Annotated in this window: 51 protein-coding genes, 1 pseudogene and 1 riboswitch (1 of these 53 running past the window's edge); of the genes and pseudogenes, 4 read left to right on the forward strand and 48 right to left on the reverse strand. The window is 63.7% G+C overall.

The genetic code is table 11. The features are described 5' to 3' along the window. Window positions 1–135: 135 nt before the first annotated feature. From ACVOL0_RS03345 to ACVOL0_RS03375, 7 genes are all read right to left on the reverse strand, one after another. A complete protein-coding gene (locus ACVOL0_RS03345; RefSeq protein ID WP_057627433.1) occupies window positions 136–498 on the reverse strand; it encodes a roadblock/LC7 domain-containing protein in 363 nt (120 codons plus the stop codon). A 163-nt stretch (window positions 499–661) separates the two neighbouring features. Then, window positions 662–1,060 carry a roadblock/LC7 domain-containing protein gene (locus ACVOL0_RS03350; protein WP_282266335.1) on the reverse strand — a complete coding sequence of 133 codons (399 nt, stop codon included), beginning with the start codon at window positions 1,058–1,060 and terminating at the stop codon, window positions 662–664. A gap of 182 nt (window positions 1,061–1,242) precedes the next feature. Next, window positions 1,243–2,235 carry a thiamine-phosphate kinase gene (gene thiL, locus ACVOL0_RS03355; RefSeq protein WP_481547903.1) on the reverse strand — a complete coding sequence of 331 codons (993 nt, stop codon included), beginning with the start codon at window positions 2,233–2,235 and terminating at the stop codon, window positions 1,243–1,245. Between the two features lie 93 nt (window positions 2,236–2,328). Next, entirely contained in the window at window positions 2,329–2,808 is a 480-nt protein-coding gene (nusB, locus tag ACVOL0_RS03360) for a transcription antitermination factor NusB (RefSeq protein ID WP_282266329.1), read from the reverse strand. Beyond that, on the reverse strand, window positions 2,805–3,272 hold the full coding sequence (gene ribH, locus ACVOL0_RS03365) for a 6,7-dimethyl-8-ribityllumazine synthase (RefSeq protein ID WP_282266327.1): 468 nt from the start codon (window positions 3,270–3,272) through the stop codon (window positions 2,805–2,807). Before ribH ends, nusB begins: the two co-directional genes overlap by 4 nt. A 112-nt stretch (window positions 3,273–3,384) precedes the next feature. Continuing rightward, window positions 3,385–4,485: a 3,4-dihydroxy-2-butanone-4-phosphate synthase gene (gene ribB / locus ACVOL0_RS03370; protein WP_481507933.1), complete on the reverse strand. Its 1,101-nt coding sequence runs from the start codon at window positions 4,483–4,485 to the stop codon at window positions 3,385–3,387. Further along, complete coding sequence (locus ACVOL0_RS03375; RefSeq protein ID WP_481547904.1) at window positions 4,482–5,084, reverse strand: riboflavin synthase; 603 nt, start codon at window positions 5,082–5,084, stop codon at window positions 4,482–4,484. The genes ribB and ACVOL0_RS03375 overlap by 4 nt, the downstream gene beginning before the upstream one ends. Window positions 5,085–5,159: 75 nt before the next feature. Further along, window positions 5,160–5,343: riboswitch (FMN riboswitch) on the reverse strand. A gap of 622 nt (window positions 5,344–5,965) precedes the next feature. Here ACVOL0_RS03375 and ACVOL0_RS03380 point away from each other — a divergent pair. Continuing rightward, window positions 5,966–6,589 carry a hypothetical protein gene (locus ACVOL0_RS03380; RefSeq protein WP_481547905.1) on the forward strand — a complete coding sequence of 208 codons (624 nt, stop codon included), beginning with the start codon at window positions 5,966–5,968 and terminating at the stop codon, window positions 6,587–6,589. A 147-nt stretch (window positions 6,590–6,736) separates the two neighbouring features. Here ACVOL0_RS03380 and ribD read toward each other — a convergent pair whose 3' ends face one another. The 6 genes from ribD to ACVOL0_RS03410 form a co-directional block, all read right to left on the reverse strand. After that, on the reverse strand, window positions 6,737–7,846 hold the full coding sequence (gene ribD / locus ACVOL0_RS03385; RefSeq protein WP_481547906.1) for a bifunctional diaminohydroxyphosphoribosylaminopyrimidine deaminase/5-amino-6-(5-phosphoribosylamino)uracil reductase RibD: 1,110 nt from the start codon (window positions 7,844–7,846) through the stop codon (window positions 6,737–6,739). Between the two features lie 99 nt (window positions 7,847–7,945). Beyond that, a complete protein-coding gene (locus ACVOL0_RS03390; RefSeq protein WP_481547907.1) occupies window positions 7,946–8,413 on the reverse strand; it encodes a GNAT family N-acetyltransferase in 468 nt (155 codons plus the stop codon). Window positions 8,414–8,458: 45 nt separating this feature from the next. Further along, the gene (locus ACVOL0_RS03395) at window positions 8,459–9,382 is read right to left on the reverse strand and encodes a hypothetical protein (protein ID WP_481547908.1); all 924 of its coding nucleotides are present in this window, start codon (window positions 9,380–9,382) and stop codon (window positions 8,459–8,461) included. A 36-nt stretch (window positions 9,383–9,418) separates the two neighbouring features. Beyond that, on the reverse strand, window positions 9,419–9,952 hold the full coding sequence (gene nrdR / locus ACVOL0_RS03400; protein ID WP_282266315.1) for a transcriptional regulator NrdR: 534 nt from the start codon (window positions 9,950–9,952) through the stop codon (window positions 9,419–9,421). 155 nt (window positions 9,953–10,107) lie between these two features. Continuing rightward, window positions 10,108–11,361 (reverse strand): serine hydroxymethyltransferase, encoded by a 1,254-nt coding sequence (gene glyA / locus ACVOL0_RS03405; RefSeq protein ID WP_282266309.1) that lies wholly within the window; start codon window positions 11,359–11,361, stop codon window positions 10,108–10,110. Between the two features lie 158 nt (window positions 11,362–11,519). Next, window positions 11,520–11,945, reverse strand: a complete 426-nt coding sequence (locus tag ACVOL0_RS03410) for an RcnB family protein (RefSeq protein WP_481547935.1) — start codon at window positions 11,943–11,945, stop codon at window positions 11,520–11,522. A 69-nt stretch (window positions 11,946–12,014) separates the two neighbouring features. Here ACVOL0_RS03410 and ettA point away from each other — a divergent pair, with 69 nt between their 5' ends. Together ettA and ACVOL0_RS03420 are read left to right on the forward strand one after the other, a co-directional pair. After that, a complete protein-coding gene (gene ettA, locus ACVOL0_RS03415) occupies window positions 12,015–13,679 on the forward strand; it encodes an energy-dependent translational throttle protein EttA (protein ID WP_282266307.1) in 1,665 nt (554 codons plus the stop codon). 257 nt (window positions 13,680–13,936) lie between these two features. After that, entirely contained in the window at window positions 13,937–15,253 is a 1,317-nt protein-coding gene (locus ACVOL0_RS03420) for an NCS2 family permease (protein ID WP_282266305.1), read from the forward strand. A 33-nt stretch (window positions 15,254–15,286) separates the two neighbouring features. On the opposite strand, the gene ACVOL0_RS03425 is transcribed toward ACVOL0_RS03420, so the two are convergent. The 8 genes and pseudogenes from ACVOL0_RS03425 to ACVOL0_RS03460 all read right to left on the reverse strand — a co-directional run bounded on the left by ACVOL0_RS03425 (window position 15,287) and on the right by ACVOL0_RS03460 (window position 23,111). Further along, the gene (locus ACVOL0_RS03425) at window positions 15,287–15,976 is read right to left on the reverse strand and encodes a DUF3667 domain-containing protein (RefSeq protein ID WP_481544355.1); all 690 of its coding nucleotides are present in this window, start codon (window positions 15,974–15,976) and stop codon (window positions 15,287–15,289) included. A 280-nt stretch (window positions 15,977–16,256) separates the two neighbouring features. Then, complete coding sequence (locus tag ACVOL0_RS03430; RefSeq protein ID WP_481547936.1) at window positions 16,257–17,288, reverse strand: fimbrial protein; 1,032 nt, start codon at window positions 17,286–17,288, stop codon at window positions 16,257–16,259. A gap of 712 nt (window positions 17,289–18,000) precedes the next feature. Next, window positions 18,001–19,047 (reverse strand): fimbrial protein, encoded by a 1,047-nt coding sequence (locus tag ACVOL0_RS03435; protein WP_481547909.1) that lies wholly within the window; start codon window positions 19,045–19,047, stop codon window positions 18,001–18,003. Beyond that, the gene (locus tag ACVOL0_RS03440; protein WP_481547910.1) at window positions 19,038–21,659 is read right to left on the reverse strand and encodes a fimbria/pilus outer membrane usher protein; all 2,622 of its coding nucleotides are present in this window, start codon (window positions 21,657–21,659) and stop codon (window positions 19,038–19,040) included. The genes ACVOL0_RS03435 and ACVOL0_RS03440 overlap by 10 nt, the downstream gene beginning before the upstream one ends. A 112-nt stretch (window positions 21,660–21,771) precedes the next feature. Continuing rightward, entirely contained in the window at window positions 21,772–22,053 is a 282-nt protein-coding gene (locus ACVOL0_RS03445; protein ID WP_481547937.1) for a fimbrial biogenesis chaperone, read from the reverse strand. Between the two features lie 9 nt (window positions 22,054–22,062). After that, a pseudogene (locus ACVOL0_RS03450) lies at window positions 22,063–22,347 on the reverse strand (fimbria/pilus periplasmic chaperone); the annotation flags it as partial. A 12-nt stretch (window positions 22,348–22,359) separates the two neighbouring features. After that, complete coding sequence (locus tag ACVOL0_RS03455) at window positions 22,360–22,494, reverse strand: hypothetical protein (protein WP_481547911.1); 135 nt, start codon at window positions 22,492–22,494, stop codon at window positions 22,360–22,362. A gap of 77 nt (window positions 22,495–22,571) precedes the next feature. Next, window positions 22,572–23,111: a fimbrial protein gene (locus ACVOL0_RS03460; RefSeq protein ID WP_481544352.1), complete on the reverse strand. Its 540-nt coding sequence runs from the start codon at window positions 23,109–23,111 to the stop codon at window positions 22,572–22,574. Between the two features lie 423 nt (window positions 23,112–23,534). Between ACVOL0_RS03460 and ACVOL0_RS03465 the strand changes: the two genes are divergently transcribed. Further along, entirely contained in the window at window positions 23,535–23,897 is a 363-nt protein-coding gene (locus tag ACVOL0_RS03465) for a hypothetical protein (RefSeq protein WP_481544351.1), read from the forward strand. Window positions 23,898–24,078: 181 nt separating this feature from the next. On the opposite strand, the gene murJ is transcribed toward ACVOL0_RS03465, so the two are convergent. The 27 genes from murJ to ACVOL0_RS03600 form a co-directional block, all read right to left on the reverse strand. Then, window positions 24,079–25,521, reverse strand: a complete 1,443-nt coding sequence (gene murJ / locus ACVOL0_RS03470) for a murein biosynthesis integral membrane protein MurJ (RefSeq protein ID WP_481547912.1) — start codon at window positions 25,519–25,521, stop codon at window positions 24,079–24,081. Between the two features lie 3 nt (window positions 25,522–25,524). Then, window positions 25,525–26,346 carry an acyltransferase gene (locus tag ACVOL0_RS03475; protein WP_481547913.1) on the reverse strand — a complete coding sequence of 274 codons (822 nt, stop codon included), beginning with the start codon at window positions 26,344–26,346 and terminating at the stop codon, window positions 25,525–25,527. Continuing rightward, window positions 26,343–27,740, reverse strand: a complete 1,398-nt coding sequence (locus ACVOL0_RS03480) for an O-antigen ligase family protein (RefSeq protein WP_481547914.1) — start codon at window positions 27,738–27,740, stop codon at window positions 26,343–26,345. Before ACVOL0_RS03480 ends, ACVOL0_RS03475 begins: the two co-directional genes overlap by 4 nt. Continuing rightward, window positions 27,737–28,840, reverse strand: coding sequence for a glycosyltransferase family 4 protein (locus tag ACVOL0_RS03485; protein WP_481547915.1), 1,104 nt, complete (start codon window positions 28,838–28,840; stop codon window positions 27,737–27,739). Before ACVOL0_RS03485 ends, ACVOL0_RS03480 begins: the two co-directional genes overlap by 4 nt. After that, window positions 28,831–30,033: a glycosyltransferase family 4 protein gene (locus ACVOL0_RS03490; RefSeq protein ID WP_481544346.1), complete on the reverse strand. Its 1,203-nt coding sequence runs from the start codon at window positions 30,031–30,033 to the stop codon at window positions 28,831–28,833. The genes ACVOL0_RS03485 and ACVOL0_RS03490 overlap by 10 nt, the downstream gene beginning before the upstream one ends. After that, window positions 30,033–31,382 (reverse strand): beta-galactosidase, encoded by a 1,350-nt coding sequence (locus tag ACVOL0_RS03495; protein WP_481547916.1) that lies wholly within the window; start codon window positions 31,380–31,382, stop codon window positions 30,033–30,035. Before ACVOL0_RS03495 ends, ACVOL0_RS03490 begins: the two co-directional genes overlap by 1 nt. Beyond that, complete coding sequence (locus ACVOL0_RS03500; RefSeq protein WP_481547917.1) at window positions 31,379–32,545, reverse strand: glycosyltransferase; 1,167 nt, start codon at window positions 32,543–32,545, stop codon at window positions 31,379–31,381. Before ACVOL0_RS03500 ends, ACVOL0_RS03495 begins: the two co-directional genes overlap by 4 nt. After that, window positions 32,546–34,528 (reverse strand): GumC family protein, encoded by a 1,983-nt coding sequence (locus ACVOL0_RS03505; RefSeq protein ID WP_481547918.1) that lies wholly within the window; start codon window positions 34,526–34,528, stop codon window positions 32,546–32,548. Beyond that, a complete protein-coding gene (locus ACVOL0_RS03510) occupies window positions 34,525–35,310 on the reverse strand; it encodes a polysaccharide biosynthesis/export family protein (RefSeq protein ID WP_481547919.1) in 786 nt (261 codons plus the stop codon). The genes ACVOL0_RS03505 and ACVOL0_RS03510 overlap by 4 nt, the downstream gene beginning before the upstream one ends. Further along, entirely contained in the window at window positions 35,307–36,233 is a 927-nt protein-coding gene (locus tag ACVOL0_RS03515) for a glycosyltransferase family 2 protein (protein ID WP_481547920.1), read from the reverse strand. The genes ACVOL0_RS03510 and ACVOL0_RS03515 overlap by 4 nt, the downstream gene beginning before the upstream one ends. Beyond that, window positions 36,233–37,687, reverse strand: a complete 1,455-nt coding sequence (locus ACVOL0_RS03520; RefSeq protein ID WP_481547921.1) for an undecaprenyl-phosphate glucose phosphotransferase — start codon at window positions 37,685–37,687, stop codon at window positions 36,233–36,235. The genes ACVOL0_RS03515 and ACVOL0_RS03520 overlap by 1 nt, the downstream gene beginning before the upstream one ends. A 275-nt stretch (window positions 37,688–37,962) precedes the next feature. Continuing rightward, window positions 37,963–39,132, reverse strand: coding sequence for a nicotinate phosphoribosyltransferase (pncB, locus tag ACVOL0_RS03525; protein ID WP_481544339.1), 1,170 nt, complete (start codon window positions 39,130–39,132; stop codon window positions 37,963–37,965). A 242-nt stretch (window positions 39,133–39,374) separates the two neighbouring features. Next, complete coding sequence (locus ACVOL0_RS03530) at window positions 39,375–40,208, reverse strand: glycosyltransferase family 2 protein (protein ID WP_481544338.1); 834 nt, start codon at window positions 40,206–40,208, stop codon at window positions 39,375–39,377. Beyond that, window positions 40,205–41,074 carry a glycosyltransferase family 2 protein gene (locus tag ACVOL0_RS03535; protein WP_481544418.1) on the reverse strand — a complete coding sequence of 290 codons (870 nt, stop codon included), beginning with the start codon at window positions 41,072–41,074 and terminating at the stop codon, window positions 40,205–40,207. The genes ACVOL0_RS03530 and ACVOL0_RS03535 overlap by 4 nt, the downstream gene beginning before the upstream one ends. Beyond that, a complete protein-coding gene (gspD, locus tag ACVOL0_RS03540; protein WP_481544337.1) occupies window positions 41,071–43,311 on the reverse strand; it encodes a type II secretion system secretin GspD in 2,241 nt (746 codons plus the stop codon). Before gspD ends, ACVOL0_RS03535 begins: the two co-directional genes overlap by 4 nt. A 9-nt stretch (window positions 43,312–43,320) precedes the next feature. Further along, window positions 43,321–44,001 carry a type II secretion system protein XpsN gene (locus tag ACVOL0_RS03545; RefSeq protein ID WP_481547922.1) on the reverse strand — a complete coding sequence of 227 codons (681 nt, stop codon included), beginning with the start codon at window positions 43,999–44,001 and terminating at the stop codon, window positions 43,321–43,323. Beyond that, window positions 43,991–44,599, reverse strand: a complete 609-nt coding sequence (gspM, locus tag ACVOL0_RS03550; RefSeq protein ID WP_481544335.1) for a type II secretion system protein GspM — start codon at window positions 44,597–44,599, stop codon at window positions 43,991–43,993. The genes ACVOL0_RS03545 and gspM overlap by 11 nt, the downstream gene beginning before the upstream one ends. Next, window positions 44,574–45,701 (reverse strand): PilN domain-containing protein, encoded by a 1,128-nt coding sequence (locus ACVOL0_RS03555; protein ID WP_481547923.1) that lies wholly within the window; start codon window positions 45,699–45,701, stop codon window positions 44,574–44,576. The genes gspM and ACVOL0_RS03555 overlap by 26 nt, the downstream gene beginning before the upstream one ends. Further along, window positions 45,698–46,552: a type II secretion system minor pseudopilin gene (locus ACVOL0_RS03560; RefSeq protein WP_481547924.1), complete on the reverse strand. Its 855-nt coding sequence runs from the start codon at window positions 46,550–46,552 to the stop codon at window positions 45,698–45,700. Before ACVOL0_RS03560 ends, ACVOL0_RS03555 begins: the two co-directional genes overlap by 4 nt. Further along, the gene (locus tag ACVOL0_RS03565; RefSeq protein ID WP_481547925.1) at window positions 46,549–47,208 is read right to left on the reverse strand and encodes a prepilin-type N-terminal cleavage/methylation domain-containing protein; all 660 of its coding nucleotides are present in this window, start codon (window positions 47,206–47,208) and stop codon (window positions 46,549–46,551) included. The genes ACVOL0_RS03560 and ACVOL0_RS03565 overlap by 4 nt, the downstream gene beginning before the upstream one ends. Beyond that, window positions 47,205–47,597 carry a type II secretion system protein XpsI gene (gene xpsI, locus ACVOL0_RS03570; RefSeq protein ID WP_481534858.1) on the reverse strand — a complete coding sequence of 131 codons (393 nt, stop codon included), beginning with the start codon at window positions 47,595–47,597 and terminating at the stop codon, window positions 47,205–47,207. The genes ACVOL0_RS03565 and xpsI overlap by 4 nt, the downstream gene beginning before the upstream one ends. Further along, window positions 47,594–48,040 (reverse strand): type II secretion system protein XpsH, encoded by a 447-nt coding sequence (xpsH, locus tag ACVOL0_RS03575; protein ID WP_481544417.1) that lies wholly within the window; start codon window positions 48,038–48,040, stop codon window positions 47,594–47,596. Before xpsH ends, xpsI begins: the two co-directional genes overlap by 4 nt. Window positions 48,041–48,112: 72 nt before the next feature. After that, window positions 48,113–48,541 (reverse strand): type II secretion system major pseudopilin GspG, encoded by a 429-nt coding sequence (gspG, locus tag ACVOL0_RS03580; protein ID WP_481547926.1) that lies wholly within the window; start codon window positions 48,539–48,541, stop codon window positions 48,113–48,115. 28 nt (window positions 48,542–48,569) lie between these two features. Then, on the reverse strand, window positions 48,570–49,787 hold the full coding sequence (xpsF, locus tag ACVOL0_RS03585; protein ID WP_481547927.1) for a type II secretion system protein XpsF: 1,218 nt from the start codon (window positions 49,785–49,787) through the stop codon (window positions 48,570–48,572). A 31-nt stretch (window positions 49,788–49,818) separates the two neighbouring features. Then, window positions 49,819–51,546 carry a type II secretion system ATPase GspE gene (gene gspE, locus ACVOL0_RS03590; RefSeq protein ID WP_481547928.1) on the reverse strand — a complete coding sequence of 576 codons (1,728 nt, stop codon included), beginning with the start codon at window positions 51,544–51,546 and terminating at the stop codon, window positions 49,819–49,821. Between the two features lie 123 nt (window positions 51,547–51,669). Further along, the gene (locus ACVOL0_RS03595) at window positions 51,670–53,553 is read right to left on the reverse strand and encodes a S8 family serine peptidase (RefSeq protein WP_481547929.1); all 1,884 of its coding nucleotides are present in this window, start codon (window positions 53,551–53,553) and stop codon (window positions 51,670–51,672) included. A gap of 154 nt (window positions 53,554–53,707) precedes the next feature. Next, window positions 53,708–57,671, reverse strand: the end of a protein-coding gene (locus ACVOL0_RS03600) for an ESPR-type extended signal peptide-containing protein (RefSeq protein WP_481547930.1). It continues 4,400 nt past the right edge of the window; only the last 3,964 of its 8,364 coding nucleotides appear in the window; its start codon lies beyond the right edge, outside the window; it ends in the stop codon at window positions 53,708–53,710.

Consider the following 57,671-nt stretch of genomic DNA (forward strand, 5'->3'; position numbering starts at 1 on the left):
GCAAGGGCATCCTGGCGCTGGAGCAGCAACTGGGCGCGCGCCTGTTCGAGCGCGGCAGCCGCGAGGCGCGGGGCACCGCCCGCGGGCCCCGGGGGGGGGGGCGCCCCCCCCCCGCCCCCCCCCCACGTCATTGCATCACTTGAAATCGAGCGTCTGTTCGAACGACTTCAGCTCATGGCGGGCCAGCGCAAGGTTGGCACGCGAACGGTCCAGCACCACGTACAGGAACAGGTCCGCATTGCTTTCCAGCGGACGGATCAGGTGGTACTGCTTGGTCAGGGTGATCAGGATGTCTTCGATCGCATCGGTGATGCCGAGCGAGGCAGCAACTCGGCGCTTGGCACGCACCACTTCGGTGTTGCCGGCAGCAGCAACTTCCAGATTGATCGGGCCACCGCCGAGCATGCCCAAGGCCATGCCACTGTCGCTGTCGACCAGCGCAGCACCGACGAAACCAGCGATTTCATTCAACTTGTCCAGCTTGACGTTCCCAGCCATGTTTTTCTCCGTTCCTGATCGATTGTTGTCTAAGTGTTGAATGCGACCAGGCCGCTATGCAGCACCGGCATCGCATCAGATTTTCGTACTCGAACCCGTTCACCCGCGCTGCCTCCCTGGCATGCCAGGCAAGCTGCAGCACCGCTGATTTACAACAAGAGAGTTACAGCAACACCTTGATCCGCGCCGCAGCATCGCGAGCGGCATACAGCAGGATGGCAAGGGAGGTATCGGCATGGCCGAGCGCGGCCAGCGTATAGGGCCGGTCCGCAGCAACGCGTACCAGCACCATGCTGCCCTGTGAGGTGGACATGGTCACGTAGTCGGCCGCCGTCAGGCCGAGCTCGCGCGACAAGGTTTCCCCAAGCGTCAGGAAGGAGTTGCTCATCGCCGACAAGCGCCGTGGATCGAGCTTGTTCAACGAACGGTGAGCGATCGCACGGCCATCGGCCGTCGAGACCAGCAGCATGGAAATGCCAACGTTGCGTTCAATGACGGTATCGAGTGCTGTTTCCAGGGCACGGCTGTCCACCGTGACCGAGGGCGTACCTACATCACTCATCTTCGCCCTCACTTTTTCCAACGTTGCTGTTTCCACGACTACTTCCCCCTGTTTGCCGTCGCCGGATGCAGACTCTCGATTGCATCAAACCGCGACTTCCATCACGAACGAGATGGTAAATTATGAATACGTGGACGTCGCGTGAACACAGAAATCCGTCTTACTGCTTGCAGGGCTCCTCCTTACTCCCCGCGGCCTGAAAAGTGGTTGTAGCCTTGCCTTGATGCCACCAGCACAGCACCCTCCTGGTTGATCACCTGCACCCCTGTCCCGGCTCGAATATAGCCAATACGGGTAAGCGGAACTGCTACGGATGCCATGGTTTCGTGCACCGCCTGTCGCTGCTCAGGCGGTGCGGTGAAGCACAACTCATAGTCGTCACCCGCGCTGGCACGCAACGCATTGAACGCCCCGGACAGCCCCGCCTGCACAGCCGCCGATGAGCTCGGCAATGCGTTTTCAAGCACATCGGCAGCAACTCCACTGCGCGCGCAGATATGGCCCAGATCTGCGAGCAGACCATCGGATACATCCACCGCAGCGGTCGCTATACCTTGCAGCGCGCGGCCCAATTCAACCCGCGGTGTTGGCCGCGCCAGGCGCTGGCGCAGTTGCTCCATTGGCGCATCGCCTGCAATCCGGCCTACCTCCAGCCTCTGCTGCTGCCACAACGCCAAGGCCAGACCCGCTTCACCCGGCACGCCACTGACCCAGATGTCATCGCCGGGCTGGGCGGCATCGCGGCGCAGCGCCTGCCCCGCGGCTATCTGGCCCATCGCGGTGATGGAGATCGACAGCGGCCCACGCGTGGTGTCGCCACCGATCAAGGCGATGCCATGCAGATCGGCCAGCTGGAAGAAGCCTTGGGCGAACTGATCGACCCAGTCCGGGTCGGCATCGGGCAGTGACAGCGACAGACTGCACCACGCCGGTTGCGCGCCCATGGCGGCCAGATCGGACAGATTCACTGCCAAGGCCTTCCAACCGATATCGGCCGGCGGCGTTTCCGCCGGAAAGTGCACGCCCACGTTGAGCGTATCGGTGGTCACCACCAGTTGCTGGCCAGCTTGCGGCTGCAGCAGGGCGGCATCGTCGCCTATCCCCAACACGATGTCCGCGCGCGCAGCAGTGCGGCGGCGGATGCGTTCGATCAGGCCAAACTCGTCAAGGCTCATCACTGCGCTCCCTCAAAAACAACAACGCCGGCACCGATGATGCCGGCCCGGCGTTGTGGCAAACCCCAAGCGCGGCGATCACGCCGCCAGCGCTTATTGGCTGGACTCGGTCTTGCGCCACTCCACGGCAGCGCGGTCGAGCACGCCGTTGACGTAGGTATGGCCGTGTTCGGAACCAAAACGCTTGGCGGTTTCGATGGCTTCGTTGATCACCACGCGGTACGGCACGTCCTGGCGGTAACGCAGCTCGTAGGCGGCCACGCGCAGCACCGCACGTTCGATGGCGTCCACTTCCTCGACCGCACGGTCGACGAACGGCGCCAGCGCCTCGTCCAGGTCACGGCGGTTGTCGAGCACACCGCGCAGCAGGCTTTCGAAATACGCCAGGTCGGCGATTTCGTGCGCCTGCTCATGGGCAAACTGGGCCAGCAGCGACTCGGCGTTGCCACCGGAGATCTGCCACGCGTAAATGGCCTGCAGGGCACGGCGGCGCGCGCGCGAGCGCAGCACCGGGTCAATGCCGTCGCGGCGGACCGGCTTTCCGGCAGGCTTGCCGTTGTTCTTGTTGTTCATGGCAGCTGTTCCAGAAGATTGACCATTTCAATTGCCGCCAAGGCGGCTTCCTCACCCTTGTTGCCGTGGCTGCCGCCTGCGCGGGCCTCGGCATCTTCCACCCGCTCCACCGCCAGCACGCCATTGAGCACCGGCACGCCGAAATCCAGCTGGGCGCGCATCAGGCCTTCGGCACAACGGTCGGCAACGTGCTCGTAGTGGCGGGTATCGCCACGGATCACGCAGCCCAGGGTGATGATTGCAGCGTGCTGCCCGGCCGCAGCCAGGCGCGCTGCAACCAGCGGGATTTCCCAGGCACCGGGTACACGCACCACGTCGATTGCGTCCTCGCCGATACCGTTGCCGGCCAGGCTCTGGCGTGCGCCGGTCACCAATGCATCGGTGATGCGGGCGTTCCAGCGGCTGGCAATGATGGCAAAACGGGCCGATCCGGCCGGGCGGAGGTCGCCTTCGTAGTGGCTCATGGGGGTATGGGGATCCAAAAGGTGGGTAAGTCTAACGTGCGGGGGCTTAACCCGCGACGCAGAAAACAGCTGCAAGCCCGGTCCAGCCGGGCTCGCAGGTGGTGCCGGCGGCTCAGGGCTGCACGGTTTCGACGATTTCCAGCCCATAACCGGCCAGGCCGATCTGCCGGCGCGGGGTGCCGAGCACGCGCAGCTTGCCCAGCCCCAGGTCCGACAGGATCTGGGCGCCGGCACCGTTGCGGCGCCACTGACCCACGTCCTTGTCCTTGCCCGGGGTAACCGGCACCGGCTGCTGGCGCAGGCGCGCCAACAGTGAATTGGTGTCGCGCGGCGCCGACAGCACCACCATCACGCCGCTGCCTGCGGCGTCGATGGCGCGCAACGCATCGGTATTGGCCACGCCGAAGTCATCCCGGCGCCAATGCAGCAGGTCGGCCAGCGGGTTTTCCACCTGCACGCGGACCAGCGTCGGGGTGTCCTTGTCCGGGGTACCGCGGACCAGCGCGAAATGCAGGTCATTGGCGATGCGGTCACGGTAGGTGACCAGTTTGAAAGCGCCGAATTCGGTGTCGATATCGCGCTCGTCCACGCGCTCAACGGTGTGTTCGGTGGCCAGGCGGTAGGCGATCAGGTCGGCGATCGAGCCCATCTTCAGGCCATGCTCGCGGGCGAACACCTCCAGCTCCGGGCGGCGCGCCATGCTGCCGTCCGGGTTCAGGATTTCCACCAGCACACCGGCAGGCTCCAGCCCGGCCAGCATGGCCAGATCGACGCCGGCTTCGGTGTGGCCGGCGCGGGTCAGCACGCCGCCCGGCTGGGCGATCAGCGGGAAGATGTGGCCCGGCTGGTGCAGGTCGGACGGCTTGGCATTGGCCTTCACCGCGGTGCGGATGGTGTGCGCCCGGTCATGCGCGGAGATGCCGGTGGTCACACCTTCTGCGGCTTCGATGCTGACCGTGAAGTTGGTCTGGAACTGCGCGGTATTGGCCTGCACCATCGGTGCCAGGCCCAGGTCGGCGGCGCGCGTGCGGGTCAGCGGCAGGCAGACCAGGCCGCGGCCGTGGGTGACCATGAAGTTGATGTCCGACGGCTTGACCAGCTCGGCAGCCATGATCAGGTCGCCTTCGTTCTCGCGGTCCTCGTCATCGACGATGACCACCATGCGACCGGCGCGGATCTCTTCCAGCAGTTCGGGAACGGGGGCGAAATTCATTGCGCGGCTCCTTGGCCCAGCAGGCGCTCGACATAGCGGGCAACCAGATCGATTTCCAGGTTCACCGCGCTGCCGACGCCGGTGGCGGAGAACGCGGTATTGGCGACGGTGTGCGGGATCAGTGCCACTTCAAAGCCTTCGTCATCGGCTTCATTGACGGTCAGGCTGACGCCATCCACGCAGATCGAGCCTTTCTTGGCGATGTACTTGAGCAGCGCCTTGGGCACGGCGAAGCGCCAGCGCAGGGCGCGCGCGTCCTCATGGATGGACAGCACCTTGCCAAGGCCATCGACATGGCCGCTGACCAGATGGCCGCCAAGGCGGTCGGTCGGGCGCATGGCGCGCTCAAGGTTGATTACGGCACCTTCGGCCAGGCCACCAAGCGTGGTCAGGTCCAGGGTTTCGGTTGAGGCATCGGCCTTGAAGCTGCTGTCGTCGAAATCGATGACGGTCAGGCAGACGCCGTTGACGGCGATGCTCTCGCCCATCTGCACCTGTTCGAACGGCAGGCTGCCGACGGCAAAGGTGAAGCGGACGTCGCCGCCGATGGGTTCGCGTGCGGCCAGACGGCCGACACCTTCGATGATTCCAGTGAACACTAACGTTCTCCGCAGTAGATGAGCGAAAAACGCCGCAAGGCAAACAGGCGCACGGACCCCGCAAAGGGCCCGAAACACCGTCTTCTTTCATCCGGACTATGACCGTCGGCTCCGGCATCTGACCGGATCTGCTGACCTCCTGCCGGTCTCCGCACAGCTGTGCGGGTCTGACTGGAGCGCTCGCGGGCTCGCACAGCACTCCTTCTGGAGCATTGCACCTACCGCCGGTGGGGAGTTGCACCCCGCCCTGAAGACGTTTGTGAGTGCCGGCGAACCGGCCCGGCGATTGTACCAGCGCCGCCCCGGGGAAGGCCTTGGCCGGGCTGAACAAGTGCTTCCCATCCGTGGAACGGGTGTCAGAACCCACCGCCCAGACGGAACGCCGTGTGCGGCAACTGTCGCTTACACAAAAAACTGCCCTCAGTGACAAAGGCACACAGACAGCCCAAGCCGTTCATCAGGTGAGCGCGCCATTGCGACATTGCCGCTGCTGCAGGCCAGAGAACCGCCATGCAGCGCAACAAACAGCGTTCAACCTCCAGGACGATTACTACCTCTCCGAGCCCTTGCTCACCGTGGAGCGCACACAAGTCAGGTGACGATCAGCCCAATAGGATTGTTCTGGAAACCGAGCCCTTCGGGAGCACCGCGGACCCCAGCCGCGCGGACATACAAGCGCCATCCTCGTCCAACGGCAGTAAATCAGCAGCCATCTTCGACGGAAATTCCACCAACGCGCGCTTTTCGCGAGGCCACCTCCGGCCACCAGCCCGACTTTTCAGGCGTAAATATTTCGTTAGACTTCGCCCCGCCGCTACATGACGTACGGTCCCAGCCCGCAACGGGCTGGTCGACACGGATATCGCACTGAAGAGGAATCCATGCGCAAGACCCTGATTCTGGCCGCCATGCTGGCAGCCGCACCTGTAGTCGCCTCTGCCGACGAGCTGAGCTACACCTACGCCGAAGCCGGCTGGACCCAGCTCAAGATCAACAGCAACGACCTCGATGACCCGAGCCTGGACGGCGCCTACCTGCGCGGGTCGTTCGACATCGCCGGCAAGGTCAACCTGTTCGCCGGTTACTCCCAGGTCCACAAGTCGATCAGCTGGGGCAGCGGCGAGCGCTCCAAGCTCAAGCTGAGCCAGCCGGAGCTGGGCGCCGGTTACCACATGAACATGAGCGAGCGCGTCGACTTCACCACCGACATCGCTTGGTTGCGCCTGAGCCTTGAAGAAAAGCTCAGCGGTGCTGGCGCATACAACGGCACCTACAAGACTCACACCAACGCAGGCCGCGTCACCGTCGGCTTGCGCGGCAAGCCGTCAGCACGCACTGAAGCCTGGATCAAGGGCGGCGCCCTTGATGGCAGCGACATGGACACCGAGTTCGTCGGCGTACTGGGCGGCCAGGTCAAGTTCAACAAGTCCTGGGGCGTAGTTGCGGAAGGCCAGTGGCTGGGCGACTTCGCCCAGTACTCGGTCGGTGTACGCGCCAGCTTCTGATCCGGCACTACCGGGTTTAATGAAGCGGGGGCCGAAAGGCCCCCGTTTTTTTTGCACGGATCGCAGTCAGCTTGCGTGATTCGTATAGTTCCGCGCCATTCTCGGCAGGGCATTCCCGGCAAGGCCCCTACCGAGCATGGCTCGGCACTACAGCTGCGCTGCCCCCCCCACTGACGGCCGCAGCTGCAGACGCAGATCTTTGCCCAGCATGCGTGCGTCACGCAGCTCCAGCGACAAGGCCCCGGCCATATGCTCAATGCCCATGCCCGCCAGCAACGGTCTCGCGCCATCGCCCATCAGCAAGGGCGCCATGTACAGCAATAGTTCGTCGACCAATCCGGCCTTGAATAAAGCGCCGCACAGGGTTGGCCCCGCTTCGACATGTACTTCATTGATGCCACGCGCGGCCAGCACTGCCATCACCGCGGCCAGCTCGAGCCGGCCATCGTCCAGTACTGGAACACCCGCAAACTCGGCCCCATCCGTTGCTGGGGCAAGCACCGCCGGGTCGTGCAGATACAAGGTGCCAGCATCGCCATCGCGCACACGCTCACACGCCAGGGTCCGCAGCCGTGCATCCAGCACCACGCGCAATGGCGGCAGAAACTCACCGGCGTCCGGTCGCGCGGTCAACAGCGGATCATCCGCCAACACGGTGGCCGCGCCGGTCAGGATCGCACCAGCGCGTGCGCGCCAGTGCTGCACATCGGCGCGCGCGGCTTCACCGGTGATCCACTTTGATTCACCGTTGGCCATTGCCGTGCGCCCGTCCAGGCTGCCGGCCAACTTCACCCGCACGAATGGGCGACCACGTTCGATGCGCGACAGGAAGCCACGATTGAGCTCACGCGCCTGCGCGGCCATCAAACCCACGTCAACGGTGATACCGGCCTGCCGCAACAGCGCAAATCCGCCACCATCCACATCCGGGAAGGGATCGGCCATCGCCGCGACCACCCGGCCAACGCCAGCATCGATCAAGGCCAATGCGCACGGCGGTGTGCGCCCGTAATGCGCGCAGGGCTCCAAGGTGACGTAGGCAGTCGCGCCACGGGCACGCTCACCCGCTTGTCGCAGCGCGAACACCTCGGCATGCGGGCCGCCGGCACGCTGATGCCAGCCCTCGCCCACCACCTCATCACTGTGCGCGATGACGCAGCCCACCATCGGGTTGGGCCGCGTGGTCCAGGCAGCACGTTCGGCAAGGCGCAGCGCGCGGGCCATCAGCAGGTGATCGGTGGCGGTGAACTGACTCATCGGCAAAACCTCATTACGGATGCGGCACGCTGCTCATGTCGGCAACGGTCGCGGACAAGTGTATGCGCAGCAAGCCCAGCATCATCGCTTCGGCACACTTCAGGCATGGCCGGTATCCACTGCCATCACCGTGATCGCCAGCGGCCCCAGTTGCAGCTCGGCATGCACATGCCAGCCCAGACTCCGGTACCAGCCCACCAGCGGCGCTTCGCAATACAGGTACAGCACCGGCACAGCCAGCGCCGCGGCCTGTGCGACGCAATGCGCGACCAGCGCCGCACCCACGCCTTTGCCACGCGCAGCCGGACTGACGTACAACGAGGCCAGCCATGGCGACCAGCCGCGGATCTGCTCGTGGTCATCATGCAGCAGGCTCACCGAGCCCAACCAGCCATCGGCGTCTTCCGCCAACCAGCTGCAGGGGATGGTGTGGCGCTGCTGCATGGCCAGCTCCGCCTCGGCCTGGGCCACGGTCCAATCGGGAAGCAGCGTGCCGAAAGCCTGTACATGGGCTTGTGCGATTGCCGGCAGCAGTTCACGCCGGTCCTGCAGATTGATGAACTTCATCGGATTCGACTCTGGCAGCCACGACAGGGCCGCGTACTCAATGTATTAGTGGTTCACGCGCTGGAACATGCCCACGCCCAAGGCATGCAGACGCGCGCCATCATCGCCCTGCTCCAACAGCAGGCCCATCGTTGCCGATTCGCACAGGCCAATCGCACAGCCATCGAACAGCACCTGGTAACCGGGCCGCAGCGGCGGTTGCAGCGGCAATCGCAGCGATTGGTCCATGCCTGGGAAGTGCAGGCGCAGGCCTGTCACGACCTGCCCCGGCGCCGGCGATGGAAAGCGATAGGTGTTCCCCTCCGGCAACCTGCCCTCGGCGGCCAGTTCGCCCTGGGCCAGCTCCAGCACCACCTGTATGCCGTCGCTGGCCACACCACTCATTGGATCAAGCAGATTCACAAACAGCGGCCTGCCAGCTACGTGCGTGTCCGCCAATTGCGCCTGCAGCTCCCCACGTTCCTCCTGGCCGTTGCGATCAGCCGGATCCGGATGCGCCGGCTCCAGGTCGGCAAGCAGCTGCGCCAGCTGTGCGCGCTCGGCCGACCTGGCTTCATGCGGGACGAGTTGCACGGTATCGGCGAGATCATCGCGCGGATGCAGCAGAAGCATGCCATCGGCGAGCGACCATTGCCCTTTCGAGCTGCGGGGCATGGGATGCATCGCCAACGTCAACGCGTAGTTCCCGTCGCTAACCAGCTCCAGGACCGAGTCTGCATATCCGTCTTCAACGATGCGATAACGCCCTGCCAGCGCCCGGGGCGTACAGGCCTCCCCCACGCAGGAAGATGGACCGCCCTGCGCTTGATCCAGCCCGGCAGCAGCATCGAAGGCCTGCTGCGCAGCCAATCGAGCACGCCCGGCCACATCCACGGGACTGGACCGCTCCTGGGCCTGCGTGGGCAATGCCAACGACAACGCGAGCATTACCAGTCCCTTGCGTGAAAACCGCCGTGCCGCTGATCGCATTGCCACTCCGGCCTCCCTTCCCTGCACACGCAGCAATCAGCGCTTGCCGTTCTTGCCTGCCCGCGCGGCTTCCGCCCGCGCATGCGCCAACAACGGCAGCTGGTCCTCGTCACTGGAATGATCACGCTCCAGCTTCTCGATCTCGTCGCGGAAATCGGCCACGTCCTCGAAGCTGCGGTAGACCGAGGCGAAGCGCACATAGCCCACATGATCAAGCTTGCGCAGTTCGTCCATCACGAAACCGCCGACCTTGATCGACGGCACTTCGCGTTCGCCGCACATGCGCAGCTGGTGCACCACCGCGCGTACCGCCGCCTCGATGCGTTCTTCCGATACCGGCCGCTTCTGCAGCGCGCGGTCAAAGCCCACCCGCAGCTTGCGCGCATCGAAGGCTTCGCGGCCACCATCACTCTTGACGATGACCGGCAGCTTGAGCTCGATGGTTTCCAGCGTGCTGAAACGCTCACCACAGGCTTCGCAACCACGGCGGCGACGGATGGTGGCGCCATCCTCGGAAACACGTGAGTCAATCACGCGGGTGTCGGTGTGCTGGCAGAACGGGCAATGCATGTTTCAAGCCTTGGACATCAGGCGCCGCGCATGCGACGTGGAAAACCTGTAACGCAGATACAACAAACCCCGGGCCGGGGCAAGCGCCCAACCCGGGGTAATGCGGTCAGCTCAGGGCAGAACGGGCATCAAGAACCACTGACACCCGGCGCCGATCAGCCATAAACCGGGTACTTGCGGCACTGCTCGCTGACGGCATCACGCACGCGGGCGATGACGGCCTCATCGGCCGGCGCGTCCAGCACGTCGGCGATCCAGTTGGCCAGCGCGACGCAGTCGGCTTCCTGGTAACCGCGGGTGGTGATGGCCGGGGTACCCAGGCGCAGGCCCGAGGTCACGAACGGCGAACGCGGGTCGTTCGGTACCGAGTTCTTGTTGACGGTGATGTGGGCCTTGCCCAGCGCGGCTTCCGCGTCCTTGCCGGACACGTCCTTGCCGATCATGTCGACCAGCATCAGGTGGTTCTGGGTGCCGCCGGAGACGATCTTGTAGCCGCGCGCGATCAGCGTGGTGGCCATGGCCTGGGCGTTCTTCACCACCTGCTGCTGGTAGGCCTTGAATTCCGGCTCCAGCGCTTCCTTGAAGGCCACGGCCTTGGCGGCGATGACGTGCATCAGCGGACCGCCCTGGATGCCCGGGAACACGATCGACTGCAGCTTCTTCTCGATCTCTTCGCCAGCGCCCTTGGCAATGATGATGCCGCCACGCGGACCACGCAGGGTCTTGTGGGTGGTCGAGGTGACCACGTGCGCGTGTTCGATCGGGTTCGGGTACACGCCGGCAGCGACCAGACCGGCGACGTGCGCCATGTCCACGAACAGGTAGGCACCGACCTTGTCGGCGATGGCGCGGAAGCGCGCCCAGTCGATGACCTGCGAATAGGCGGAGAAACCAGCCACCACCATCTTCGGCTTGTGCTCCAGTGCCAGGCGCTCGACTTCGTCATAGTCGATCAGGCCGGCTTCGTTCACGCCGTACTGGATCGCATTGAAGATCTTGCCCGAGGCATTGACCTTGGCGCCGTGGGTCAGGTGACCACCATGGGCCAGGCTCATACCCAGGATGGTGTCGCCCGGCTGCAGCAGCGCGAAGTAGACAGCCTGGTTGGCCTGCGAGCCGCTGTGCGGCTGCACATTGGCGTAATCGGCGCCGAACAGCTGCTTCAGGCGGTCGATGGCCAGCTTCTCGGCGATGTCCACGTACTCGCAGCCACCGTAGTAGCGCTTGCCCGGGTAACCCTCGGCGTACTTGTTGGTCAGCTGGCTGCCCTGCGCTTCCATCACCATCGGGCTGGCGTAGTTCTCGCTGGCAATCAGCTCGACATGGTCTTCCTGACGCTGGCACTCATCGGCAATGGCCTTGGCCAACTCGGGATCGTAGGACTCGATACGGGCTTCACGCGGGAACATCACAGCTCCTGGTACGGGGGCGAGGGAGCTGTTGATTGTAGCGCTTCCTTCGCCCCCCGGCCCGGCAGCGGTCGGTGCCACCTGCAACCAGCATCACGGCCCGAAAACGAAGAAGGCGCCCCGCAGGGCGCCTTCCAGGGAGCCGGCCGCAGCCTGGCTCAATGATTGAACACGATGTCGGCGATGATGCCGGTGGCGATGGCCACCATCAGCATGTTGCCGCGGTCATCGCGGATCCAGCGGTGGCCGTAGGGCGGGCGGCGCACGTGGTAACGGTTGTAGTCGTTGACCACATAGACCGGGCCGCCGTAGTAGTTGCTGTAGCGGTGGCCGCGCTCGAAACCATACGGGCGGTACACCACGCGCGCCGGCGGTGCGTAGTAGCGGCGGTCGTTGTGACGGGCGTCGCGGTAACCCTCACGGTAGCCATTGGCATAGTGGCGACGGTCGTCCCGACGCTCATGGCGGTCGTGGCCGCGGCCGCGATCATGGCCCCTGCCGCGGTCGTCCCAGCCGTGGCGGCCACGGTCGTGTCCGTCACGGTCACCCGCCGCCGCCGGCCATGCCGGGGTTCCGGTTATAATCGGGGATTCCCTTTTGCCTTTGGCTCTGTCCTCGCTGGACCGGGCGCAGGCGTGCGCTACGGAGACGTCATGTCCTCGCAATACATCTACACCATGAACCGCGTCAGCAAGGTGGTCCCGCCCAAGCGGCAGATCATCAAGGACATCTCGCTGTCGTTCTTCCCCGGTGCCAAGATCGGCCTGCTGGGCCTGAACGGCGCCGGCAAGTCCACCGTGCTGAAGATCATGGCCGGCGTGGACACCGATTTCGAGGGCGAGGCCCGCCCGCAGGCTGGCATCAAGGTCGGCTACCTGGAGCAGGAACCGCGCCTGGACCCGGCCCAGACCGTGCGTGAAGCGGTCGAGGAAGGCGTGGGCGAAGTGCTGCAGGCCCAGGCCGCGCTGGACAAGATCTACGACGCCTATGCCGAGGAAGGCGCCGACTTTGATGCACTGGCAAAGGAACAGGAACGGCTGGAAGCCATCCTGGCCGCTGGCGATGCCCATACGCTGGAGAACCAGCTGGACGTGGCCGCCGATGCGCTGCGCCTGCCGCCGTGGGACGCGGTGATCGGCAACCTGTCCGGCGGTGAAAAGCGCCGCGTGGCACTGTGCCGCCTGCTGCTGCAGAAGCCGGACATGCTGCTGCTCGACGAACCGACCAACCACCTCGACGCCGAGTCGGTGGAATGGCTGGAGCAGTTCCTGGCGCGCTACACCGGCACCGTGGTGGCCGTCACCCATGATCGCTACTTCCTGGACAACGCCGCCGAGTGGATCCTGGAACTGGACCGCGGTCGCGGCATTCCGTGGAAGGGCAACTACACCGAATGGTTGATGCAGAAGGACGAGCGCCTGAAGCAGGAAGACAACCAGGAAAAGGCCCGCCAGAAGGCAATCCAGAAGGAACTGGAGTGGTCGCGCCAGAACGCCAAGGGTGGCCGCACCAAGGGCAAGGCCCGTCTGGCCCGCCTGGAAGAGCTGCAGAGCGTTGACTACCAGAAGCGCAACGAGACCAATGAAATCTTCATCCCGCCGGGCGAGCGCCTGGGCAACTCGGTGATGGAGTTCAAGAACGTCTCCAAGAAGTTCGGCGAGCGCCTGCTGTTCGACAACCTGTCGATGATCATCCCGCCGGGTGCCATCGTCGGCATCATCGGCCCGAACGGTGCCGGTAAGTCGACCCTGTTCAAGATGATCACCGGCCAGGAAAAGCCCGATTCGGGCGAGATCGTGGTTGGCCCGACCGTCAAGCTGTCCTACGTCGACCAGAGCCGCGATGCGTTGACCGGCAACCACAACGTGTTCCAGGAAATCGCTGGCGGCCTGGACATCCTCAACATCAACGGTGTCGAGATCCAGTCGCGTGCCTACATCGGCCGCTTCAACTTCAAGGGCCAGGACCAGCAGAAGCTGGTCGGCTCGCTGTCCGGTGGTGAGCGTGGCCGCCTGCACATGGCCAAGACCCTGCTGCAGGGTGGCAACGTGCTGCTGCTCGACGAACCGTCCAACGACCTGGACATCGAAACCCTGCGTGCGCTGGAAGATGCATTACTGGAGTTCCCGGGCAACACCTTCGTCATTTCGCATGACCGTTGGTTCCTGGATCGCATCGCCACGCACATCATTGCCTTCGAAGGTGACTCGCACGTGGAGTTCTTCCAGGGCAACTACCGCGAGTACGAAGAGGACAAGAAGCGTCGCCTCGGTGACGATGCCGGTCCCAAGCGCCTGCGTTTCAAGGCACTGAAGTAATACCCGACAGACGGCCGCCCAGTGCGGCCGTCTGCTTTTGGCGGTACCCGCAGATCGCGCAACCGCCGCTTGAGCCCCTCTCCCGCCTGCGGGAGAGGGGTTGGGGTGAGGGCAAGTTCTGCGCGGAAACCGACAGCGCTTGCATTAGCCAAAAAGGCTTGAAGAGCGGGTGAAGCACCCCTCATCCGCCCCTTCGGGGCACCTTCTCCCGCAGGCGGGAGAAGGGACAGCAAGCCGCTTGTCCGTCGGAATTCCCCATGTCCCTGCTAGACCGAATCTTCAAACTGCAACAGCACGGCACCAGCGTCCGTACCGAGGTGCTGGCCGGTATCACCACCTTCCTGACGATGTCCTACATCGTCTTCGTCAACCCGGAAATCCTCGGCACCACCGGCATGGACCCGGGCGCGGTGTTCGTGGCGACCTGTCTGGCGGCGGCAATTGGCTCGGCGGTGATGGCATTGGCCGCCAATTACCCGGTCGGCATGGCACCCGGCATGGGCTTGAATGCGTTCTTCGCCTTCACCGTGGTGGGTGCTGCAGGGCTGCCCTGGCAGCAGGCGCTGGCGGCGGTGTTCATTTCCGGCATCGTGTTCTGGGTCCTCTCACTGACCGGCATCCGCGCCTGGCTGGTGGCCGGTATTCCCGCCTCGTTGCGCTCGGCAATCGTCGCCGGCATTGGTCTGTTCCTGGCCATCATCGCGTTGCAGAAGTCGAACGTGATCGTTGCCAATGAAGACACCATGCTCACGCTCGGGCCGCTCAATACCGCGCCGCCGCTGCTGGCCCTGGCCGGCTTCCTGCTGATCGCCATCCTGGAAGCGCGCAAGGTGCGCGGCGCCATCCTGATCGGCATCCTCGCCGTCACCGGCATTGGCTGGGCGATCGGCTCGGTGCAGTACCAGGGCATCGTCTCGCTGCCGCCAAGCCTGGCCCCGACCTTCCTGCAGCTGGACCTGCCTGGTCTGCTGCATCACGACGGCGGCGCGCCGCTGGCGGTGTTGCTGCAGGTGGTGCTGGTGTTCGTGCTGGTGGAAGTATTCGATGCCACCGGCACCTTGTACGGCGTACTCGGCCGCGCCGGGCTGCTGAAGCTGGAAGATGGCAAGAAGCGCTTCAGCCGCGCATTGCTGGCCGACAGCAGCGCGATTGTCGCCGGCTCACTGCTGGGCACCAGCTCCACCACCGCCTTTGCCGAAAGCGCCTCCGGCGTGCAGGTCGGCGGCCGCACCGGCCTGACCGCGCTGGTGGTTGCCGCGCTGTTCCTGGCCGCGCTGCTGTTCTCGCCACTGGCGGCGATGGTGCCGTCCTATGCCACCGCGCCGGCGCTGCTGTTCGTCGCCGGGCTGATGCTGCGCGAGCTGGTGGAAGTGAAGTGGGATGACCTGACCGAATCGGTACCAGCCGCCCTCTGTGCGCTGGCGATGCCCTTCACCTACTCCATCGCCAACGGACTGGCGTTCGGCTTCATCGCCTACGCAGCGCTGAAGGCCGGTACCGGCCGCTGGCGCGAAGTGCATCCAGCAGTCTGGTTGGTGGCGGGTTTGTTTGTGCTGCGCTACGCGCTGGAGTGATCGCTGGCGCTGCGCAACCCAAACGTGAGCGGGTTATCCCACCCGCATCACCACCACGGTTGCAGCCAGCACAGCCATCATGCTGATCAACGAGAACAACCCCAGCGCCAACAGGCTGCGCCACATGGTCGACCACAGCGGCCGCGCCTGGAAAAACTGCACCAGCGACACAACGCTGTAAGCCATGCCCAACACTCCCGCCATGACCTGGGTGTACGGCACCCACCGGTGCACCGCCATCAGTACCGACCAGATGACAAAGGTCTGTACAGTCAGCAAGGTGGTGATCACCAGCCACTCAGGATAATTCAGCTTGCTGTAGCGGCTGAAGACCAAACGAAAAACGATGGCTTCGATGGGCAGTAGCATCAGCGTGAACGCCGCGAAGTGCGACTCGACCCAGGCGGAAACCGCCCGATTGGCAGCCATGAACTGCAGCACCTCGCCCGGCAATGTTCGGCCTGAAAGCATTGCCTCAGACGCACCGCCGTCCAGGATGCTTGTGCCGGTGATAAGCCGGTTCAACAACAGCACGGCCGCCGCCATCATCGTGATCAGCAACAGCGGCTTGACCTGGTTGCCACGCCGCCCTTCGATGTAATCGCGCAGCAACTTGCCCGGCTGCAGCATCAGCTGCTTGAGCGAATACAGGATGCCCCGGTCCATATGCAGCACGCTGTGCTCCAGTTCATGGCCCAGGAAATGCCAGTCAATACGATGCACCGGCGTTGGCTGCCCACAGTTCGGGCAATACTTCTGCTCAGGACCGCCGGCTACGCGATCGCAATTGATACAGCTGGTGTCGACGTGCATCCCCATGCACCGCCCCCGTTGATGGCAAGGCAGCATTCTAGAACGAGGCGGAGAATCTCCGCCATCGCCCCGCGATGAACAGCCAGCACCCCTTGCTGCGGTATCGCTTACCTGGGGTTGCCCACCACCATCTCGACGCTGGCCACGAACGGGACGCTTGCCCCAGGGCAAGAGCCGATCCTGCCCTTTCTTAGTTGTACTGAATGGTGAACGTCGCGGCACCGTTCGCCGTGCCGGGAGTCACCCTACCCACCCGGGTCTGGATGTAACGCGCACGCAAGGGCAGGCTCAGGGTACTGCTACCAGCCACGCTGGAGCCCAGCTCGATGTTCTCGGCAAACCGTACCGCCTTCTCGGCATTGCCGCTGAGCTGGACCAGCTCGATGCCTATACCCGCAGCCGAGTTCGCAATCGCACTCAACGGCAACACCCCCGGCAGATTGGATGCATCCTGCAACGCATCCAGCCGGATCCCGATCCTGCTCTGGAACTGCGCGACATTGCTACCCTGGCAGTCCAGGCGGATATCGAAATCGCGATTGATAGCGCGCGTCCCCACGCCGGCAAATGTGCTTGCAGGCACTGTCCCGAACTCGACGACGATGTTGCGGCTGCCCGCCTGCACCGAGCATGTTGGATTCACCACCGTGGTACCCGCTCCCTTGAACGTCGATACAAGCACCGGCTTGCCGACCCCATCTCCATCGAAGTAATAGGTCGTGAATCTGCCGCTGGGAGCGATCAAGCCAGAACCTGTGACTGGCGCCGTCTTGATCAACTCCACGCGAAAGAAACCACCGGCAAGATCCACCGCGCCGTTGGTATTCACCGGGAGTACGTGTGGATAGTACGCTTGCACCTGCCCGGAATCGCGATAGACGCGAATCCCGATGCCGGCGACATCAGTCGCACGAACATTGCTCAAGCCCGGCACCAGCGTTTGTTGTCGCGCATTGTTATAAATGCCGATGACGCTGCTGGCTCCCGTACATCTGCCCACACTGGAACGCTGATCGATATTCACCACCAACTCCTTGATCAGCCCGCCCACCGGCAAGCTCGGTAGTATCACCAGTTGCCCCATGTCCATCTGCACATCCTGCGGCACGAAAATGCCGGTGCTCAACGAGCAAGCGGCCTGCACCACAGGCGCCAGCGACGCCAACACAACACCAGGCAATGCTGCCCGCAACAGGCAGGCACGCTCATGAATCGATGACATATTGCCTCCATCGTTATGGAAGCCGGCAGCACTGCAGCTACTGGGCCGGCGGTTGATAAGCGATGCCGCAAAGTCAAAGACGACAACCACCTGGCGCAGCGCGCAGACGAGAGGTCGACTGATTTGTTTCGCACATACCTGCGTCGTGCCCGCTGTACATGCAGCGCGGCCGAACATGCTCAACAGGTTTTCCGTACGAGCGCAGGCTGCAGTTGACTGCAGTGCGATCCGACGCGTGGCGTCAGCTGTGGTTGAAGGTCAGGTCAAAATCACGGAAGCAAGCGGTGTTGCAATGGAACGAACGCCGCCCCGCACCGCCCGTCCACTTTCCCGCAGGGAAAGCCAACGATTCAATTCAGACAGCCAGCACCTTGATCGGCATAGCCAAGCACATAGGCAAGCACCTCCGTTTGCTAGTTGAATCGAACGCAATCAGGCGTATCGACTACACCACTGATGTCGGAGTGAACGCACGACACCACGCTTTAAAACCAAAGCAAATAATACAGAGCCAAAGCACCAACCGAACCCGAACGGGTGATTCCATGGGCCATCGGCCCGCCAAAAAAAACACAGACGAAACCCGGAACACTATCCAACAAACGGCAGCAGCTGTGCAAACACACATGCCCTGGATCAGCCCGGACCCGACAACAACATCGAAAACTTCATCAACACAACCACTCGGCCCGTATCGGCAAGGCGGTACAATTCAATTGTACTGGATCGTAAACGTCGCCGAACCTGCTGCTCTACCAGGAAGCACCGCACCCGCCCGGGTCTGGATATAACGGGCACGCAATGGCAGAACCAGTGTCCCAGCACTCATGACACCGGTCGCGAGTACCATGTTTTCTCCGAAACGCACAGGCTGCTCGCCCTGACTTTCGCTGCGGACCACTTGAATCGCAATACCGCTGGCTGCATCCGCAGAAACAGCCAACGCCAACGCCCCCGGAAAATTGGATGCATCCCGAAGGGCATCCACACGAATTCCCACCGTGGAATTGGCTACATTGGAGCTTTGACAATCAAGCTCGATATTAAAGTCGCGATTCGCGACAATGGCCCCAACTCCGGAGAACGCACTACTCGACACGGGACCGAAATTGACAGCGATGTTCTGGCTACCAGCACTAACCTTGCAGGTGGGTGGCTTGATAATTGCACCTCCGTTGCGAAGGTTCAGCGTAACCATAGGAGTTCTTGCATTATTCAGCACCTGCCCCACAAAAACCCCATCACCTCCAATTTTGCCACTACCTACAGCCGCACTGGTTTTAATCAATTCGACGGTCACAGTGGATGCTGGAATGCCCAAGATTTGCCCAGGCCGGTAGTATATCTCCGCAGGGTAGTAGGACGAGCTCAACCCGCCACCATTACCAGTCAATGTCTGCGTTATTCTGATTCCAATCCCGGGGACAGCGGTGATAAGCCCCCCCGGCACCCCTGAAACGTAGCCATTGGAAGTAGCTTGGAAAATCGCCAATGAAGAGCTGTTTGGTCCAAACGGGTCGCAGATGAAAGTAGTCGCGCTCTTCGGACTGATGTTAAAGCTACGCAAAAGAATTACCCCCCCAACCGGCAAGCTGGATGGAACACTAATTTCGCCTAGATTGATGTCGATGTTCTGCGCAGCGAAGCTTACGAGTGGATTGACGCGGCAATTAGCCGAAGCATGTTGGGAATAAGCCACTCCTAGCACTGCGAGCACGGCACCAGCAAACAAGCGCACCGATGGATGGATCACCGACATACCGTCTCCATTGAAGTTACTCCGAGCTGATCATCGCCAGAAACGGGCGCCACCTGATAGTCAAACACACAGCGCTGCGAGGCTTGCGAACCCCATTCAACCTGCAGCCGACCGCTATCATCCTCACTGCGCACATAGAGACGACCGCCCTGTCCGACCAGGCCAACCAGCTGCCCCTGCTCATCCTTTACGGAAGCGCCCAAAGGTAGCGACTGCCCTGCAGCACCGCGCACACTGATCAACAGTGCCCTGCCACTACGCGTTTGGAATCGAAGCAAACTGATAGCACCCGCGTAAGGTGCTATCGACTGGCTACTGGACTCCAGTTCAACATCACGTGACATCTCCGCCGGATCAAGGGTGACGGCGTTGAGCCGGTAGGGCGATACATACGGCACCACGGCATAACCGCGACCATCCACGCGCAATCCCAGTGCATTGGTCAAGCGTGCGTCGGTAGCGCCGGGAGCATGCACCAGCACCATCGTGTCGCCGCGATACGGAGCGAAGGTAACGCCACCGCCATGCACTACCGCGTTGCCACTTGCACTGAGCGACAATTGGCGGAAGTCGTCGGAGTATCCATAGGCGCCATTGAGGGTCGCATAGCGGCCTCGATAGCCTGCCGAAGCCATCACACTGCTGCTGCCATTGCGACTGTCGGTCAAGGTCAGTCCATAGTCGATATTATGGTCTGCGCCAGCCGAGCCACTGATGCCGATGCGACTGCTTTCGTAGCCGTTGCTGCGATTTCCGGCACCGCCATTACGCATGCCGATATCCGCATTGAACGCCATCGACCGACCACGCCTGCCCAATGGCATGCTCACGCTGAGCAGATATTGGGTATCGCGGACCGCGGGCAGACCTGCTTCGGTACGCACCGCCGAGAAACCAAAGTTCACCGCACGCCAAGCGTTGCTGTAGCCCACCTGGTACTGCACGCTGGTACCTGCAATATCGTAGAAATCCCGTACCGACCCAGTCACATACAGTGCACCCCAGCCTTTGGCCAGCGGCTGGTTCAAGGTCAACTGGAACTGACTGCGTTGCCGTCCGTAACGCTGCGCGTCGAACCCACGCGAAATTGCATCGCGATGGTTCAACGCATCCTGCAGGCTGTAGTAGCCACGGGTTGAATACCGGTACGCAGCCAGCGTCACATTGGTACCCAACGGACCAATCAGGTTGCTATAGCTCAGCCGCATGCTCGAGCCCCACCTATCCTGGCCTTCCTGAAAGCGCGAACGCGCATGCGTCATGTCAAACGACAATGCGCCTACCGGCGTTGCCAGACCGGCTCCGTACAATAGCGCGGCATAGTCCTGGCTCAACAGGCCACCGCCATACAAGGTCAGACGATTGCCGATGCCCCGTTGGTAGGTACCCTGCGCCAACCAGGGCTCATCCAGCAGATTCTCATTGCGCACCTGGCCAACCGTGAAGGCGTAACGCGACATCCCAGGGCGCAGCATCTGCGCGACCGCACCAAACGGGACCTTGAAGGAACGAGTGCGACCGTCGGCCTCGACAACACTCACGTCAAGGTCGCCGCCGTAGCCGGTTGGATACAGGTCATCGATGACGAAACTGCCTGGTGATACCGTGCTGGAGTAGATCAGCTGCTGGTTCTGCCGAATCTCCACACGCGCGTTGGTCTCGGCGATACCGCGTATCACTGGCGCGTAGCCACGCAGCGAATCAGGCAGCATGCGATCGTCGGTGGCCAAGCTGACACCGCGATAACCAACTGAATCAAACAACTCACCACTGGTGTAGGCCTCACCAACGGTGAGCGCCCCCCCAACCCCTGCGAATCCCCGCTGGGCATAGGTTGCAATACGCTGCCAATGGCTACCCGCACCCTCGTTCCAGGTCAGGTTGGAGTCCTGCCGAAACTGCCATCCACCCAGGTTCAACCCCAGGTTCAACCCCAGGTTCAGCCCAAGATAGGCACTCCGATTGCGCTGACTCACCACACCACGGGTCTGCCCATCCACCATATTGAAACTGTAGCCAACGAAGCCTGCATTGATGCCGCGGTCCCATAGCGCCGGATTCACATAGCCGCGTGCCTCCCGGCGCAGGTTGACCTGCGGGATGCTCAAGTCATAGCGCAGATTGCCACTGTCATAGATGCCGAATGCATTGGGCATGCGCTCCTGTACCTGGAAGCAGGAAGCTGCCGTGTTGATGCTGGTATTGGCATCGACCGCCTTCAGTTGCTCGGTGTCCACCCCAAGCTCCTCAAGCAGCGCGATGTCCAGGCAGGCGCCAACCTCGCCCTGTCCATTGGCGCGGAACGGCAGGTCGCGGCGTCCCTTCCAACTGCCGTTTACATAGATATCCACACGATAGTCACCCGCCACCATCGGATTGCCATTGCTGAAGGCGGACAGATCGACCTTGGTACCAGAACCGGAAAGAAAGTTGGAGTCGAACTGCGCAACTTCGGGAGCAGCTGGCCTGGCCGGGCCACCGCTTACCAACAACGCCTGCTCGCCGAGATTGCCGTTGGGCTCAGGAGCAGGTGCTGGCGCCGCCCATGCATGCAACGGCAGCGCCGCGCCCACCGAAATAAGGAAGATCGGCAGCAATCGGCCCTTGCCCACTGCTGCATCGACAACTGACCTCCGAATTGATGATGACAACCTGCTCTCAATCACACCGGCTTCCTTCAAAACGATCGCAACCGCGAACACGCTCAATCCATCGAGCTTCCACTCAGGGACCAGCCACTACGATGGCGCTGTTCTCTACCCTTCCGCCGTAGTCGTTGATGGTGATGAAGCGCACCTTGTCGACGGGGCCATTGGCATCCAGCAGCAATTGCTGGTTGGGGCCGACCATCTTTCCTTTCTCTTCAATCAGTCTGTCTGCGTTGGCGTTGACCGCATGCACCTCCGCCAACGTCACGTGGTAGGGCGTTGGATTCTCTGCGCGCAGCTTTCCGCCCGACCAGCTCCAGAGCAGCTTCGGCGGCGCATCGTTGGCGGTATCCGGCAACCCTTTGGGGCGATAGAACAGCTTGATCCGCGAGCGGAAAGCCACCTGCAGATAGTTCTGCTCTTCACCGGACTCTTTCGGCGATGGAGCGACATCCAGTACGTTCAACCAAAACAGCGACTCGCGATCCTTCGGCAGGTCGGCGCCGGTGAAGATCACCCGCAACGCCTGACTGCGGCCCGCCTCGACACGCGCGATAGGCGGCGTCAGCAAGAATGGAGCATCGCTGTTCTCCGCCGTCTGCTCGGGATTGCCGCTGTCGATCCAGCTTTGCACCAACGAAGGCGCCTCGCCGACATTGTTTACCTACACTGTGATTTCCCGCACCTGCTCAGGGTAGATCACCCGTGTCCCGCTGATTACCACGCCCGCCAGGGTCGGCGGGCAGAACGACACCATCAACACCGCGCCCAGCAGTGCTTTGGGGAAATGTGATTTCATCGCAGCCACTGCTTTCTTGCGCGGAACAGATTCCCTCGACCAGGCGTATTGCCGGCCGAGGGTCCCGACAACTGCAATCAGTTGTAGATGATCGTGTACTTCACGCTGCTGGTGACTTCACCCGGGGTCGCCGCACCTTGCGCGTAGTACTCAACCGCGTAGTTCAGGTTTGCCGAGCCGTCCGCAGCAACAGTGACCCATTGCGAATTGGTCTGCGGCTGGCCGGCACCTGCCGCCGTGATCGGCAGCGCAAGATTGTTGCTGCCCAGCAGCTGCAGCTGCACCTGGGTTGCTGCGTTGGCGGTTGCGGTGTTGTTCAAACGACCGCTACTGGCATCGATGGTGGCACCCGGCTCGAAGTAGGTCGCCACATTGCCGGAATCGCATTGGGTCAGACTGATCGAGAACGGCGTGCGGCCGGCAACCTGACCACTGGCGGCCAGCGCATTGGCGCCAACAGTCGGCAGTGTCACGGTGAAGTCCTTGCCCTGCGGCGTGGAAACGGTGCAGGTCTTGTCGGTGATTTCACCATTGAAAGTAATGGTGCCGTCGGCGGCGCTGGCGACGAACGGGACTGCGGCCAGTACGAGTACTGCGATGATGTTGACGTTGCGCATTGCGATTACCTTGCTCTGATTGAGTGGAAGTGGGTCCGGGGCAAGCAAGGAGTTCAACGAAGCAACACTCAGTCCTTGACTCGCTTCCCGATCAGAACTCGACAGCTGCTGTTCGAGAACTGGACGAGAAGTTATCAGGAACAAATGTGACGCTCTCCACATAAATTGCCAATTAGCCATTCCAATCAAATCTGCAACAGCCCTTCGCATGACGCTTGCACATGCAGCACATGCGGGGGATCTCGTGTACCCGGATTCCATCCAGCACAGTTGATCAGCCAGAAATTCAAGCTGCGGTGGATTTGGAGCGACTTGATCGTGATCACTCAACACGCGTGATGTCCGCGAGCAGAACGGAATGTTGCCTCTTCTGCTCTGCTTCCCACAGGCGCCTACTGAAGCTCCCAAACGCGGAGTACGGCCATGATTCGTTCTCTCCTGCTAAGTGCGGCGTTGCTTTCGATCACTTCGGCAACCAACGCAAGTCAAGGCACCATTCGCTTCGTGGGACGCATAGTTGATTCGGGCTGCAACATTGGGCTGGTGCGCGATCAGCAACAACTGAACCTGGATACCTGCCCGATGTCTGCGCAAGGCGCGCAGCTGCAGGTATCCACCCTGGCAACCGGCGATGTCATCACGTTGGCCGCCTACCACAAGCAGGCAGGCCTTTCGGCGCATCCAGGCGAAGCTCCCGAGCGCGTTTTTTCCCAGAGCTATGCATTGCAGACTCGCCCCGGGCAATCGGCAAAAGCAGGCTATCTGGTGGTGGTCACCTATCCGTGACATCCCCGACGGCAACCGGCAGGCTTGAAGGCCTGCCCGGTTCCGGTGCAGTCAACCACCATCATCCGACACTTGAGCTGCATTCACCGAGATCGGCGACCCGGGCCCATCATTCGACGCGCAGCGATGCGTGGATCCTGAAATCGGGCTATACCACAGGCCCTGGCGTTAACTCGCGGGGTCACGCTGCGGACACACGCGCTGCATCCTGGACTCGAGCCGCCCGCACACTCCAGACAGCCAACAACAGCAACCACCCGAGCGCATACATCGACGCAACAATCATCTGCGTCCAGATGCCCGGCGCGAACTTGCACAACGCCATCGCTCCACTCAGCGCAACCACAGCCACAATGGGAAGGCGCGACATCAAGGGATCGGCCAGCAGCGCGTAGCGCCGCAGGAACAGACAGGCCGTGAGCAGGCAGCCGGCCAGCGCTGCCCAAGCGATGCCCGCGATGCCGGTGACCGCGGGCACCAGCAACAACACCAGCGCATTGAGACCACTGCCCATCAATTCGTAGCGCATCGGCAACACGGTGTTGCCAATCGCATAAGCGTAGCGTGCGAGCAACGCATTCCACGCGCCAAATACAATCACGCAGGCAAACCACGCCAGCAACATCGGCAACGCGCCCTGCTCCATGCCGGCAGGCAGCAACAGCTTCACCAGCGATGGCGCGCTGGCAATCATGCCGGCCGCGGCGGGAATGGTCAGGGTAGCCGTCACCAGCAGCCCGAGACGTAGTGCGTTGCGTCGAGCGGCCTCGTCTTCGCCCAGCTGCGCCATGCGCGCCAGCACCACTTGATTGAGGCTCATCAGTGCGACCAGCGGCAGGTTGACCAGCTTGCGCGCCAGATTGACCAGCGTGATCGCGCCTTCGCCCAGGAACGAGGCACAAATGCGCTCCAGCAAGACCAGTCCTTGGCTGGCACCTGCACTGGCGAGCAACGGCCCAAGCCGACTGTACAAGCCGTACGCATCGGCTTGCTGCCAGTACCAACGCCACGGCCGCCAGCCACCGCGCCACAGCAGCGGCAGCACCGAGAGCAGCATCAACACCGCACCAGCAACAAAGGCCCAGGCCAGATCGCGTTCATTGGTTGCCGAGCGCTGCATCAACAGCAACAGCACCGCCGGCAGGTTGTACAGAAACGAACCCAGACCAGCCACCAGGAAGCGTTGCTGGGCCTGCCCTATCGCTGCTGCCAATGCATGCACCAGCAGCATCGGCACCACGCAGGACAGAATCAACAGGCTGGACGCGGCCGTATGCTGCACGCCCGTCGCCAGGCCAGGTCCGATCAAGCGGACCCAGATGCCCGCGCCTGCAGCCAGCGCAATCGTGATCAGCGCGCCCACCAGCAGCAGACCCAGCATCTGCGTGGACACCCATGCGGGTTGCCGCGGACCTTCCAACTGCTGGTACAGCGGCAACGCGGCGGACGACAACAGGCCTGCAGCCAGCGTCATGCGGATGGCTTCGGGCAGGAACAACGCGACCAGGAAACCATCACTGCGCGCACCTGCGCCCCAGGCATCAACCAACAGCCATTCGCGGCCGAAGCCGAGCGCGAGCCCGGCCACCGTCACCAAGGTCAACCAGAGCGTGGCGCGGAACATGGCTCAGTGCAGCAGGGTCAGGATGTTCTTGCCACCCACCCGATAGGACAGGTTGTGCGGGCGTTCGCCCATGGGCTTTGCGCCGGTGCCGCCGATGATCTTGTAAGGCGGAACTTCCTTGGCCACCACGGTATTGGCGGTGATCACACAACCGCGTCCCAGGTGCGCACCGTGCGCAACCAGCGCACGGCTGGCGATCCACACATAATCCTCAATCACGATCGGGGCCGACACCGACCAGAATTCCGGCGCGGTCAGATCATGCGTCCCGGCGATGATCAGCACGTGCGATGCAATCGCGACGTGGTCGCCAATACGCAGACCCGCACGCGCATCGATCTGGCAATGCCAGGCAATCACGCTGTCCTTGCCGATCACCAGGCTGTCCATGCCCAGTACCTCGGTGTTGCGCCAGATGGTGGAGCCCTCACCAATCTTTGCGCCGCCGATGCGCAACCAGGTCAGGCGCACCCAATGGAACGGCACCTTGTTGATGGCGATGTTGTAGATCTGCTCCCACAGGCGCAGGCTGCGATCCTTGAACGTCGTCCAGTTGATGCCGTAGCGCGGTACCAGCTTGGTCGGCAACTCGGTCTTCAGCTGGTGGTAGAGCCGCTTCCCGAGTGGATGCTCGAGGCGCCACTCGATGTCCACCGAGCAGATCGATACCCGTACCTGATCGCCGCTGCTCTCCTCGAACGCGCCTTCGTTGGCCAACAGCCACTCATAGGCCTCGGTCAACGCGGCCGGTTCCACGCCCATGCGCGCAGCGTAGTCGCCAAGCCGCGAGCGCAGGTCGACGGAATGAAAAATACGATGCCTCATTGCTGCTTCCTCGAACTCGATAAGGGCCGACCCTCTGCGCCGGGTGGGACGGCGGCCGCGCTCTGCAGCCCCAGCCCCATCACCAGCCAGAACAAGGCCACCAGCACCATGGTGAAACTGTAGTAGTGATCAATCAGACCTGTCAGCAAGGCGGCGACCAGCGCGGTGGTACAGCCCATCCACAAGCCGTTGCGGCGGTCGATGTTGAGCACCTTGCCCTGCGGCCGCACCTGCCGCCACCAGCGCCAGGTCACCACGCAGTACAGCAGCATGCCGATCAAGCCCAGCTTGTACATGTAGTACAGCCACAGGTTGGAGATGCCGAGCAAGCCGCTGCCCGGCACCGGCGGCTCGGTACGGAAGCCTATACCCAACGGATAGCGCGCCACCGCCTCGGGGAAACGCTTGTACTCATCCACGCGCACCTCGGTACTTGCGTTGTCGGATGAGAACATCGTCGCCAGACGGTCCTGCAGCGGCGCATAGGTCACGGCCAATACGCCGCCGAGAATGATCCCAGCCATCACCATTGCCCGCGCATACGGCACCCGCAACCAGGACAGCCATAGCAGCACCACGCCGATAGCGAGGATGGCACCACGCGAACTGCTCAGCAGCAGCGCCGCGGCACCGAGCACGGCCACCGATGCGCCAAGCACGCGCCGCCAACCGTGTTGGTAGAGCCCGTAGAACGCGGCAAGTGGCACGAACATCGCCATCGCACCGCCGGTCAGGTTCGGGTGTACCCACGGCGAACCGAGGCGCGCGTTCTCGGCACTGAAGATGTCCAGCAAGGCTTCCGGGTGCGCGTAGCGCAGCTTCTCCAGCACCGGGATCATGTCCAGTGCGCTGCGTGATTTGACGAACATCCCCAGCGACAACAACAGCATCGCAAGATTGCCCAGCAGCAGCATCACCACCAGCTGCTCGCGCTGCTTTTCCTGCGACAGCATCAGTGGGGCCAGCAATAGCAATGACAGGTTGGCCAACCAGCGCACCCAGTTCACCGGACCGTTGCCGTCGGCCACGATCGTGACCTGACCCACCACGAACGGCAGCACGCTGAACGCCATCAGCAGCAGCATTCCGCGCTCGACGCTGCCCCACTGCGGCCGCTCCAGCCGCTGGAAGAACAACTGCAACGCAACCCCGGCCCAGGTCAACCCGAGCATGGCCTCGGCCACGGTGAAACGAAAACCCACCTGCAACGTACTGAACGGCATGAAGGTCGCCGCAAGCGCAAACAGCGACAGCCCGACCACCGGCCAGCGCAGAACCACCAGTGCAGCTGGCAGGCCAACCAGCAACACGAAGAATTTGGATGGCGGCAGGAACAGCAGCAGGCTGCCGAAGAGCAGACCGCACAGCACCGCGATGGTCGTGCCGAGCCTCATCGCGACGCCTCCTGCAGCAGTTGCGCCACCCGCTGCCGGTACGGTCCAGCGCCGTAGCGCTGTGCTGCGGTGATCAAGGCCTCGCGTGTTTCCTGAGCACCGCGCCCCGCTGCCGCTGCCAGCAGCGCTTCGCGCAACGAAGTGGCATCGCGCGGATCGAAGCGCAGCGACTGCGTCGGAGTTATCTCATCCAGCGCGCTGCCGGTGGCAACCGCAACCGGCGTGCCACACCCCAATGCTTCGATCACCGGCAAGCCAAATCCTTCCGCGGTCGCAGGATGCAGCAGACGTTCGGCGTCGTGGTAGAGCCGCGACAACTGCGCATCACTCAAGCCACTGCGCCAATGCAGTCCGGGCAGACCAGCCAGCTCCGCGCTTACATCAGCGCGATCACCTATCAAAACGAGATCCGGCAGCGCATTACCTTCCTCGCGCAGCGCCTGCCACTGTTGCAGCAGGAACGGAATGTTCTTGCGCGGCTCGCGGGTGCCGACCACCAGCCAATAACGTGCAGGCAAGCCTGGATCGGTTGCTGAACTGGGTGCCGCCAGCGGCAACACCGCGTTGGGCAACACCGAGGTCCGCGTGCTCGCACGCGGGTACAGCCGTGCAAGCTCGGTGGCGCTGAACTGCGACGGCGTCCAGATCGCATCGGCGGCACGTACCGCGTGCCCAATCATGAAGCGGTCCATTGCGCCATAGACGCGCCCGTGCAACCAACTGGCGTGGCGACCGGGCAAGGTCAGCTGGAAAACATCGTGCAGCAACAGCACCTGCCTGCGCAGCGTCGCTGGACGGCGCAGCGGCAAGCCGCTGTTGGCGGTGGCGATGTACAGTTCGATGCCCTGCTGGCGCAACGCATCCGGCAGGAAACCCAGCTCGAAGGCGATACGCGTACGCGGACGATGCAGGCCATTGCTAGCCACCGACGCAGGCGGACAGATCGCCAGCTGCCGGTGCGGGTGCCCATCCGGCGCCATGCTGAAGCGCACCAGTTCACAGCCCTCCGACAACAGCGCCTGCTCAAGCGCCAACACCTGACGGGCAATGCCCGAATGCGGCGCGGCGGTGACCGGCCGGTAATCGATGCCTATGCGCATGTCAGCTCGGCGTACACCGCCTCCAACTGGTCCGCGGAGCGCTGCCAATCATGTTGCGCACGCACGTAGTCACGGCCAGCCTCACCGGTGGCCCGCGCCAACTGCGGATCGGCCAACAACTGCAGCGCGGCTGCAATCAATGCGCCAGCATCCGCCCCGCCCTGATAGTGCGTGCCCCGTTGAACGTCCAGCCCGGATACCGCCTGTGCTGTGGCGACCACGGGCAAGCCCGCCGCCATCGCCTCCAACACCTTGAGTTTGGAACCGCCGCCATCACGCAGCGCGGCCAGGAACAGGCTGCTCTTGGCCTGCACCGGCTGCAGGCTGGGCACGAAGCCCTGCCACTCGATACGCGCATCGGGCCAACGTTCTGCCCATTGCGTCGGCAATGCGTAACCACACAGGCATAGCCGCGTCTGCGGCGCAGCCGCCCAGATCGCCGGCATGATCTCGTCCAGCAGCCACTCCACCGCATCGATATTGGGCGCGTACTCGAAGTTGCCGACGAACAGAATCCGCCCTGCGGCAGGATCGGCCACCACCTCGGCGAACGCTTCGGTATCGGTGCCATTGACGACCACGGCGATGGGCTGCTGGCTGTAGGCGGCCAGCACCTTGGCATCGTCCTCGGTCAAGGCCACTACCTTGCGTGCAGCACCTACGACCTGACGTTCCCAACGCTGGTAGCGCCAACGGTCCAGCCGCGCCAAGGGCCTGAACACCGCAGGCAGGCGGCTGTAAGTCACCTCGGCAAGCGTGGACTCGACGTTGTGCTCACTGAGCAGGAAGCCGCGCGCGTGCTGCTGCAGCGGTCCCCGGCACGGCTCATACATATAGGAATGCTCGAGCTGCACGACATCCCAGGTTTGCTGCAACAGCTGCTGCAAGGTACTGCTGAAGGCAGGTGCATGACCATTCACCGACGCCAGCAGCGGTGCCGGCGACAGCAGTCCAGCGAGCATCGTCTTCAGGGAGCGCAGCGGCCGCCGCTGCAGCACGATCAGCTCTTCCAGCAATGGCTCCAGCTGCGCCTGGGTGGCAGCATCCAGCGGTACCTTGCTTTGCACCAACAAGGTGATGCGATGGCCGCGCGCGGCCAGGCAACGCAACAGATGGTATTGGCGCAGCTTGCCGCCGCTGGTGGTCGGCCACGGCAGGTAAGGCAGGATCCACAGAATGCGCAGCGGTCGCATCACCACTCCAATACCGACAGCGACGTCGATACCGGCACATTGACTGCATCGCCGCTGCCGATCTCCTTGTGCGCGCCGCTCAGCACATCGTGCAGCACCGCCTGCTTGAGGCCATTGACCTGGACCTGCCCGGGTTGCGCGCCCCAGAACAACCAAAGTCGACGGCCGTCCGGGCGCTGCCAGCCAATGCTGATCATGCCCGGCGTGTTACCGGTAAACACCGGTGCCTTGCCAGGCACCAGACGCGGCCCCGTGATCTGCAACAGACGTTGCACCGCGCTGTACACCGGCTTGGCTGCAGCGGCTTCGTCCAGCAGCCCATAGCGGCGATCACGCGCACCTGCGCGCTGGTCCAGGTCACTCAGGGCGAACAGGAAAATCTTGTCGTAATCCAGCGCACTCATCAGCGCCAGGCGCCGGGTCACGAAGTCGGCCTGCCCCTGTGCGCCGATGATGGGCTGCTCTTCCTTGGGGCCGGCATAGCTGGACCAACCCCATTCGTCGGCCCAGATGTCTCGCGCACCGGCGGCACGCAGTGATGCATTGCCTTGCCGGGCACGCTGTACGAAGTCCATCGCATGCGCGTCGTCGCCTTCCGGATACAAGGAGTACGGGTGATAGGCGGTAATCACGTCCAGCGAGAACAAGCCGCCCTTGGCCAATGCTTCAACCATCAGCGCGCCACCACGGGTCGGCATCTGGCTGAAGTAGCCCATGCCACCCAACACGATCTTGCGACCTGGCGCCTCGCGGCGCATCGCCTCCACGCTGGTCAGCAGCAGCTGGCCGTAGGCGGCGGGATCCTCGCGTGGTTGCCAGAATGCCGGCAGGTTGGGCTCGTTCCACACCTGCCAGGCAACAACCTTGGGATAGCGCTGCGCCAGCTGCACCAAGGCGCGCGCGTAGAGGTTCGGATCCTTCGGCGGGTATTGGTCCGGGTTCGGACTGCCGGCTGGCGCTGAGGTGGCATGCGGCGCCGATCCGACCAGATACACCTCGGCCTTGAGACCACGGCGCTCCATTTCCGCCATCAAGGGATCCAGCACGTCCCAACGGAACTGGCCTTGGCGCGGTTCGATGGTGTCCCAATGCAGGTCCACCCTTACCCACTGCAGGCCCAAGGCCTGCAACTGATCCATCTGCTTGCGGTACTGGGTAGGCTCGAACCACAGGAAGTGTGCATTCACACCGAGATAATCAGCCCATACCAGCGGTCGCGGCGGCACCAGCTCCAGAGCCGCGCGTTCGCCCTTGGCGCAGGCAATAACGCCCCACAGCAGCGAACCGACCAGCACGGCTGACGCCAGTACCCGCAGCAGCCGCGCCTTGAACATGCCTGGTCCTTTCATCGCTTACGCTCCACAACCGATGTAAACAGTGCCGCAAACTCGCTGGCAATTGTCGCCCACTGGCGTTGCGCGCCCAGCGCGGACGCCGCTGTCGCCCAGCTGTGCGCCAATGACGGCTCATCCAGCAGGCTGACAATGCGTTCGGCCAAGGCGTGGCTCTGCCCCTGCGCATACACCACGCCGTTGCCGTAAGACACTTCTTCGGCAAACGCGCGTGCGTCCGAGGCAATCACCCCGCGCCCGCTGGCGTTGGCCCAGGACAGCGCGCCGCTGGTGCCGCGCATCCGGCCGAGCAAGGCGAGCTTCTTTGAATCGCGATACGGCAGCACCATCGCGTGATGGGCCTGCACGCAGTCCAGGATGCCGCTGGCGGGCAGGTCGAGCTGCCACTCGATGCGATCCGCGATACCTAGTTCGGCAGCGCTCGCTCGCAGCTGCGACAGGTAGTTGCCACGGCTGCCAAACGCCAGCTCCGGCGCCGATCCACCCGCCATGGTCACTGCAAGCCGCGCCTGTGGCCGCTGGCGAAAAACCGCGGCCAAGGCATCGAACAGGTCCTCGATTCCCTTGCCCGGATAGATGAAGCCGAAATACAGCAACTTCACGACCTCGCCTTCCGGCAATGTGGCAGCGGCGAATGCCGGATTGCCATGCGCGATGAAATGCACCTTGTCTGGCGCAACCTGCATCCGCTCAACCAGACAGCTGCCACCGGTACGGGTCAACGCCACCATTGCATCCAGACCAGCAGCCAAACTGCGCTCGCGCGCCAGCGTGCGTCGGTCCTGTGCCAGTGCCAGCAGCTGCGGCAAGGGGCGCGGCCAGGTCGCTATGCGGCGGGCCAGCCCCTGCGCAGGGTCCGGCGACCGCCATACCAGCCGCTCCGGGTCATGCACGGTTGCGCTGGTCGCCAGTTGTGGCCAGCGCGCACGCAATTGCTCCAAGGCGAGGAACTCGGGTCCACGTCCGCCGCCCAGCTGCGCATGGGCGATGTCCACGTCCCGCCAGAACGCTGCATCACTCGTGTCCCAGGCACCGTCTGCGCGCTGCGGTGGTACCCGCACATCAACGCCAGCACCATGCAGCGCCTCCATCCATGCCTGCGCATAGTCGGCGATGCCGTTCTGCAACGGCGGCAGCGGCGCGAGCAGCGCAAGCTTCACTCAGTACGCTCCGAGCCAACGACTGATCGGCTTCCAGAACCTGGCCGGGATTTCGAAAACGCGACGATTGAGCACGATGCCGTCGACACGCCCCAAGGCATCGCGCAGCAACGCCAGGGCATTTTCCACCGCCGGCACCGTGGTGCTGCGCGCCTGCACCACCAGAATGATGCGATCGCAGCCACGCAAGGCAATCAGCGCATGCTCATCACTCAATGGCGGCGCCTGCACGATCACCATTTCGCCGGGCTGCGCCGGCAGTGCGCCCTCGCGCACGGTATAGCCCTGCTGCCTGAGCACGATGGCCAGACGCGAAGCAATGAAGCTCACACCTTCGCCGGAGCGGCCCGAGGTCAGGCCCACCGACAGGCCATGCTCGGCAATCTGCTCCAGCGGCAGGCGGCAATAGATGCGGTACAAGGCTGCCCGCAGCGGCTGCGAGGCGTCCTGGTCGCGCTCGATCTCCGGCACCGTGGCCAGCAGGGGCACGTTGAAGGTTTTCTCGATGCGACCGCCGTCGTGGATGCGCTGGTCCATCAGGTACAGCAGGAACACCACCACCAAGGCCACGGCCAACGCCACCGGAATGGTCAGCAGCAGCATCAACATGCTCTTCGGGAACACGCGCGACGGGGTGAAGCTCGACTCACCGACCAGCGCCACATTGCTGAGGCGATTGCGGTTCAAGTCACGGATCACGCGCGCACGCAGCAGGTAGTCCGAATACTGGGCGAAGGTTTTTTCGGCCGAGCCAAGCTCCAGGCTAAGGCGCGACAGCGATGGCTCGGCCGCCATCACTTCTTCGCGCGAGGCCTGCAGCTGCTTGAGCTGCTCATCGATCTCGGCGATGTTGGCATCGATCTTGGCGACATTGATACGCGCATCCTGCATGTCCTGGCGCAGGCGGGTACCCAGGGCATTGGGCGCGACATTGCGCGAACGCACCACATTGTCATTGACCGCTGCGATCTCCGCTTCCAGTCCGGCAATACTCTCATCCAACGCACGTACCGGCGGCGCACCTTCCTTGAAGTTGCGCAGCAGATCCAGGCGCTGCTGCTTGAGTCCGTTCAACTTCAGCTTCAGGTCTTCGCGGGCAGGATTCAGGCTGATTTCGCGCTCGGTCACCACCTCGCCTGCGACAGCAGGCAACTGCCGGCCGGCCGCACCGAGAATGCCGAGCAGCGCCTCGCGCTCGGCCTGCAGCTCGCGGCGATGACGGTACAGCTTCTGCAGCTGGTCGGTCACGTCCTCGATGCGCTGTTCGACGCTGGTGGCATCGATGACACGCAGGCGATCACGCAGCTGCTGTTTCAGCTTGATGATGGTGTCGTTGAGCTCGGTGTTCTGCTGCTGGTAGAAATCAAACAGCGCATCGCCGCCAGCGGCATTGGCGCGCTCATCGAAATAAGCGTCCACCCAAGCCTGCGAGATGCCCTGCGCGACATGCGGGTCACCCCAGGTCACGCGCATTTCCATCACGTTCGAGCCCGGATCGTGGCTTACCGCCAGACGCTTTGCCAGCCGTGCAGCAAGGCGGTCCTCCGGCGGCGCCTTGTCCATCAGACCCACGCCGACGAACACATCACGCACGACTTCCTTGCACCAGGCCGCGGCCTTGCCCATATGGAACTTGAAGCGCGCCCAGCCGCCCTGCGGCGGTACCGATGACATCGCCAGATAGGCCTTGGCGACCCTCAGCATGACCGGCGCACTGGTCGCCATCTTCTCCTCATCCAGCAGCGGATCACGCTGCGGGCTCTGCTGCACGAAGCCCGATTCCGGGCCCGGCTGCACTGGCAACTGCACGCTGGCACTCTGCGTTGGCTTGACCAGCAGGCGCGCATCGGAGACGAAGCGATTGGGCAGCAGGAAGGCACCGGCCACCACCACGGCGATCGTGACCATCAAGGTCAGGCGAAACTCGCGGGCGAAAATAAACAGCAGACGCAGCGCGTCGCGAAGGCTACGGACTTCGATCACGGCACGGTTACCTCTGGCGTATTGATCCGGTAGGACGGCTCGTTTATCTGGTAATTGGCCGATGCGCCGAAACCACGGAACATCAGCAGCTGGCCGACGTACATGTCCACGCGCTGGATCGCATTGCCGATCCGCGAGCTGGGCACGAACACCAGGTCACCGCGCTGCAGCTGGACGCCCGGCTGGCCGTTGGTGGCAGGACTGAGCAAGGCGGCATAGTCGAAGAAATAGACCTGCTGCACGCCTTCATCATCCTGCCGCACCAGCGCCACATGATGGCTGTCGGCGGTTGGTAGCACGCCACCGGTGGCGGTGATGGCCTGTGGCACGGTCACCGCCGACATCAGGTCGAAGGTGCCCGGGTTGCGCACGGCACCGCCAACATAGACGCGGCTACCGGGCGCTTCAGCGATATTGATGGTCACCCGTGGCTCGCGGTAAATCGCATCCAGTCGCTGGGTCAGCTCTTCACCGATGGCTTCCGGGGTCCGTCCGCCAGCCTTGACGATGCCGATGAACGGATAGGCGATGTTGCCGTCGGGCCTGACCCGGTACAGCGTTGCCTCATCCTTCTCGGCGGGCGTCTGCGCGTCGCGCACGATCCGCAGCACATCGCCGGTATGTACCTTGAGCACCGGCTTGGGTAGCTGATCCGGGCTGAAATTGCTGATCTGGCGCTCACGCACCACCTTGCCGGTGGGCAGCTGGACTACGTTGGACATCGCGCAGGCGGTGAACAACAGGGTAAGCAGCGCCGGCAGCGCCAATCGCAGGGACTTCATGATTGCCTCCAATAGCCGGTAAACATTCCAATACGTCGTTTCAGGCGCAGCGGCAGATGCCGCTCCATGTGCCCCAGACGATAACCAATGAACTTTGCAGCGGTGCGCAACAACGCACCGGGTAGTGCAGTGACCGCGCCGGCCTGGCGCAGCGCGCGCAGCTCGGAGCGCACGAAGCGACCACCTTCGCCGCCCGCACCACCAAAGCGCTCGCGTATCCAGCGCTCGCGCGAATAGAACACGCCGATGTCGAAGTAGCGGCGCAGCTCTTCGACGATGCTGTAGTCGTGCGAATGCCAGGCCTCGGCAGCAGCCACATAGTTGACCGCCCAACCCGCCAGCAGCACGCGTGCGGCGACATGGGTGTCCTCGGTGCCGATCACATCCGCCGGAAACCCACCCACCTCGGCCAGCACATCGGCACGGTAGGCACAGAATGCATCGGAACTGAAACAGGTCTTGATGCCGAGCTCGGCGGCGTCGCCACTGCGCTTGATGCGGCCCTGCGGCGGATAGTTGAAAGCACGCGCATGCCGGGCCAGGATGCCTGCCTCCGGGTGCGGAATCTGCCGCCCATAGGCCACCGCCACGTCGTCAGCGGCATACACGCCATCGACCAGTGCCTGCAGCGCATCCGGCGGCACCGGTATCGCATCCTGGGTCATGTAGATCAGCACGTCGGCGTTGACCAGACTGGCCGCAAGGCGCCGCGTGCCGCCATGATTGAACGTCGTTGGATCGATCTCCACCACCCGCGCACCGAACTCACGCCAGCGCACGACACTTCCATCGGTGGAGGCACTGTCGATGATCAGCAGCTCGTCCGGCTGCAGCGACTGCGCGCGCAGCGCCGGCAGCATCCGCGCCATATGCGCTTCACCGTTGCGTACCGGAATGATCAGGGCAACACGCGGTTTGGTCATCAGTACGCCGCCTTCATCGACAACACGGCCGGCAAGGTGCGCAGCAGGATGAAGGCATCCAGCCCAAGCGACCAGTTCTCGATATAGGCCAGGTCGTACTCGACGCGCTTCTGCAGCTTTTCAACGGTATCGGTCTCGCCACGGTAGCCATGCACCTGCGCCAGACCGGTGATGCCAGGCTTCACCTTGTGCCGCGCCACATAGTTGGCGACGGCCTCCTCGAACAGGATGTCGGCTGCCTTGGTGGCGGTGGCATGTGGGCGCGGCCCGACCATCGACATGCTGCCCGCCAGCACGTTGAACAGCTGCGGCAACTCATCGATGCTGCTCTTGCGGATGAAACGCCCGATCCGCGTCACCCGCGGATCTCCAGCGCGCGTCTGGGTCTGCGCATCCATGTCACGTTGATCATGGAACATCGAGCGGAACTTGTAGACCTCGATCAACTGATGGTTGTAACCATAGCGACGCTGCCGGAACAGCACCGGGCCGCGCGAATCCAGCTTAATGGCGACGGCCACCAGCAGCATCAACGGCGACAGCAGCAACAAGGCCAGGCTTGCCAGCACGACATCCTCGGCCCGCTTGTAGGCTGGCGCCCAGCCTTTCAAAGGCGGCTCCGAGACCACCAGCATCGGCACGTCGGAAATATCCGCGACACGCGGCAGCGCGAAGTTGAAGGCCTGCATCTCCGGCACCAGGAATACCTGTACCGGCATCTTCCTCAGCAGTTCCACATAGTGGTGATTGCGGCCTTCGGCCACCGCTGGCAGTGCCATCAACACCTGATCCACCTCGTTGTTGCGGATCAGCTGCTCAAGCAATGCGAAATTGCCGATCAGCTGCGGCCGCAGGTGCGAGGCGATCCGGTCCGGGCTGCGGTCATCGATGAATCCCAGCAGGCCGCTGGCGATGTCCACGTTCTGCTGCATGTGCTGGGCGAGCCGGCTGCCGTTCTCGGTCGCCCCCAGGATCACCGAGCGGCCAACGAAGTGGCCGTCGCGGATCCGCCGCTGGAAGAACGCCAGCATCAGCAACCGCCCAAGTACCAGCAACAACAAGGTCGTCAGGTACCAGAGCAGCGCCATCTTGATTGGCAGGTAGGCGATCACCCGGAACACGGTATGCAGCATCAGCACCAGGCCGAAGCTGGCCGACCAGGCAACGATGGTGGAGCGGATCAGCACCCGATTGCTGAACATCTCCCGCCCGTACATGCCGAACGCGGTGAACACCAGAATGGTCAGCAGGCCCGCCAGCAAGGCCAGCACCCCGTAGGTGCGGATCAAACTGCTGTCGTGGACCCCCATAAGCAACAGCACCAGCGCCGCGGGCGAGACCGCGGCGCAGAAGTGGAAAATACGCGCCATCAGACGCGACCAGCGCATCACTACAGGGCGGGTATTTGCGAACAATGCATCTGAAAACGGTAAGCGCATTACGACGTCAGACACCTGTGCTGATGCGAACAAAACAGGCACACACCCACACAAACCGAGGCAACCGCCTGCAAAGCGACGCCATCGGCTTGACCCTAGTGAGCCACCTGCCCCCCTGCAGACAACCGGCCGGACTCATTCAACGAGGAGTACGGCTGTACCTGATCATCTGTTCCTTGCCCGATACAATAACGTGATGGGACTCACGTTTACAGGGGTATAGGCACATGGATGCGCTGTGTTAAGGAATCAATCGCAGTTGTCAAGGCCAGATGACAGGCGTTTGACGCTTACTGAAGCTCGAAGACCTGCCGCAGATAGGACAGGTAGCCCGGATCATCACACATGCTCTTGCCGGGCGAATCACTGAGCTTGGCCACCGGCTGACCGTTGCAGCGGACCATCTTGATGACGATGTTCAGCGGCGTCGGGCCCAGATCGTTGGTCAGGTGTGTGCCAACACCGAAGGCAACCTGGCAGCGGCCACGGAAGTGGTCGTACAGCTGCATCACCTTCTCGATGTTCAAGCCATCGCTGAACACCAGTACCTTGCTGGTCGGGTCAACGCGGTTGGCCTTGAAATGGGCCAGCATACGGTCGCCCCACGCAACCGGGTCGCCGGAGTCATGGCGCACGCCATCAAACAGCTTGCAGAAATACATGTCGAAGTCGCGCAGGAAGGCATCCAACCCGACCACATCCGACAAGGCGATACCCAGGTCGCCGCGGTACTCGCGTGCCCAGGACTCCAACGCCGCCACCTGCGAGTCGCGCAGGCGTGGGCCCAGCGCCTGGAAGGCCTGCAGGTATTCATGCGCCATGGTGCCGTGCGGCGTCATGCCATACATACGCGCGAAGTACACGTTGCTGGTGCCGACGAACTGCGGACCCAGTGCGTCACGCAGCATCGGCAGCATCGTGCCATGCCATTCCCGCGAGTAGCGGCGGCGGCTGCCGTAATCGGCGATACGGCAGTTCTCGAACCCGGCAGTATCACGCAGCAACGCGGTCTTGGCCTGCAGACGGCGTTCGCCTTCGGCGAAATCGGCAGTGGTGGTATTGCGGAACCAGACTTCGTTGATGATCGCCAGCAACGGCACTTCGAACATGATGGTGTGCAACCACGGGCCGGTGATGTCCAGCTCGATCTCACCCGGCACGGTTTCCGATGCACGCAGGCTGATGTACTTGCGGTCCAGGTGGAACAGGCCGAGGAAATCGGCGAAGTCCGGCTTCACGAAGCGCAGCCGACGCATGTATTCCAGCTCGTCGGCGGTGAAGCGCAGGCTGCACAGATGGTCGATCTCGCTGTTGATCTCGTCCATGTACGCGGCCAGGTCAATCCCGGGCGTACGGCATTTGAACCGGTACTGGACGATGGCGCCCGGGTACTGGTGCAGTACCGCCTGCATCATCGTGAACTTGTAGAGGTCGGTGTCGAGCAGGGATTGGATGATCATGCCCGGCATTATGCGCTGGCTGGAGGCTCGGGTTCAGCCGGCCGCGGGGGCTTGTTCATGGTCTGTGGCGGTCGCTGGAGTTAGGGCTGGCGGCGGTTGCTCGAAGCGCCCCCTCCCCAACCCTCCCCTGCGCGTTGCGCAAGGGAGGGAGCCATGCACGCTTCAGTCCCCTCCCTTTGGCGCAGCCAAGGGGAGGGCTGGGGACGGGTGCTTTGAATGCCCCAACACCCCAAGACCCAAACTTATTTCAGCAACAACCGCGGCACCTGCAACGCCGCATGCGCCCAGATCGCACACCACACCCCTGCCCTCACCGGCAAGCTGCGCTGGCTGGCTTCAAACTTGCGGAAGTAACGCCACAGGCCGCGATGCTTGTGCCATTCCACGAAGAACGGCCGCGAGCGGCTGGACACGCCACGCACATGCAGCACCTTCAAGTCATTGGCGATGGCCACCACCGCGCCGGCCTGGCGCGCGCGACGGCATAGATCCAGGTCTTCGGCATGCAGCCGGTAGCCAGCGTCCCAGCCCTGCAGACGATCAAACAAGCCGCGCGGCATCAGCAAGAGCGCGCCTGACAAGGCCTGCACCTGCTGCAACGCTGCCGAATGATCCACCTGCACCGCCAGCCGCGAACCCGCACCGGGGTTACGCAGCATCGCGGCGAAGTCAGGGTCGCGGCGGCGTACCGCCGGATCAGCGACGCCGTCCTCGTCCACCTGCTCCACGCCGAGCAGGCAATCACCCAGTGGCCGGCCAAGGTCGCGCAGCTGGGCCAGGGTCTGCGGTTCGACCATCAGATCCGGATTGACGAAGGCCAGCCACGGCGAATGGCATTCACTTGCGCCTTGGTTGCAGGCGGTGGCAAAGCCGGGATTGTCGGGATTGGCGATGAAGCGCACGCGGCTGTCGGCCAGCGCATGCCGCTGTGCGATCGTCAGCGAGCCATCATGCGATTCGTTGTCGACCACGCGGATCTCGGCAATATCGGCGGCGGCACGCAGACGCTGCAGGCACTCATCCAAGGTGCTCGCACTCTGGTAACTGACCACCACCACCGCAATTGAATCGCTCACACCGGCTCCGCGCCTGGAAGGGAACCACAGGCATCGAACAGATCGGGCTGGGCTTGCGGCATTATCGCCTGCTCGCATAGCTGCTGCAGTTGCTGGCGGTGGGCATGAAGCGGGTCGTTCATCAGGAACGCTGCCAGCCGCGCGGTCCACACCGGCCAGCGATTGGCCAGTACTTCCATGTCGCCTTCGGCCGGCTGGCCTTCACTCTGGCGCCCAACGAAGGCGTTGTCACACAGCACGTTGCGCCAGCCCAGCCCGCTCATGCGCAGGCTCAGATCTACCAGCGCGGCATACCACGAGCCGTAACTGTGGATATCCAGCCCGCCGGCACGACGACGTGCACTGCCGCGTATCAGCACCGCATGGGTGACCGCCGAGGGCAGCTCCGGCTGCAGCAGCGGCATTGCCGCCAGGGCCTGCAGCAGCCGCGCCGGATCGGCGGGCACTGGATTGAGTTCGCCGGCACGCGGCCACGATACGGCTTCGCCGGCGTTGCTCCACGGCGTGGCGGTGGCGATGGAGGCATCACGCGCCAGACAGTCACTGAGTTGCTGCAACCAACCCGCAGTCGGCAACGCATCGGGCGCCAGCACGGCCACGTCAGCATCGCCGCAGGCCTTCAGCATCTCGTCCAGATGCGCCGCCTCGCCGATCGGGCGCGGACGGCGTGTGTACTCGGCCTGTAGGCGGGTGCTTGCAAGCCAATGCTCGATCACCACCTGCCCGCGCGGGCCACTCTGGCCATCATCGGCCAGCCACACCGGCGTACCTGCCGGTGTGTGCTTCTCCAATGCCGCCAGACAGGCGTCAAGCGCTGCATCGTCCACACCCACCGGCAGCAGGATGACCGGCAGCGCCATGCTCAGCGCCCCTTGGGGGCGTTGATCGGATCCAGCGCACGGAACTTGCTGCCGTACTCGTCAGTGAGATTGCGCGCTTCCTGCGGGTTGCGGACGATGGTCGGGGTCAGCAGCACGATCACTTCGCTGCGTCGGCTGCTTTGGGTCTTGCGGCCGAACAGGCCACCGATCACCGGCAGTCGGCTCAACCCGGGCAGACCGGATGAGCCCTTGGTGGCACTGTCCTCGATCAGGCCGGCCAACATCACCGTGTCACCGGCATTGACGGCCGCTTCGGTCTTCATGCGGCGGGTATTGATGCGTACGTTGCCGTTGTCATCAGGCTCACCTTCTGGCGAGCTGACTTCCTGCACGATGTCCAGGAACACCATGCCGTCGCGGGTGACACGTGGGCGCACCTTGAGGATGGTGCCGGTTTCCAGGTACTGCACCTGCGCGTACTGGTTGTCGCTGATGCCTGACACCGACACCGAATACACCGGAATCTTGCTGCCCACGTTCAACGTGGCCACTGCATTGTTGCGCACGAACAGCGACGGTGTCTGCAGCAGGCGGACATCGGTGACCTGGTCCAGTGCCGTGATCACCGCGGCGGCGTTCTTGCCGAGGAAGGTCCAGCTCAACCCGCCGCCGCCTTTTCCGTCACCGGGAATCAGCGAGCCGGCGATATCGCCCCAGATGCCACGCCCGAGGGCTGACGGCAGGCCGGCGCCGCCCTTGTCGACGGCGGCGTTGACCGCCTGCTCGAAATACCAGTTGACGCCATAGCTCAGGTCACCACTCAAGGCGACCTCGGCAACCTGCGCCTCGATATGCACCTGCATCGGCATCACGTCGAGCTTTTCCACCACCTCGCGGATCGACCGCCATGCCTGCGGTGTACTGCGCACCAGCAAGGTATTGGTTTCCTCCACGGCGGAAACTCCAACGCGGTCGCCTTCAACTTCCAAAGTAACGCTGCCATTGCCGGGGCTGCGCTGCGGCAAGGCCATGCCCTCGCCCATGCCGTTGTTGCTGCCGCTACCGCCGCCCATGCCATCGCTTTTGCCGAACGAACCGCCCCCATCGCCGAGGTTGTCGTCGGCGTTGGCCGAAGGATCGACGGTGCCCCCGCCTTGCAGGTTGATCGCACTGGCACCTGGCGCCAGCGAAGTTGCACCACCCTGCCCGCCGCGCGAGCCACTACCAGCGCCAAACACCTCGGCCAGCCGCTCTGCAAGGTCCTTGGCCTTGATGTATTTCAACTCATGCGAGAACAGACGGGCGCTACCGCCGGCACTGTCGATGCGATCCAGCCACTGCTGGATCTGGTCCAGATAGCGGGCCTGCGGGGTGATGACCAGCACTGCATTGGCATTGTCCAGCGGCATGAAACGGAACATGCCGGCGCTTGGTGTCTTGCTGGCTTCGCCAAATACCTTCTCAAGATCACTGGCCACCTGCGAGGCGCGCCCGGACTGGATCGGGAACACGCCCACCGACATGCCGGACAGCCAATCCACGTCGAAGATCTCGACCGTACGCAGGTAGTTTTCCAACTCGGTGCGGGTGCCGCCCAACGTGATCACATTGCGTGAGCCGTCAATGCCGACGATGGCGTTGGGCCGCGCATAAGGCTCCAGCACTTTCTTCATCTCGCTGGCCGAGATGTACTGCAGCGGCACCACCCGTACCTCGTAGCCTCTTGCGGCCGAGGCCGGTGCGGTGCTGGGCGCGACCGTGCCTGCCAGCGACTGGTCAGCCGGCACCACGTTGTAGCGGCCACCGCTGTAGATCAGGCGTGCGTTGTTCCAGCCCAGCACCATCTCCAGCAGGTTCAGCGCCTGCGCCGGTGATACCGGCTTGGGCGTGGCCAGGGTTACCGTGCCCTGCACGGTCGGTGCGATCACGTAGTTCTGGCCGAGCATGTCACCGAGGATGGCCTTGGTGACCGCCTGTACCGACTCGCCTTCAAAGTTGAACACTGCCGTGCCATTGCCAGCCGCGGTCAAGGCAGGAGCCGGTGCCGAGGCGGCAGCGCGGTTGATCACTGTGCCGTTGCCACGCCGGATCACCGCACGCCCCTGATTGTCATCGGGTTTGGGGGCTTCTTCGGCGCTCAGCGGGCTGGTACGGGCTGCCTCGCCGGGGGCCGGCGTGCGCGTGTCCGGCGCAGCAGTGCGGCGGATATCCGGCGTCGGCGTGGTGACGCAGCCACTCAAGGCGCCGATCAGCAGGCTGGCTGCAACTATGCGTGATGTCATACGCTCACTCTACGGGTTCTGGCGGCCAGAGCCGCCGTTCTGATTCTGTTGTGCCTGCCGACGGCGGGCCTGGATGCGATCACGGATCGCCTTGATCTGATCTGCTGACGGTGCAACCGGTTCGGCTGCAGGCGGCGGTGTGGGCACGCTGACCGGCGGATGATTCGGCTGCGCATTGCCAGGCATGGGCGCTGCACCACCGTCTATTGGCGGTTTGGGCCCACCGCTGAACACCTGCAGTTCCAGATTGAGCGTGCCCCCCGGCCCACTGACCACGGCGCTGCGCGGCTGCAGCGACAGCAGCTGCCAACCGTCCTGTACCTCGCCGCCCAGACGCAGGCGCAGCGACTTGCCCTGGTCGGTGGTGAGCGTAGCCATGTCCAGGCCCGGCGTCATCAATACCCCGGTCAAACGCACACTGGCCGCTGCCGGCTCACCGGCTTCGCCGATGAAGAACGGATGCGGCCGCCGATCACTGGCAAACAACGGCCGGCTCAAAGCCTCGGAATTGTCGGCAACCGCAAGCGCCGCGGGCTGCGGAACCGCTGGCAAGGCAGGCACGTCCAGTGCGGCAGCGCTGCTGCCGATCCTGCTGCCCAGTCCAAACAGGCACAACGCCCACACCAGCAGCGCCCAAGCAGCGAATGCGCCCAGCAACCAGGTGCGTAGACCTGCCACATCATTGCGCATTGGCAACCTCCGTCGCCGGTGCGACCACACCCGGGCGCAGATAACCGCTGAGCTCGAAACTCACATCCAGTCCGCCACCGCCTTCGCCCAGGCCGGCGGACAGGATGTCGAGCCGGTCCACGCGCAATTGCGGTGTTCCGGTTTCCAATGTCCGCAACACGCTCATCCATTCGTTCATGCCGCAACGCAGACGCGCCTGCACCGCCACCCTTGGAAAGCGGCCAGTGCTGTCGGCCGGCAACGGCGAGCGGTCGCTGATCGCGCAACTACGCTGGTCCGGGCTGGCCAAGCGCGCAGCTTCTTCCAGCCGCTGCACCAGTTTGGAGGTCGCCAGCTCCACTGAGTTTTCGGCCATGAAACCGGGTTGATCGGCCAATGCCTGTTGCGCCTGCTGCAGCCGCTGCGTGACCTGCGGCGCCTGCCGCAACTGCATGCCAATGCGCTGCTGGCGCTCCTGCAGGGTCGCGATTTCTGCTTCCACCGCCTGCATCGGCCGGGTCCACAAGGGCTGCACCAGCAGCAGATAGATCACGCCCAATATGGCCAGCAACAGTGCAAGGGCCAACCAGCGATCACGGCGCGCGGGGTGCGGTGCCATCGGCAGCCTCCTGGTTGGGGCCGCGCAGTTCTGCGGTCAAGGTGAAACGCTCACGCCCGGCACCTTGACCGGCCTGCAGCACACCGGTCAGTGACGGCGTCTTCCACAGCGTGGAGCCCTCCAGCTTGGAGACCAGCGACGAGGCACTGCTGCTCATGCCGATCAACTGCATGCGCCCGCCTTCGATCGAGAGTTTTTCCAGCGAGGTGTCATCGCCCAGCCGTTGACTGAGCTCATTGATGATTTCGGTGGCAGATGCCTGTTGGGCACGCTGTGCAGTGAAGAACTGCTGACCATCGACCAGATCCTGCAACTGCTGCCGCTGCGCGGCCACCGCCCGTGCGCGCGCCGCAGCGGCCTCCACCTGCGTCGACAGTAGCGCGGCAGCGGCGCGACGGTTGTCCAGCAACTGCCAGGCAGCCAGCACCATCATCACCAGACCTGCGACCAACAGCAGGCGGTTGAGTCGGCGCATCGGGTCATGTCGTTGCCGACGCATCGCCAGCGGCAACAGGTTTACCCCCAGGGGCTGTCCTTCAACGTCGACCGCATCCACTCCGTCAAGCTGCTGCTGCCATGCCTCGCCCGAGCCCAGCAACGCGTCCACCAGTGGCCGCGGCGCGACCACCAGTTCGGTATCCAATTGGCCATCAGCGCGACGCTGCAACAGGCGCACGTCGTAGTAGACCTGCGTGGCACTGAAAGGCGTTTGCCGGTCGATCTCAAAGCCAAGCACTTCACGCAGGCGCGCCTCGGCCGCGGCAGGCATGCGCAACGGCTTGCGCAGTATTGCGTTGGCCGACAACAGCGCGAAGCGCGGCAGGCCAGAAACGCGCGGAGGCAAGGCCGCGTCCACTGCATTGGGCGCCGCGTCGATGGGTAGCACCTGCAGCAACTGCCGCTGGCCGCTCTGCAACAGCGACACGGTCAGCTGCGCGTCGACAAGCTCCAGCAGCAAGCGCGCATCGGAGACCCCAAGCAGTGCCCGCCAACGCGCAGGCAGCCAGGACAGCAACGCCTGCGACCACCATGACCAGAAGCCACCAGCGCCCGGCACAATGCGTGCACTCGCCTGCCCCAGTCGTTCACGCAACCCTGTCATCTGGACATCGCTCCCTGTTCCCACTGCAGCACCGTATACGGCGCACCGGCCATAGCACCGGGATTAAGACGGACCACGGCGCGGGTAACCGCTTGTCGCTCGGCCACCAGCTGCACCTTGCTTTCGACACTATAAGTGCCGCTGTCTGCTCCCATGGGTGAAGTTTCGCCCATCCCGGCACCGCCGTCTGCACGCTCACGCTGGGCCATGATCAGCGCAGCATCCATCCCCATCGCGGTCAGCACCGGCGCGGGTGCGAAACGTGGACTGGGCTGGCCGCTACCGTAGACCGTCACCAGCGGTGCCAACTGTGCATAAAGCTCCGGCTCCATGCCGAGCACGCGCTGCAGCTCGCTGATACTGTCAAATGGCGCGTTCCTGGCGCCGTAAGGCAGGCCAGCAGCCTGATAGTCAGCGGTTTCCGCGCCGCCGGAGACCTGCAGCAGCGAATCGACGTCACGCCAATCGACGATGGCGCCGGCCAACCGCGCGGCCTTGTCAGGCGCCACTCCAAGTGCACGCAACAGGCCTTGCAGCAGGTTCAGATCGGCCTTGTTCAGATCGACCTTGCCGGACTCATCAACGATACGCAGCGCCACCGCATGGCCATCAAACTGCCAACGGTAAGGGCGCCCGTCGGCGTGCCAGCTGGGCTGGGTCGGCGTGGCGCGCATCCGCGACAGCGCGTAATCGATACCGGCATGGGCGATCTGCTCGCCTCCGGCAAGGTCGCCGGTCACCCGGCCCTGCAGGTGTTCGACCCGCGCAGTGAGCGCGAACGCGGCGATGGTAGTGGTCAACAACGCCACCAGCCACAACACCAGCACCAGGGCCGCACCGCGCATCTTCATCGCCAGCTCCCGGCGACACCGTGCTGCGGCAATGCGACGACCAGTGGCGGCCACGCTGGGCCACCTGCGGGGGTGATCTCGATGGAGACCAGGGCCGGCATGCGCCCGGGCAAATCCCAGCTGTCCTGCCAGCCGCCCATTGCACCGGTACTCGGATCGGCACCGCGATAGCGCAGCTTCACCTGTTTGAGATCGTCGGCCAGCAGCTCGCTGCCACGCGGTGGATTTTCCTCCAGCAACTCACCGTTCTGCAGCAGGGTCAGCCCGATCCGCAGCTGCTGCTTGTCACCGCTGCCACTGACTTCAAGCGTGTGCAGATAGGGACCGCCGCGGCCCAGATAATTTGGCACATTGGCGACAAACCGGAGCTGCTGTGGCGTGCCGGTAAACACCTTGGCACTGCCACTCAACGCATCGCGCTGCAAGGGCAATGGCATTGCCGAGACCAGACGCCTGCGGAGGAAACCCTCGACTGCGCGCATGCGCTCATTGCTACTGGCAATCGCCTCACCACGGCTACTGATCGCCAGCGTCGAACGCACTGCAGCAAATGCCAGCGCCATGCCGGCAGCGAGCAGCACGGTGGCCAGCAGCACCTCGATCAAGGTGAAACCGCGTGCGCGCACTGGCCGCGATCGACGCGGTGAACGCTTCATGGCGGCGCCTCCAGCGGCGCGTTGCCACGCAGCCGCAGCGTGCGCCAACGCAGTTGTTCCTGCGCGCTATCGCCCCAGCGCACCTGCAGGTCCAGCAACCATAGCCGCGCCTGTTGCTGGCGCGGCTCCACATAAGGCGAGACCTGCAGACTCCAGTGATAGCGGCCCTGCTCCCATTCGCCCTGCTGACGGCCTGCGCTCAACGGCGCCTCCACGCCTGCCAGTGCAAGCAACGACTGCGCGTGCAAGGCAGCGCGACCATAGCCATCGGCCATGCTGACCTGACGCGCCGCACCAGACAGGCTGCCCAATAGCAGCGTCATCGCCAAGGCCAGCAAGGCGAAGGCGACAATCACTTCAATCAACGAGTAACCCCGTTGGCGCTTCATCCAGCGCCCTCTCTCAGCGGACCGGCCTTGACCTCGCCCGTGATCCACGCCACGTCAATACGCCATATCGCATCGCCTGCACGCAGTTCGATACGGCCGCCACTGGAGGCGCCATCCTCAAAGAAACGTACGACGCCTTCGTCCTTGCGGGTCTGCAATTGGCCGGCGCCGGTGAAGCGCACCGTCAGCGCCTTCGGCAGCTCACCATGATGGCCGTCCGCGCCCTGCCAGCGGCGGGTGCCGGGGTTGATCTGCAATTGCTGGACGACGCCGGTGCTGATCGCACGGGTGCGGGTGTAACGCAATTCGGCTGCCAAGGCCTTGCCGGCCGAGCGCAGGCGCATGCCATCCATGCCGCCGCTCATCGCCATTGCCGCCATCAAGGCCAGCGCAGCAACCAGTGCCAGTACCAACACCATCTCCAGCAGTGACATGCCACGCATTGCGCCGCGCCGCGCGGGTACGGCACGCACGGCGGCAAACGGAAGCGGAATACGCGGCGCGACCATCACAGCTTATTCGTAGCGGATATCGGCGTTATAGCTTTCGCCGCCGGGCTGACCGTCGGCGCCCAGACTGATCAGATCAAACGGACGTCCCTCGCCCGGCACCCGGTACTGCACCGGATTGCCCCACGGATCATTGAACTCGGCCGGTTTGGAATACGGGCCCAGCCAGCCAGCCACACCGGCAGGCTGGGTCGACAGATCCTCCAGCTTGCCCGGCAAGCGGCCGGTGTCGAGTTTGTAGTTCTCCACCTTGCTCGCCAGCGTCTGGATCTGGGTCTTGCCCAGGTTGGCCTTGCCACGATCGGCGCCGCCCAGCACGCGACTGCCAACCAAGGTCAGCACTGCACCAATCAGCACGATGACGATGATGATTTCCAACAGGCTCATGCCGGCCTGGCGTGCGCGTGACATGGGTTGTTTCAGGGCTCGCCTCATTTCTTCTTCCTTCTACGAAAACCAGGGGTTAACCGATGGCATTGGTCAGGTCATACAGCGGCACCAGCACCGCGATGATGACCACGCCCACCACCGACGCCAACAACAAGGTGATCACCGGCACCAGCGCCGCCAGCATGCGGTCGATGGCGCGGGCAGTTTCCTGCTCAAAGGTATCGGCGGTTTTGAGCAGCATGCTTTCCAGCGTGCCGGACTCTTCGCCAACCTGGATCATCTGCAGGGCCAGACGTGGGAAGCGGCCATTGCGCCCCAGGGACGAAGCCAGCCCAGCACCGTTCTTCACTGCCTCGGCTGCTTCACTCACGTCAGCGACCAGTGCGCGGTTGCCGAGCACATTGCGGGCGATGCCCAAGCCAGCCAGCAACGGCACACCATTGCGCAGCAAGGTGCCAAGCGTGCGCGCAAGCCGTGCGCTCTCCAGCTTGGCAACCAATCCGCCAATGATCTGCCGCTTCAACAACCATGTATCAAAGCGCAGACGGAATACCGGGTCGCGTCGCTTGCGTTCCACCCACAACAGCAACAGCGCCGGCACCACGATGAACACCAACCAGCCTTTGCGCACCAGCAGGCCGACTTCAAGCACCACGCGGGTAAACCATGGCAGGGTCACATCCAGGCTCTGGTACATCAGCGAGAACTGCGGCACCACATAGCCAAGCAGGAACAACAAGGCCAAGCCGACCACTACCAGCAGGATGGCCGGATAGATCAGGGCGTTGATGACACGCCCCTTCAATTCCTGGCTGCGCTCCAGATAATCGGCCAGGCGCTGCAGGGTTTCGTGCAGGCTGCCGCCAGCTTCGCCAGCACGCACCATGTTCACGTACAGCCGCGAGAACAGGCCATGTTGGCGCTCCAGCGCCTGCGACAGTGGCGCACCGCTGCGTACGCTGTCGCGTATGTCGGCAATCACCCGTTGCGAGCGCTGGTCTTCCGGCGTCTCCATCAGGATCGACAAGGCGCGATCCAAGGGCTGCCCGGCGCTCAACAGCGTTGCCAGCTGCTGTGTGAACTGGACCAGGGTGGCGCCGGCAAACGGGCGCTGCCGCCACTGCTTCCAACTGCCACCCTCGAACGCCGAGCCAGTCGCCGGCTTGGCTTCCACCGGCAGATGGCCCTGCTCCTGCAGACGCGCGATCACCTCACCTTCGCTGGCCGCATCCATCTGCCCTTCGAGCAGGTCGCCGCGGGCATCCAGCGCCTTGTATCGGTAACGCGGCATCAGCAGTGCCGCTCCGGGTGAACGCGATGGCTCATGCGTCCTCCGTCACCCGCAGCACTTCTTCCAGCGTGGTTTCGCCACGCAGTGCCTTGCCGATGCCGTCTTCGTACATGGTGCGCATGCCTGCCTTGCGTGCGATCTGTTCGATCTCACCCATGCCGGCCTTGCGCATCACCGCATTGCGCAGCGCATCGTCCATCACCAGAAACTCGACGATGGTGGTGCGGCCGAGATAGCCGGTTGGCGCCTGCGCCGAGGGCTGCGCGCGGTACAGATGGATGTCGCCCTGCGGCTGGAAGCGGCGCAGGCCGAAGCGTTCGATTTCTTCGTCCGACGCGCGGTAGCGCAGCGCATGGGTCGGCTCCAACCTGCGCACCAGGCGCTGGGCGAGGATGCCGTTGATGGTGGAGGTGAGCAGATAGTCTTCCACCCCCATGTCCAGCAGACGGGTAATGCCGCCGGCAGCGTTGTTGGTATGCAGGGTGGACAGCACCAGGTGGCCGGTGAGCGCGGACTGGATCGCGATGCGCGCGGTCTCCAGATCGCGCATTTCACCGATCATGATGATGTCCGGGTCCTGGCGCACGATGCTGCGCAGGGCGTTGGCGAAATCCAGCCCGATCTGCGGCTTGGCCTGGATCTGGTTGATGCCTTCCAGCTGGTATTCCACCGGGTCTTCGACGGTGATGATCTTGACCTTGTCGGTATTGAGCTGGTTCAACGCGGTGTACAGCGTGGTGGTCTTGCCCGAGCCGGTTGGGCCGGTGACCAGCAGGATGCCGTGTGGCTGCTCCAATACCTTGCGGAACTGTGGGAGGAAATCCTCACTGAAACCCAGCCGCTGGAAATCAAACACCACCGCTTCACGGTCGAGCAGGCGCATCACCACGCTTTCGCCGTGCGCGGTGGGCATGGTGCTCACGCGCAGGTCCAGCTCCTTGCCCTGTACCCGCAGCATGATGCGACCATCCTGCGGCAGGCGGCGCTCGGCGATGTTGAGCTTGGCCATGATCTTGATACGGCTGATCACTGCCGCGGTCAGGTTGACTGGCGGGCTTTCGCCATCGACCAACACACCATCGACGCGATAGCGCACCTTCAGCCGGTTCTCGAACGGCTCGACGTGGATGTCCGACGCGCGCAGCTCCACTGCCCGCTGGATCAGCAGATTGACCAGACGGATGACCGGCGCTTCGGAGGCGAGATCGCGCAGGTGTTCGATATCGTCAAGCGGCGCAAGCTCGCCATCGGTCGTTTCCAGGATGGTGCCCATCGCGGTACGGCCCTGCCCATACCAGCGCTCGATCAGCTCATCCACTTCGCTGCGCACGCCAACCACGGGGGCAACCTCGCAACCGGTAGCGAGGCGGATCGCATCGATCGCGTAGCCATCCTGTGGATCGGCCATCCACAGCAGGATGCGGCCACGTTGCTCGCCCAGCGGCAATACCAGGAACTGCTTGAGGAAGCGCAACGGCACCGGCTCGGCGCCTTCCACCAGTTCCGGCGGATGCTCAGGCAGGTCGCGGGCGGCCAGCAGCCGCAGCCCCAATACCTTGGCGCAGACTTCAGCATGGTCGCGCTCAGACGCCAGTCCCAGCCGTGCCAGCAATACCAGCAGGTCGCCGCCGGATTCACGCTGCAGCTGGCGGGCACGCTGCAGGTCAGTCTCTTTCAGCCGGCCCTGCGCCAGCAGTTCGGTGACGATGCGGTCGGCAGGCGATGGCGCAAGTTGGGCGTCGTGGGCTACCGCGTTCACGCAATCCTCCTGTGTTGGCCGAACTTTAGCAGTTCACACCGGCAGGTCGTGCACATGAACCCGCATTGCGGACAAAAAGAACCCCGGCAACGCCGGGGCTCAAAGGTGGCGCAAAAGTCAGAATTACTGACGGGCAACCAGACTCACGCCGCTGTAGGCGCCCGCCCCGACCAGGGTGACGTAGTAGGTGCCGGCTTGCGGCTGGTTGAAGCGCACCGTTTCGCTGTTACCGCTGCGGGTCGATTTGGCGTCGAATTCGCTGCTGCTCGCCACCGCTTCGTAGCGGACATACACCGAAACATCGCCGCTGCCGCCGTAGGTCATGAAGGTCAGCACCTTGCCGGCCTCAGCCTGGAAGCTGTAGACCGTTTCGCTGCCACTGCTGCCGGCAACGCCGGTCACGGCAACCTTGTTGACCAAGGGTGTCGCGTCCGGACCGCATTGCTCCACGTTGGGATCACACGGCGGCGTGGTGGCCTTTACCAGTGCGGCGTTGATGTTGAGGATGCCGGCACCGATCGGAGTGCTGGCCGGGATCGTCACTGGGAACGGCGTGGCAGTCGTCTTCAACAGGTCACGCATCTGGTTCAGGGTCAGCGGCGTGTCCACCACGCTCTGCACCATTGCCACCGCCGCGGCCACATGCGGCGATGCCATCGAGGTACCGCCCATGCCGCCAAGGATCCAGTTGCTCGGTTCCGGCCCCTTCTCACCGCCGTTCATCACCTGCCAGATGTAGCCGTTCGGGTTGCCGTCGACCGAACCGCCGCCGCCCGGTGCCGACAGATCCACGCGTGCGCCGTAGTTGGAGTAGTAGGCGCGCGCACCGGTGATGCCGGTAGCACCGACACTGATCACGTTGTTGCAGGAAGACATGGTGTAGCTGGCGGCGTTGGCATTATCGTTACCTGCCGCGACCACAACGATGGCGCCCTTGCTGTTGGCCAGATCGATGGCTTCCTGGTACTCGGTTGGGCAGGTCGCGGGCGATACGCTGCCCAGGCTCATGTTGATGACTTCGGCAGGATTGGTGTTGAGCGGCAGCCCCGGCACCTCGCCGCCTGCGGCCCAGACAATGCCGTCGGCAATATCACTGCCGAAGCCGCCGCAGGAACCCAGCACGCGTATCGGCATCACTTTGGCTTTGTAGGCGAGGCCGGCCAGACCACGGCCGTTGTTGGTCTCCTGGGCGACGGTACCGGAGACGTGACTGCCGTGCCAGGAACTGACGTCCGCCGCATGCGAGCCGCCGGTTGCCCAGCCGGTGCAGTAGTTGGCCTCCACCCAGTCACCGACATCCCAACCGCCGGCGACACGCCCGTCGCTGTCGCGGCGCGATACGCGCTTGTCGCTGATCATGTCGTAGCCGGGAATGACGTTGTTCTGCAGGTCCGGATTGCCCTGGGTGATGCCGGTATCGATCACCGCCACCACCACGCCTTCGCCCTGCGACAGATCCCAGGCCTGCGGTGCTCGCACACCGGTGCTGGGATTGAAGAAATTCCACTGGTACTGGGCATAGTTGGGGTCGGTCGGAACCATTGCCGGGGCGACATCCACCATGCGCTGGTACATGCGATCGATATCAGCACGTTCCACGGCCGGATTGGCCTTGAGCTCACGGACGAAGTTCGCCGCTTCCTGCGCGTTGAGTGCACGCGAGGTCTTGACCACGCTCCAGCCCGGCGCGCCCATGCGCCGCAACAACGTGGCCTGGACCGCAGGCTCAGCGGCAACGCGCGACGTCTTGGCCACGGCACGATCCAGGCCGGCGCGCGACGCCGCTGCGCCAAGGCCACGGTTGAGCGTCGCCGCATCACGCAATTCGCTGCTGCCGGCGCGGTACTTCACCACGAACCGATAGCCACCACTGCTGTCCACCGTGGACGAACTCAAGCCTATTGCCTTCGCGGGTCCAATTTCTGCAGCAGATGCGGCTGGCACGCCGATCGAAGCCATCAGTACGGCACCGGCAATCGCCAAACCAAGCTGGGTCTTCTTCTTCATGTCGGATCTCTCGTCTTGATAGAACAGGGATGGAACTCAACGCTGCATCGCTTTGCCGTCCTGGCCCGCAACAGCCGCACTGCGGGGGCAGCACGGCTACTGGCGATGAACCTGGAAGCCCCCGCCGCAGCAGGCGGGGGCAAGACCAAACCGCTTACCAGCCGAAGCCGGCACCGACGCCGACCGAGCTGTCGTCGCTGGTGAATGCACCACCAAAGGTGACGGTGGCGCGATCACTGATGGCGCGCTGGTAGCCAACGGACAGCGCTGATTCGCCCCCCTGGTAGCCAACACCTACGCCGACCCGGTTCTGCGTGCGTACGCCCGCGGCACTGGTAGCCATGTTCAACATGGCCGCACTCATCGCGCCTTGACGATCCAGACGACGGTCGACGTGGCGCAGACGCTTGTCGATATCGCCCCGGAAGATGTCGAAGCTGTCAGCCATGCTGCTGAACTTGGTGTCGGTATAGGTATTGGCCGCGGTGATGCCGCTATCCAGCTGCGCCTTGTTGACCGCATCGGTGGCCTGCGTGCCTGCGGCAACGTTGGTGACCTGCCGCTCATGCCCGCTACTACCGACCGAAACCGTGTTGACACGGTCAGCAATCGACCCTTGGCCCAATGCAACGGCACCGGTCGCAGTGACGCTGGAACCCTGGCCAATCGCCGTGCCCGAGGCAACGCTGACGGTGGCACTTTCACCCACCGCCACCGCATTGGTGGCCGCCGCAGCGATGCTGGTATTGGCACCCACCGCGGTGCTGCCATCGGCGTTGACGCGGGAATTGCTGCCGATCGCGGTGTCGTTCGGGCCATGCGCATAGCTGTTATTGCCAATGGCACTACCCGCTACGTTGTTGGCTTTGGCTTGCTCGCCCAGCGCTACGCCAGCGCTCGCAACCGGTGCAGCAGTCTCTGCTCGCGGGCCATTGCCATTGCCGTTGCCATTGCCATGACCGTTTCCGTTTCCGTTTCCATTGCCATGCCCGTTCCCGTTCCCGTTGCTGGCAATGCGGTTGTTGAGGGAAGTCACCTGGCCATCAAGCGCCGACAACGCCGCACCCACATTGTTGTAGCTGGCCCCCTGGATGACATAGGTCGGGGCAACGAACATGCCCTGCATGCCGACGCCGGCACCGCCACCGAGGAAGCTGGCCATGTTGCCCAGCGACTGGAACAACTGTCCGCCGTTGATGGCCTGCATGCTGCCCGCAGCAATCGCACCAGCAGCCACGTTATCCAACGTGGTGCCCTGCACGCCCGCCAGGGTCAGCTTGTCGCGGCTGGCATCGTCGTAGGTCACCGCATTGGCGGTGACGCCCTCGATGCTGCCGATGCGACCATCAATGTCGGTAACGCGGGTTTCCACCGCACCGACGCGTTGGTTGGTGACATGCAGCTGGCCGCCGGTCACCGCATCGCTGCTGCCTTCGGCGATACGCCCAGCACCGACATTGACGATGCGACGGGTTGCCGGTCCATTGGTCCCGTTGCCACCGCCCACCGACACCACATTGGCTTCCACCGCGCGCGAGCCTGCGCCCAATGCCACCGAGTTGGCACCAGAGACGCCGGCACCTGCACCGATAGCAACGCTGTTGACACCGTTGCTGGCAAACGCGCCGTAGCCGATGGCGACACCGTTGACTGCGGTGATCGAGGTCTGCCGGCCGAGTGCGGTGCTGTTGCTGGCCTTCGCTGCGGCATCCGCACCCACCGCCGTTGCCCCATTCGCACTGGCGGTGCTGGAAGCGCCCAGCGCGGTACTGCGCTCGGCACTGGCAAGTGCAGCTGAGCCCGAAGCGAGCGCATTGGTACCACTGGCGGTAGCTACGCCATCGCCGGTCGCCCTGAAGTACTTGTTGGTTTCCCCGGCAACGCCTGCCACGGCATCCAGCTGCGACTTGTTGACCGCATCGGTTGCCTCGGTACCAGCAGCGACGTTGGTGATCTGACGCTCTGCGCCTACATCGCCAACCGACACCGCGTTGTCGCGACCGGCAACCGAACCGGCACCCAAGGCCACCGCGTTCTCACCACTGGCCTCACTGCCCATGCCAACCGCGGTGGTGCGTTGGCCAACTGCCCAGGCATTGGCACCAACTGCAGTTGCATCATCGCCAAACGCCCAGCTGCCGCTGCCAATGGCTACCGCATTGGTCGCGCCGATGCCGAAGAAGCCAAAGCCGGTCTCGGCACCATCACCAATCGCCAGACTACCCTCGCCAAGAGCTGAGGCATTGCGACCGACCGCAACGTTGCCGTCTTCATACGCGGCTGCGTTGTAGCCGACCGCGGTGGTGCCCACACCTTCGGCATAGCTCTGCGAGCCGGTCGCGGTGCTGTAGTTGCCCAGTGCATTGGCCACCGCACCGCTGGCGGTGGACTGATCGCCCTTGGCGTACGCACCAACGCCGGTTGCCGTTGCCGCAAAGCCTTCCGCATTGGCGCTGGCACCGAGCGCGGTACCGCCAACACCCGCGCTGGTGGCACCAGTCTGCACCGGCTCACCGCCCACGTTGATCAGCGGATCACCATTCGCATCCACCGCATTGCCGCCCACCGCCACCGCACCCGGCCCCATCGCCTGCGCGTTCTGGCCGAACGCGGCCGCGTTCTGGCCGCTGGCCAAGGCATTCATGCCGACGGCGGTGGCACCATCAGCCACCGCATTGGCACCGCTGCCGAAGGCCGATGCACCATTGCCGATGGCGTTGGTCGCTTCGCCGGAGGCCGTTGCGTTGTCACCTTCGGCGTAGGCACCTGCATCACTATCAGCACTACCGGTGGCCTTGAAGTACTTGGCCGTGGTCTGCCCTTCCGCGGCTACCGCGGCCACTTCATCGAGCTGATCCTTGTTGACCGCATCGGTGCCCTCGGTACCGGCAGCAACATTGGTGATCTGCCGTTCGGCACCTGCATCACCCACCGACACCGTGTTGTCGCGGGCGGCGATCGAACCCGCACCCAGCGCCACCGAGTTGGTGGCACCGGCTTCGGCACCGGTACCAATCGCCGTGCTCTGCTGACCGAAGGCCCAGGCATTGGCGCCTACCGCGGTTGCATCATCACCGAAGGCCCAGCTGCCGCTGCCGATCGCGACGGCATTGCTTGCACCGATACCGAACAAGCCGAAACCCGTCTCGGCACCATCACCAATCGCCAGGCTGCCCTCACCCAATGCTGACGCATTGCGGCCGACGGCAACATTACCGTCCTCATAAGCGGCCGCGTTGTAGCCGACGGCGGTGGTGCCTGCGCCTTCCGCATACGACTGCGAACCGGTGGCGGTACTGAAGTCGCCAACCGCATTGGCAACCGCACCACTGGCAGTGGACTGATCACCCTGCGCCCACGCACCGACACCAGTTGCGGTGGCGGCAAAGCCTGCGGCATTGGCACTGGCACCGAGCGCGGTGCCACCGACACCGGCACTGGTGGCACCGGTCTGCACCGGTTCGCCATTGGAGGTGATCAACGGATCACCATTTTCTTCTACAGCGTTACCACCCACCGCCACCGCGCCCGGCCCGGTGGCCTGTGCGTTCTGGCCGAAGGCCGCTGCGTTCTGGCCGCTGGCTACTGCATTCATGCCGATTGCTGCGGCACCGCTGGCCAAGGCATAGGCGCCGTTGCCGATCACGATGGCGCTTTCACCGCTGGCCACGCTGTTGCTGCCTAATGCAATCGCATTGTCGCCATCAACCAGATTGGCGAAGCCGAACGCACTGCTGTTGGCACCATCCACCTGGTTGAAATTACCGAACGCCGAGCTGTTGCTGCCGTTGGCAGTGTTCACGTAGCCGACGGCGCTGGAGTAATCACCGGCGGCAACGTTGTAGCTGCCCACCGCCGTACTTTGCGCACCGGAGGCCTCGGAGCCAACGCCGGCGGCGGTTGCACCGTCACCGCTGGCGACCGCATCATCACTGCCGTCGGCGGCGCCGTTTGCCTTGAAGTAACGCCCGGCCAGCAGTGCTCCTTCGGCTGCGGTATTGAGCTGATCCAGATTGACCGCGTCAGTGCCTTCGGTACCCGCAGCCACATTGGTGATCTGCCGCTCGGCACCCACATCGCCCACTGACACCGTGTTGTCGCGTCCGGCTATCGAGCCT

Source organism: Stenotrophomonas sp. STEN021 (genome assembly GCF_056760175.1).

What these genes read in the sequence shown, in the direction of transcription:
- ACVOL0_RS03345 (WP_057627433.1), bottom strand. Translation starts at nt 498, where the DNA reads ATGGCTGGGAACGTCAAGCTGGACAAGTTGAATGAAATCGCTGGTTTC.
- ACVOL0_RS03350 (WP_282266335.1), bottom strand. Translation starts at nt 1,060, where the DNA reads ATGAGTGATGTAGGTACGCCCTCGGTCACGGTGGACAGCCGTGCCCTG.
- thiL (WP_481547903.1), bottom strand. Translation starts at nt 2,235, where the DNA reads ATGAGCCTTGACGAGTTTGGCCTGATCGAACGCATCCGCCGCCGCACT.
- nusB (WP_282266329.1), bottom strand. Translation starts at nt 2,808, where the DNA reads ATGAACAACAAGAACAACGGCAAGCCTGCCGGAAAGCCGGTCCGCCGC.
- ribH (WP_282266327.1), bottom strand. Translation starts at nt 3,272, where the DNA reads ATGAGCCACTACGAAGGCGACCTCCGCCCGGCCGGATCGGCCCGTTTT.
- ribB (WP_481507933.1), bottom strand. Translation starts at nt 4,485, where the DNA reads ATGAATTTCGCCCCCGTTCCCGAACTGCTGGAAGAGATCCGCGCCGGT.
- ACVOL0_RS03380 (WP_481547905.1), top strand. Translation starts at nt 5,966, where the DNA reads ATGCGCAAGACCCTGATTCTGGCCGCCATGCTGGCAGCCGCACCTGTA.
- ribD (WP_481547906.1), bottom strand. Translation starts at nt 7,846, where the DNA reads ATGAGTCAGTTCACCGCCACCGATCACCTGCTGATGGCCCGCGCGCTG.
- ACVOL0_RS03390 (WP_481547907.1), bottom strand. Translation starts at nt 8,413, where the DNA reads ATGAAGTTCATCAATCTGCAGGACCGGCGTGAACTGCTGCCGGCAATC.
- ACVOL0_RS03395 (WP_481547908.1), bottom strand. Translation starts at nt 9,382, where the DNA reads ATGCGATCAGCGGCACGGCGGTTTTCACGCAAGGGACTGGTAATGCTC.
- nrdR (WP_282266315.1), bottom strand. Translation starts at nt 9,952, where the DNA reads ATGCATTGCCCGTTCTGCCAGCACACCGACACCCGCGTGATTGACTCA.
- glyA (WP_282266309.1), bottom strand. Translation starts at nt 11,361, where the DNA reads ATGTTCCCGCGTGAAGCCCGTATCGAGTCCTACGATCCCGAGTTGGCC.
- ettA (WP_282266307.1), top strand. Translation starts at nt 12,015, where the DNA reads ATGTCCTCGCAATACATCTACACCATGAACCGCGTCAGCAAGGTGGTC.
- ACVOL0_RS03420 (WP_282266305.1), top strand. Translation starts at nt 13,937, where the DNA reads ATGTCCCTGCTAGACCGAATCTTCAAACTGCAACAGCACGGCACCAGC.
- ACVOL0_RS03430 (WP_481547936.1), bottom strand. Translation starts at nt 17,288, where the DNA reads ATGTCATCGATTCATGAGCGTGCCTGCCTGTTGCGGGCAGCATTGCCT.
- ACVOL0_RS03435 (WP_481547909.1), bottom strand. Translation starts at nt 19,047, where the DNA reads ATGTCGGTGATCCATCCATCGGTGCGCTTGTTTGCTGGTGCCGTGCTC.
- ACVOL0_RS03455 (WP_481547911.1), bottom strand. Translation starts at nt 22,494, where the DNA reads ATGAAATCACATTTCCCCAAAGCACTGCTGGGCGCGGTGTTGATGGTG.
- ACVOL0_RS03460 (WP_481544352.1), bottom strand. Translation starts at nt 23,111, where the DNA reads ATGCGCAACGTCAACATCATCGCAGTACTCGTACTGGCCGCAGTCCCG.
- ACVOL0_RS03465 (WP_481544351.1), top strand. Translation starts at nt 23,535, where the DNA reads ATGATTCGTTCTCTCCTGCTAAGTGCGGCGTTGCTTTCGATCACTTCG.
- murJ (WP_481547912.1), bottom strand. Translation starts at nt 25,521, where the DNA reads ATGTTCCGCGCCACGCTCTGGTTGACCTTGGTGACGGTGGCCGGGCTC.
- ACVOL0_RS03475 (WP_481547913.1), bottom strand. Translation starts at nt 26,346, where the DNA reads ATGAGGCATCGTATTTTTCATTCCGTCGACCTGCGCTCGCGGCTTGGC.
- ACVOL0_RS03480 (WP_481547914.1), bottom strand. Translation starts at nt 27,740, where the DNA reads ATGAGGCTCGGCACGACCATCGCGGTGCTGTGCGGTCTGCTCTTCGGC.
- ACVOL0_RS03485 (WP_481547915.1), bottom strand. Translation starts at nt 28,840, where the DNA reads ATGCGCATAGGCATCGATTACCGGCCGGTCACCGCCGCGCCGCATTCG.
- ACVOL0_RS03490 (WP_481544346.1), bottom strand. Translation starts at nt 30,033, where the DNA reads ATGCGACCGCTGCGCATTCTGTGGATCCTGCCTTACCTGCCGTGGCCG.
- ACVOL0_RS03495 (WP_481547916.1), bottom strand. Translation starts at nt 31,382, where the DNA reads ATGAAAGGACCAGGCATGTTCAAGGCGCGGCTGCTGCGGGTACTGGCG.
- ACVOL0_RS03510 (WP_481547919.1), bottom strand. Translation starts at nt 35,310, where the DNA reads ATGAAGTCCCTGCGATTGGCGCTGCCGGCGCTGCTTACCCTGTTGTTC.
- ACVOL0_RS03515 (WP_481547920.1), bottom strand. Translation starts at nt 36,233, where the DNA reads ATGACCAAACCGCGTGTTGCCCTGATCATTCCGGTACGCAACGGTGAA.
- pncB (WP_481544339.1), bottom strand. Translation starts at nt 39,132, where the DNA reads ATGATCATCCAATCCCTGCTCGACACCGACCTCTACAAGTTCACGATG.
- gspD (WP_481544337.1), bottom strand. Translation starts at nt 43,311, where the DNA reads ATGACATCACGCATAGTTGCAGCCAGCCTGCTGATCGGCGCCTTGAGT.
- ACVOL0_RS03545 (WP_481547922.1), bottom strand. Translation starts at nt 44,001, where the DNA reads ATGCGCAATGATGTGGCAGGTCTACGCACCTGGTTGCTGGGCGCATTC.
- gspM (WP_481544335.1), bottom strand. Translation starts at nt 44,599, where the DNA reads ATGGCACCGCACCCCGCGCGCCGTGATCGCTGGTTGGCCCTTGCACTG.
- ACVOL0_RS03555 (WP_481547923.1), bottom strand. Translation starts at nt 45,701, where the DNA reads ATGACAGGGTTGCGTGAACGACTGGGGCAGGCGAGTGCACGCATTGTG.
- ACVOL0_RS03560 (WP_481547924.1), bottom strand. Translation starts at nt 46,552, where the DNA reads ATGAAGATGCGCGGTGCGGCCCTGGTGCTGGTGTTGTGGCTGGTGGCG.
- ACVOL0_RS03565 (WP_481547925.1), bottom strand. Translation starts at nt 47,208, where the DNA reads ATGAAGCGTTCACCGCGTCGATCGCGGCCAGTGCGCGCACGCGGTTTC.
- xpsI (WP_481534858.1), bottom strand. Translation starts at nt 47,597, where the DNA reads ATGAAGCGCCAACGGGGTTACTCGTTGATTGAAGTGATTGTCGCCTTC.
- xpsH (WP_481544417.1), bottom strand. Translation starts at nt 48,040, where the DNA reads ATGCGTGGCATGTCACTGCTGGAGATGGTGTTGGTACTGGCACTGGTT.
- gspG (WP_481547926.1), bottom strand. Translation starts at nt 48,541, where the DNA reads ATGAGGCGAGCCCTGAAACAACCCATGTCACGCGCACGCCAGGCCGGC.
- xpsF (WP_481547927.1), bottom strand. Translation starts at nt 49,787, where the DNA reads ATGCCGCGTTACCGATACAAGGCGCTGGATGCCCGCGGCGACCTGCTC.
- ACVOL0_RS03595 (WP_481547929.1), bottom strand. Translation starts at nt 53,553, where the DNA reads ATGAAGAAGAAGACCCAGCTTGGTTTGGCGATTGCCGGTGCCGTACTG.